The sequence below is a fragment of the Vibrio sp. V12_P9A6T4 genome, assembly GCF_963874835.1.
Lineage (GTDB): Bacteria > Pseudomonadota > Gammaproteobacteria > Enterobacterales > Vibrionaceae > Vibrio > Vibrio anguillarum.
The window spans coordinates 1-53129 of sequence record NZ_CAWNJO010000044.1; the positions used below are offsets into that span (position 1 = coordinate 1).

Annotated in this window: 51 protein-coding genes and 2 pseudogenes; 21 read left to right on the forward strand and 32 right to left on the reverse strand. The window is 43.8% G+C overall.

Translation table 11 applies throughout. The features are described from left to right. From AACQ42_RS06125 to AACQ42_RS06185, 13 genes and pseudogenes are all read right to left on the reverse strand, one after another. A pseudogene (locus tag AACQ42_RS06125) lies at nucleotides 1-230 on the reverse strand (asparagine synthase (glutamine-hydrolyzing)); the annotation flags it as partial. Beyond that, entirely contained in the window at nucleotides 230-1147 is a 918-nt protein-coding gene (locus tag AACQ42_RS06130) for a glycosyltransferase (RefSeq protein WP_094165776.1), read from the reverse strand. The gene AACQ42_RS06130 and the pseudogene AACQ42_RS06125, both read right to left, overlap by 1 nt. Further along, nucleotides 1147-2397: an O-antigen translocase gene (locus AACQ42_RS06135; RefSeq protein WP_094165777.1), complete on the reverse strand. Its 1251-nt coding sequence runs from the start codon at nucleotides 2395-2397 to the stop codon at nucleotides 1147-1149. The genes AACQ42_RS06130 and AACQ42_RS06135 overlap by 1 nt, the downstream gene beginning before the upstream one ends. 75 nt (nucleotides 2398-2472) lie before the next feature. Beyond that, on the reverse strand, nucleotides 2473-3573 hold the full coding sequence (locus AACQ42_RS06140) for a DegT/DnrJ/EryC1/StrS family aminotransferase (protein ID WP_217898944.1): 1101 nt from the start codon (nucleotides 3571-3573) through the stop codon (nucleotides 2473-2475). After that, the gene (locus tag AACQ42_RS06145; protein WP_094165779.1) at nucleotides 3566-4522 is read right to left on the reverse strand and encodes a GNAT family N-acetyltransferase; all 957 of its coding nucleotides are present in this window, start codon (nucleotides 4520-4522) and stop codon (nucleotides 3566-3568) included. Before AACQ42_RS06145 ends, AACQ42_RS06140 begins: the two co-directional genes overlap by 8 nt. Next, nucleotides 4516-5445, reverse strand: coding sequence for a hypothetical protein (locus tag AACQ42_RS06150; protein WP_094165780.1), 930 nt, complete (start codon nucleotides 5443-5445; stop codon nucleotides 4516-4518). Before AACQ42_RS06150 ends, AACQ42_RS06145 begins: the two co-directional genes overlap by 7 nt. 22 nt (nucleotides 5446-5467) lie before the next feature. After that, nucleotides 5468-6145, reverse strand: a complete 678-nt coding sequence (locus tag AACQ42_RS06155; protein ID WP_094165781.1) for an acetyltransferase — start codon at nucleotides 6143-6145, stop codon at nucleotides 5468-5470. Further along, entirely contained in the window at nucleotides 6129-6545 is a 417-nt protein-coding gene (locus AACQ42_RS06160) for a sugar 3,4-ketoisomerase (RefSeq protein WP_094165782.1), read from the reverse strand. Before AACQ42_RS06160 ends, AACQ42_RS06155 begins: the two co-directional genes overlap by 17 nt. 78 nt (nucleotides 6546-6623) lie before the next feature. Next, nucleotides 6624-7175 (reverse strand): dTDP-4-dehydrorhamnose 3,5-epimerase, encoded by a 552-nt coding sequence (rfbC, locus tag AACQ42_RS06165; RefSeq protein ID WP_094165783.1) that lies wholly within the window; start codon nucleotides 7173-7175, stop codon nucleotides 6624-6626. A gap of 6 nt (nucleotides 7176-7181) precedes the next feature. Then, nucleotides 7182-8054, reverse strand: a complete 873-nt coding sequence (gene rfbD / locus AACQ42_RS06170; RefSeq protein ID WP_094165784.1) for a dTDP-4-dehydrorhamnose reductase — start codon at nucleotides 8052-8054, stop codon at nucleotides 7182-7184. 8 nt (nucleotides 8055-8062) lie between these two features. Continuing rightward, on the reverse strand, nucleotides 8063-8932 hold the full coding sequence (gene rfbA / locus AACQ42_RS06175; protein ID WP_094165785.1) for a glucose-1-phosphate thymidylyltransferase RfbA: 870 nt from the start codon (nucleotides 8930-8932) through the stop codon (nucleotides 8063-8065). Continuing rightward, nucleotides 8932-10020, reverse strand: coding sequence for a dTDP-glucose 4,6-dehydratase (gene rfbB / locus AACQ42_RS06180; RefSeq protein WP_094165786.1), 1089 nt, complete (start codon nucleotides 10018-10020; stop codon nucleotides 8932-8934). Before rfbB ends, rfbA begins: the two co-directional genes overlap by 1 nt. A 225-nt stretch (nucleotides 10021-10245) precedes the next feature. Then, nucleotides 10246-11388, reverse strand: coding sequence for an LPS O-antigen chain length determinant protein WzzB (locus tag AACQ42_RS06185; protein WP_094165787.1), 1143 nt, complete (start codon nucleotides 11386-11388; stop codon nucleotides 10246-10248). A gap of 257 nt (nucleotides 11389-11645) precedes the next feature. On the opposite strand from AACQ42_RS06185, the gene rfaD reads away from it, so the two are divergent. The 7 genes from rfaD to waaA all read left to right on the forward strand — a co-directional run bounded on the left by rfaD (nucleotide 11646) and on the right by waaA (nucleotide 19960). Then, entirely contained in the window at nucleotides 11646-12587 is a 942-nt protein-coding gene (gene rfaD / locus AACQ42_RS06190) for an ADP-glyceromanno-heptose 6-epimerase (protein ID WP_094165788.1), read from the forward strand. Between the two features lie 203 nt (nucleotides 12588-12790). After that, the gene (locus AACQ42_RS06195; RefSeq protein ID WP_094165789.1) at nucleotides 12791-14560 is read left to right on the forward strand and encodes a polysaccharide deacetylase family protein; all 1770 of its coding nucleotides are present in this window, start codon (nucleotides 12791-12793) and stop codon (nucleotides 14558-14560) included. Nucleotides 14561-14565: 5 nt separating this feature from the next. After that, a complete protein-coding gene (locus AACQ42_RS06200) occupies nucleotides 14566-15813 on the forward strand; it encodes an O-antigen ligase family protein (protein WP_094165790.1) in 1248 nt (415 codons plus the stop codon). Nucleotides 15814-15826: 13 nt separating this feature from the next. Then, nucleotides 15827-16855: a lipopolysaccharide heptosyltransferase II gene (gene waaF, locus AACQ42_RS06205; RefSeq protein WP_176429681.1), complete on the forward strand. Its 1029-nt coding sequence runs from the start codon at nucleotides 15827-15829 to the stop codon at nucleotides 16853-16855. Nucleotides 16856-16860: 5 nt separating this feature from the next. Further along, on the forward strand, nucleotides 16861-17898 hold the full coding sequence (locus AACQ42_RS06210) for a glycosyltransferase family 9 protein (RefSeq protein WP_176429682.1): 1038 nt from the start codon (nucleotides 16861-16863) through the stop codon (nucleotides 17896-17898). Then, nucleotides 17895-18677: a glycosyltransferase family 32 protein gene (locus AACQ42_RS06215; RefSeq protein ID WP_013855739.1), complete on the forward strand. Its 783-nt coding sequence runs from the start codon at nucleotides 17895-17897 to the stop codon at nucleotides 18675-18677. Before AACQ42_RS06210 ends, AACQ42_RS06215 begins: the two co-directional genes overlap by 4 nt. An 11-nt stretch (nucleotides 18678-18688) precedes the next feature. Beyond that, nucleotides 18689-19960, forward strand: coding sequence for a lipid IV(A) 3-deoxy-D-manno-octulosonic acid transferase (gene waaA, locus AACQ42_RS06220; RefSeq protein ID WP_094165793.1), 1272 nt, complete (start codon nucleotides 18689-18691; stop codon nucleotides 19958-19960). Here the strand turns inward: waaA and AACQ42_RS06225 are convergent, their stop codons facing one another. Genes AACQ42_RS06225 through AACQ42_RS06235 form a run of 3 tightly spaced genes read right to left on the reverse strand, consistent with a single transcriptional unit; the run spans nucleotide 19961 to nucleotide 22464 of the window. Then, the gene (locus AACQ42_RS06225) at nucleotides 19961-21007 is read right to left on the reverse strand and encodes a glycosyltransferase family 9 protein (RefSeq protein ID WP_094165794.1); all 1047 of its coding nucleotides are present in this window, start codon (nucleotides 21005-21007) and stop codon (nucleotides 19961-19963) included. A 6-nt stretch (nucleotides 21008-21013) separates the two neighbouring features. Beyond that, on the reverse strand, nucleotides 21014-21754 hold the full coding sequence (locus tag AACQ42_RS06230; RefSeq protein WP_017048269.1) for a glycosyltransferase family 25 protein: 741 nt from the start codon (nucleotides 21752-21754) through the stop codon (nucleotides 21014-21016). Beyond that, nucleotides 21751-22464 (reverse strand): 3-deoxy-D-manno-octulosonic acid kinase, encoded by a 714-nt coding sequence (locus tag AACQ42_RS06235; RefSeq protein WP_176429683.1) that lies wholly within the window; start codon nucleotides 22462-22464, stop codon nucleotides 21751-21753. Before AACQ42_RS06235 ends, AACQ42_RS06230 begins: the two co-directional genes overlap by 4 nt. A 115-nt stretch (nucleotides 22465-22579) precedes the next feature. On the opposite strand from AACQ42_RS06235, the gene AACQ42_RS06240 reads away from it, so the two are divergent. Together AACQ42_RS06240 and AACQ42_RS06245 are read left to right on the forward strand one after the other, a co-directional pair. Beyond that, entirely contained in the window at nucleotides 22580-23650 is a 1071-nt protein-coding gene (locus tag AACQ42_RS06240; protein ID WP_094165795.1) for a glycosyltransferase family 9 protein, read from the forward strand. Next, a complete protein-coding gene (locus AACQ42_RS06245) occupies nucleotides 23647-24432 on the forward strand; it encodes a glycosyltransferase family 2 protein (RefSeq protein WP_094165796.1) in 786 nt (261 codons plus the stop codon). Before AACQ42_RS06240 ends, AACQ42_RS06245 begins: the two co-directional genes overlap by 4 nt. On the opposite strand, the gene AACQ42_RS06250 is transcribed toward AACQ42_RS06245, so the two are convergent. Next, entirely contained in the window at nucleotides 24401-25435 is a 1035-nt protein-coding gene (locus tag AACQ42_RS06250; protein ID WP_094165797.1) for a glycosyltransferase family 9 protein, read from the reverse strand. The two genes, AACQ42_RS06245 and AACQ42_RS06250, sit on opposite strands and share 32 nt — an antisense overlap. A 123-nt stretch (nucleotides 25436-25558) precedes the next feature. Here AACQ42_RS06250 and coaD point away from each other — a divergent pair, with 123 nt between their 5' ends. Further along, nucleotides 25559-26050 carry a pantetheine-phosphate adenylyltransferase gene (coaD, locus tag AACQ42_RS06255; protein ID WP_026028196.1) on the forward strand — a complete coding sequence of 164 codons (492 nt, stop codon included), beginning with the start codon at nucleotides 25559-25561 and terminating at the stop codon, nucleotides 26048-26050. Nucleotides 26051-26065: 15 nt separating this feature from the next. Here coaD and mutM read toward each other — a convergent pair whose 3' ends face one another. From mutM to radC, 5 genes are all read right to left on the reverse strand, one after another. Continuing rightward, the gene (mutM, locus tag AACQ42_RS06260; RefSeq protein WP_017048264.1) at nucleotides 26066-26875 is read right to left on the reverse strand and encodes a bifunctional DNA-formamidopyrimidine glycosylase/DNA-(apurinic or apyrimidinic site) lyase; all 810 of its coding nucleotides are present in this window, start codon (nucleotides 26873-26875) and stop codon (nucleotides 26066-26068) included. A gap of 83 nt (nucleotides 26876-26958) precedes the next feature. Further along, complete coding sequence (locus tag AACQ42_RS06265) at nucleotides 26959-27426, reverse strand: hypothetical protein (protein WP_013855728.1); 468 nt, start codon at nucleotides 27424-27426, stop codon at nucleotides 26959-26961. 135 nt (nucleotides 27427-27561) lie between these two features. Continuing rightward, nucleotides 27562-27729 (reverse strand): 50S ribosomal protein L33, encoded by a 168-nt coding sequence (gene rpmG / locus AACQ42_RS06270; RefSeq protein ID WP_010318992.1) that lies wholly within the window; start codon nucleotides 27727-27729, stop codon nucleotides 27562-27564. A 13-nt stretch (nucleotides 27730-27742) separates the two neighbouring features. Next, on the reverse strand, nucleotides 27743-27979 hold the full coding sequence (rpmB, locus tag AACQ42_RS06275; protein WP_004397476.1) for a 50S ribosomal protein L28: 237 nt from the start codon (nucleotides 27977-27979) through the stop codon (nucleotides 27743-27745). 277 nt (nucleotides 27980-28256) lie between these two features. Further along, nucleotides 28257-28931 (reverse strand): RadC family protein, encoded by a 675-nt coding sequence (radC, locus tag AACQ42_RS06280; protein ID WP_010318993.1) that lies wholly within the window; start codon nucleotides 28929-28931, stop codon nucleotides 28257-28259. Between the two features lie 194 nt (nucleotides 28932-29125). Between radC and coaBC the strand changes: the two genes are divergently transcribed. The 4 genes from coaBC (at nucleotide 29126) to lpxM (ending at nucleotide 33170) form a co-directional block, all read left to right on the forward strand. Further along, on the forward strand, nucleotides 29126-30367 hold the full coding sequence (gene coaBC / locus AACQ42_RS06285; RefSeq protein ID WP_094165798.1) for a bifunctional phosphopantothenoylcysteine decarboxylase/phosphopantothenate--cysteine ligase CoaBC: 1242 nt from the start codon (nucleotides 29126-29128) through the stop codon (nucleotides 30365-30367). A 208-nt stretch (nucleotides 30368-30575) separates the two neighbouring features. After that, nucleotides 30576-31166 carry a nucleoid occlusion factor SlmA gene (gene slmA, locus AACQ42_RS06290; protein ID WP_013855724.1) on the forward strand — a complete coding sequence of 197 codons (591 nt, stop codon included), beginning with the start codon at nucleotides 30576-30578 and terminating at the stop codon, nucleotides 31164-31166. A gap of 56 nt (nucleotides 31167-31222) precedes the next feature. Further along, on the forward strand, nucleotides 31223-32170 hold the full coding sequence (locus tag AACQ42_RS06295; RefSeq protein WP_094165799.1) for a Kdo(2)-lipid IV(A) acyltransferase: 948 nt from the start codon (nucleotides 31223-31225) through the stop codon (nucleotides 32168-32170). A gap of 22 nt (nucleotides 32171-32192) precedes the next feature. Further along, on the forward strand, nucleotides 32193-33170 hold the full coding sequence (gene lpxM, locus AACQ42_RS06300) for a lauroyl-Kdo(2)-lipid IV(A) myristoyltransferase (RefSeq protein ID WP_094165800.1): 978 nt from the start codon (nucleotides 32193-32195) through the stop codon (nucleotides 33168-33170). Between the two features lie 101 nt (nucleotides 33171-33271). On the opposite strand, the gene pyrE is transcribed toward lpxM, so the two are convergent. Together pyrE and rph are read right to left on the reverse strand one after the other, a co-directional pair. Then, entirely contained in the window at nucleotides 33272-33913 is a 642-nt protein-coding gene (gene pyrE / locus AACQ42_RS06305; RefSeq protein ID WP_013855722.1) for an orotate phosphoribosyltransferase, read from the reverse strand. A gap of 467 nt (nucleotides 33914-34380) precedes the next feature. Continuing rightward, nucleotides 34381-35097 (reverse strand): ribonuclease PH, encoded by a 717-nt coding sequence (rph, locus tag AACQ42_RS06310; RefSeq protein ID WP_017042236.1) that lies wholly within the window; start codon nucleotides 35095-35097, stop codon nucleotides 34381-34383. 178 nt (nucleotides 35098-35275) lie between these two features. Between rph and AACQ42_RS06315 the strand changes: the two genes are divergently transcribed. Beyond that, complete coding sequence (locus AACQ42_RS06315; RefSeq protein WP_013855720.1) at nucleotides 35276-36142, forward strand: YicC/YloC family endoribonuclease; 867 nt, start codon at nucleotides 35276-35278, stop codon at nucleotides 36140-36142. 243 nt (nucleotides 36143-36385) lie between these two features. Here the strand turns inward: AACQ42_RS06315 and citG are convergent, their stop codons facing one another. Genes citG through citC form a run of 6 tightly spaced genes read right to left on the reverse strand, consistent with a single transcriptional unit; the run spans nucleotide 36386 to nucleotide 41656 of the window. Further along, a complete protein-coding gene (gene citG / locus AACQ42_RS06320; RefSeq protein ID WP_017048259.1) occupies nucleotides 36386-37330 on the reverse strand; it encodes a triphosphoribosyl-dephospho-CoA synthase CitG in 945 nt (314 codons plus the stop codon). Continuing rightward, complete coding sequence (citX, locus tag AACQ42_RS06325; RefSeq protein ID WP_017048258.1) at nucleotides 37308-37844, reverse strand: citrate lyase holo-[acyl-carrier protein] synthase; 537 nt, start codon at nucleotides 37842-37844, stop codon at nucleotides 37308-37310. The genes citG and citX overlap by 23 nt, the downstream gene beginning before the upstream one ends. Next, entirely contained in the window at nucleotides 37841-39370 is a 1530-nt protein-coding gene (gene citF, locus AACQ42_RS06330; protein ID WP_094165802.1) for a citrate lyase subunit alpha, read from the reverse strand. Before citF ends, citX begins: the two co-directional genes overlap by 4 nt. Before the next feature lie 10 nt (nucleotides 39371-39380). Then, nucleotides 39381-40256, reverse strand: a complete 876-nt coding sequence (citE, locus tag AACQ42_RS06335) for a citrate (pro-3S)-lyase subunit beta (RefSeq protein WP_000164137.1) — start codon at nucleotides 40254-40256, stop codon at nucleotides 39381-39383. After that, entirely contained in the window at nucleotides 40253-40549 is a 297-nt protein-coding gene (gene citD / locus AACQ42_RS06340) for a citrate lyase acyl carrier protein (protein WP_017050622.1), read from the reverse strand. The genes citE and citD overlap by 4 nt, the downstream gene beginning before the upstream one ends. 51 nt (nucleotides 40550-40600) lie before the next feature. Further along, on the reverse strand, nucleotides 40601-41656 hold the full coding sequence (gene citC, locus AACQ42_RS06345) for a [citrate (pro-3S)-lyase] ligase (protein WP_164996739.1): 1056 nt from the start codon (nucleotides 41654-41656) through the stop codon (nucleotides 40601-40603). 284 nt (nucleotides 41657-41940) lie between these two features. On the opposite strand from citC, the gene citS reads away from it, so the two are divergent. From citS to AACQ42_RS06375, 6 genes and pseudogenes are all read left to right on the forward strand, one after another. Further along, nucleotides 41941-43281, forward strand: coding sequence for a citrate/sodium symporter CitS (citS, locus tag AACQ42_RS06350; RefSeq protein ID WP_017048253.1), 1341 nt, complete (start codon nucleotides 41941-41943; stop codon nucleotides 43279-43281). Next, nucleotides 43274-43643, forward strand: a pseudogene (locus AACQ42_RS06355) (OadG family protein). The gene citS and the pseudogene AACQ42_RS06355 overlap by 8 nt, the downstream one beginning before the upstream one ends. A gap of 17 nt (nucleotides 43644-43660) precedes the next feature. Further along, nucleotides 43661-45475, forward strand: a complete 1815-nt coding sequence (gene oadA / locus AACQ42_RS06360) for a sodium-extruding oxaloacetate decarboxylase subunit alpha (protein ID WP_094165803.1) — start codon at nucleotides 43661-43663, stop codon at nucleotides 45473-45475. Between the two features lie 15 nt (nucleotides 45476-45490). After that, on the forward strand, nucleotides 45491-46792 hold the full coding sequence (locus tag AACQ42_RS06365; RefSeq protein WP_094165804.1) for a sodium ion-translocating decarboxylase subunit beta: 1302 nt from the start codon (nucleotides 45491-45493) through the stop codon (nucleotides 46790-46792). A gap of 70 nt (nucleotides 46793-46862) precedes the next feature. Continuing rightward, entirely contained in the window at nucleotides 46863-48569 is a 1707-nt protein-coding gene (locus tag AACQ42_RS06370; protein ID WP_088732984.1) for an ATP-binding protein, read from the forward strand. A gap of 2 nt (nucleotides 48570-48571) precedes the next feature. Continuing rightward, nucleotides 48572-49255 carry a response regulator gene (locus AACQ42_RS06375; protein ID WP_017048248.1) on the forward strand — a complete coding sequence of 228 codons (684 nt, stop codon included), beginning with the start codon at nucleotides 48572-48574 and terminating at the stop codon, nucleotides 49253-49255. A 13-nt stretch (nucleotides 49256-49268) separates the two neighbouring features. Here the strand turns inward: AACQ42_RS06375 and AACQ42_RS06380 are convergent, their stop codons facing one another. Continuing rightward, nucleotides 49269-49541: a hypothetical protein gene (locus AACQ42_RS06380; RefSeq protein ID WP_017048247.1), complete on the reverse strand. Its 273-nt coding sequence runs from the start codon at nucleotides 49539-49541 to the stop codon at nucleotides 49269-49271. A gap of 393 nt (nucleotides 49542-49934) precedes the next feature. Beyond that, nucleotides 49935-52823 (reverse strand): Ig-like domain-containing protein, encoded by a 2889-nt coding sequence (locus tag AACQ42_RS06385; protein WP_094165805.1) that lies wholly within the window; start codon nucleotides 52821-52823, stop codon nucleotides 49935-49937. Nucleotides 52824-53129: the final 306 nt, after the last annotated feature.

Genomic DNA, 53129 nt, shown 5'->3' on the forward strand with positions numbered 1-53129 from the left:
CCATTATATACCATAGTTAAATGTTCAAATGTCATTGGCTGATGGCCCGATCCGGTTAAGTCTAATATAGATAACCTTCTGTGCCCTAAACCAATAGAATAATCAGCATTATGATCAAGATAAAAGCCAAAGTTATCAGGACCTCGATGAGAGATCGCATCCGCCATTTTCTCTATTATTTCTTCTTCCAGCTTGCATTTAAACTCAACTAAACCAACAATTCCACACATTATAATTCAACCTTTCCAAAAGTAATAATTTTTACGGCTAGACCTACAAAAGCTTTGATATTTATGGAAATTTTTAAGCTCAAGAGTAGCGTGGTAACATATGGCATTTTTTTTCTAAGACCTACTAAGTTTCTGGCATGTCTATAATTAATAGCGGATAGATTGTCCGGATAACTCTGCATTAGTATAGCTATCGAGAATAAATGATCTAAGTCATTCTGAGTTAAAGACGTACTGTATGCAGTTACATTGGAAGAGTGTCTTCGGTATGCTCCTAAAACTTCATCTATATATTCAATAGTAAAACCATTTGAAAGCGTTTCGATCCAAAGTAACCAATCAGAGGCTGTGCGCAACCTAGTATCAAAACCGTTAGTCGGCATTGCGCTTCTCCTCATAAATAATGAACTTCCCCCACATATTGCTCCTTTTCTTATGAGTTCAGATTGTCCACCGGTAACGACACCATGCTTTGACTTAAAGAAATACAAGGTTTCATTCGACTTAGAATCAAACACCCTTAGATCATGATAGACTATTGCACACCTGCTATTGTGCATCATATAATGGAGTTGCTTTTTAAGCTTACCTTCATACATATAGTCATCACCTGCAAAAAGTGCTACATATTCACCCGTACATTGAGCAAGTCCTATATTACAATTTTTCGTTACACCTACATTCACTTCAGATAATATAAGTTTAATTTTATCGGGATATTTTTCATAATAATCTATAAGAATTCTTTTTGTATCATCGGTAGATGCATCATCTGCAATCACTATCTCAATGTTTTTATAGGATTGGTTTAAAACTGAGTTCAAGCATTCTTCGATATAATCTTGATGATTATAAGTTGCTATAAATACACTTATTAACGGTTCCAAATTTTCAATTCCATTAGAATAGATTTTCATTATTTATCATATAGGTAGTCACGCATTAGAAAAACCATACATACTAAATAAAGTAAATAATTTGCAGCATATGCGTAGCTCAAACCAATTATGCCACTAAACTGTAAGAAAATAACACACAGAAAACTAAATGATAAACTGAATGCAATTTCGGTAATTACAAATCTCTTTACATTAGCTTTTGCCAACATGATATAAGAAAGAAGCCATGAAGAAATCTTAATTACATCTCCGAACATTTGCCAAAAAAATAACTCTTTCATATTTTCGAAATCAGGCGTAAATAACAACCAAACAATAAAATCTTTGAGAAAATATATTAAAGTAGACAAGATTATAACAATAGGTATTATAATCTTATAACCGTTGTATATCTCTGTTCTTAACTCTTTTTTATTCGATAACTCTGACAGTTTAGGTAAATAATAGGTTGACAACGCAGTCGTAATAACCAACAAATACATAGTAGAAATGTACATCATCGCCTGCCAGTGTCCGGCGGATTCCCATGAGTAGTTTACCCCAACATAGTTGCGCACAAACAAGTAGGAAACTGGGCCCGAGATAGCAGACACCAACGTCATCAAAGAGTATTTGGATAGATTTTTGATATGTTCAAAGTTAAACCAAACTGTCAAATTCTTTAATCTAATAAGTGAATGATTTCGCAATGCGATAAGTATTACAAAGAATATTACTGATTGATTAGCAACCATCGCAATTAATGCACCATTAATACCATAGAAAAAAATCAAAATGACACTTATTATTAAAGCAAAAATACTCTGAATTACATTAACACAAATATACCTTTTAATTTCTTTTAGGCCATTTAGTATAGATAGTAATAATTGATTTATAGAATAAAATATTAGTGATGCTGATAATAACTTGAAAGAAAATGAATAACTATCGCTGTCAAATATATAAGTAGATAGTAAATCAGACAAGAAGAATGTTGTAATACTTGCCAGTATAGTGAATATTACCGTTACTAACAGTGAAGCACTCCAGAGCATTTTTTTCTTATCGCTTCTATCATAATATTCCGCTGTATATTTTGTAACACCGGTATTAATACCTCCCTGAGATATAGTTGCGATTATACTCTGAGCATTTTGAAATTGTGCAAAAATAGCTAGACCACCAGGTCCAGTTATTACTGATAGCATCTTATTGATCACTAAGACAGATATTATTTTCACAAAAGCAGCAATACCTGAAAGGAATGATGTTTTAACTAAGTTCAAAACTTACCTTCAAATGTTGATAATAAACGATGCTAACCTAAACGAGAGAAGGCTAGCATCTATTAAGACGATACTCTACCTAAAGCTATTTATTACTTTTATAACATGCTCTAAGTCATTTTTCGTCATAACTGGACTCAAAGGTAAGCTAAGTAGCTGATCATGGGTATGCTCAAACTCTAGCGAGTAAAAACTTTCATATTCGGAGTACGCAGGATGCTGATGAATACCTTTAGGGTAATGGATTTGCGTTTCAATACCATTCGCTAATAAAAATTCCTGCAGCCTGTCTCTTTCAGTACAACGAATCACAAACAAATGATAAACGTGCTCTTCCTCTAGTGCTCTACACGGTAATTCAATAGCAGGGTTATCTATACCTTGATAGTAAACTGAGGCTACCAATCTTCTGTTAATTATATCTTCGTCCAGATATTTAAGCTTTATCCGTAAAAAAGCAGCTTGAATTTCATCAAGTCGACTGTTACAACCTATCACTTCATGATAGTATTTAACGCTGCTTCCATAATTTCCAATCTTCCTAATCATGTTAGCTAACTCTTCATCATCCGTGGTTACAGCACCTGCATCCCCTAAAGCACCTAAGTTTTTCCCGGGATAGAAGCTAAACCCGGCTGCATCACCCAAAGTTCCTACTTTTTTATCTAGATGCATAGCCCCATGAGCTTGAGCGGCATCTTCTATTAGCAATAACTTATGGCGATCTGCTATCTTTCTCAGTGCTGTCATATCACATACTCGGCCATATAGGTGCACTGCCAAAATTGCTTTAGTATTTCCATTTACTGCGTTATTCACAGAATTAGGACAAATGTTAAATGTACTTTCATCGCAGTCAACTAACTTAATTTTTAAATTATTTTGACTTACAGCTAAAGCACTCGCGATAAAAGTATTTGAAGGTAAAATTACTTCGTCACCCTCTTTTAATTTACCAAGCTCTATATATGCTTTAAAAATCATACTCAAAGCATCCAAACCATTTGCTGTGCCGACACAAAATTTGCTACCACAATATTTTGAAAAGTCATGTTCAAATTGGCTCAACTCATTCCCATTTATATACCAACCTGAAGACAAAACTCGTTCAAAAGATATTTTAAACTCATCTTCAAATTTCTCATTGATTCGTTTTAAATCTAAAAATTTAACCATCATATTTGACCTGGTAAGTATCAAGAACAAGGCTTCTACCACCAAAACTTTCTTTTTGAGAAAGAAGCCCTTGGTTTAAAACTCTCCCCGAATTTTCTGTGGAGACTCCAAATGAAAAGTACTTAAACTTATTGCTAGAGTAATATGATATACATTCTTCAATAATTAGGTCTAGTGCGCCATTTTCACGACCTAGCTCATTTGTTGCTAGATATTGTGTATGAATAACTGATTCAAAAACAAATAGCAAAGCACCAGAAACAATTTCACCATCGATCTCCACAGTTTTCAAAATTATATTAGACGGGTAAAACTCATTTAGGTAATTAAGCTCAACAACCGAATGCACAGGTTTTGCTCCGTGCTTGTTTAGTACTTCGGTCAACAATTTATGAAAGCCATCAAAATCTTTACTTTCTAAAACTTTCAAATTGTTTTTCCTTGCTCTACTAACCAGAGCTTTCCGTCCTTTTGACATTTTAAGTCTATTATCAAGGTGCAAAACTGTAGACAGTTCTCGTTTTATAATAGAATAGTTAGACTTATTGTGAATAAAATACAGATCTTCCTGAGAAGCTATCTTATGGAAAATATATGGGATTGATTTAAGAGTGATACGAGATATTTCATTTAGCTCACAATATTTATCAAGGGAAACTAAGATATCCTCTACTATATTCCCTCGTAGCCTTAAGCTAAGAATCAAACCACCATAAGTTAAACCAGCATGACTAACTAACTCTAATTTTGATTCATTAGCATTTATTGTTGCAGGAAGGACCGCGATTAACTCTTCATCACTATAAAACATCAATGAATGGTCAATAAATCTATCCTGATGATATTCCAAGAAGTTTCTCTCAAAGAAAAATAGTGGTGTTCTGCTACTTTTGATTAAAGAGTCCCATTTATGCTTTTCTTTAGGTTCATATTTTTTGCAATCTACCATGCAATTACCTCAGCAACACCAAAACCTTCTTTGCCCATAAAGTTGCCATTATAGAAACACAAGACTCTGTCTTCCAACTGAATTAATCGTGGGTAACACAAATGAATAGAATCAAAACCATCAATCGACAAATCTAAACCGAACTCATCATCTCTGCGTTCCCAATGAATCCCATCTTTTGAATATGCGACACCTGGAAAATAATCTTTACCCGATATTCCCCCCTTGGTATAAAACATTATATATTGATTATTATGTTTGAACACTGAAGGGCGGCCTATGCGATACTCATCTCCTTGAACATCAATACACAGTTTGTCTACATTATTGAGGACAATATTAATACCATCTTCAGACTCCGTATATCGTATGTTGTACCTAGGGTAATCTACACCTTTTATGTTCTCCCAACCGTTACCAGCAGCATACCAAATTTTCCATTTCCCCCCTTCATTAATAACGGAGTGAATTGCATTGATAGTCAATCCATTTTCTGATCGATCTAGGATGGGGGTTTTCTTTATTCTATGAAATGTCTTACCGTTATCGAAGCTTTCTGCAACACCGCTATATGCAAGGAACTTTGCTTTCTTCACCAATTGGAAGCCAACGTAATACATCCTAACAATGCCATCACTTAAGCGTACAACATCACCTAAAATTACACCATTGTCGTCGAAGCAACCGTCCTCTCCAATATCTAGGCACGGTGTGTCTGAAACAGATTTAACTTGACTAGGGTCATCGGCGCTGACATCGACGAAACCTATACGAGAGACTCCTTGCTTATCTCTAAACCCGCAATAAACCCTAATTGTTGAGCTGTCTAAGAGAAAAGGGGTAGGTGTCAAGGCACTATCAAAAATCCAATCACTTGTTTTCAAATGCCTGAACACATGTCCAATTTTTTTCCATTTTAACATTTTTTAACCATTCATAGAGGAGTTAAAGTTTCATATTCTTCGCAACTAGCCTTGGCACGGGCTTTGCCGGACTACCAACGTAAACCTTGTTTTCTTCCTTCGGGCTCTTATTCACCAAGGACGCAGAACCTACCACTGAGTAAGCAGGCAATGAGACGCCGTCATTAAAAGTAGAGTTTACTCCTAAGAAGCTATTTTTTCCTATATTACAATAGCCAGAAATCACAACATGAGACGTCACAAAAACATTCTCGTTAATAACTGTCTGATGTCCTATATGGTTACCACTCCATAAAATTACATTATTTTTAATCTTAACAAATGGTTGCACTGTATTGTTTTCAAAAATAAAACAGTTCTCACCGACTTCTGCATTTCGCCACACAAATGCTTTACTACTGATGTAAGTAGCAAATGTATAACCATAATTTTTCATAGAAAGATAAAGTTTTTCTCTAAGTTCATTTAGGTTATTTGATGGTACAGCCACAAACACTGAGAATTCTTCAGGGGAGAATTTCTCTGTAATACCCTCAAGAGCTACTACAGGTAAACCCATATAGGTACTATCCTTGATATATTCTTCATTTACTGCAAACGCTACCACATCATAATCTGAGTCATACGTAAAATATTCATAAGCAATAGCGGCAAATTCACCTGCACCAACTAGAATTAATTTTTTATTGCCATTTTCCATCTTTTTCTTTCCTTACAGTCGCGAGAAACTCTTGGTAATCCTTAATATAATCAACTTCATTATAGTGATCGCTTGCTAGCACCATTAAGACACAATCCTCACTGAAGTTATGCATTTCCCTCCAGCACACCCCTTCAATCAAAAGTCCTTCTTTTGCAGATGTAAGATTGTAGATTACTTTATGCTCTCCATCATCCAAAACGAAGTCGCATTGGCCTTTAACACAAATTACAAATTGACTTAAGTTTTTATGAGCGTGGAAGCCTCTAGCTACGTCTTTTTTCGTGTCAAAGATATAGTAGATTCTCTTTATCTCAAATGGAATCGTATCCATAGACTCAATAGCGACCAGGCTACCTCTGTCATCACCAAAGTGTGGCAAGTCAATTAAGTTTTTCATTGTATACCCCGTAAGGTGTAATTAAATTTATCCATCGATTAATGTTTCAATCGCACAAACTGAGTTCTGGCTATTAATTTACAGTGCAGTATTCTCACATAAATAAGGGGCATTTTTATCTTTTTCCGACAAAACGGTCGGTACACCTTCGAGGAGAGGCCACTCTATTCCTATACCGCTGTCTTGCCAGTTAAGCGATTTTTCCGCACTCGGATTGTAGTAATCTGTACATTTATATACAAACTCAGCTTCATCACTAATTACATAAAAGCCATGAGCAAAGCCTTCAGGAACCCATAACTGGCGCTTATTATTGGCTGAAAGATAAACGCCAACCCACTGCCCAAAAGTTACTGAGCCAGAACGAATATCAACGGCCACATCGAAAACCTCTCCTGATATAACCCTAACGAGCTTACCTTGAGTATTTTCCGTTTGGTAATGTAAACCACGCAAAATACCCCTTTTAGATTTCGAGTGGTTGTCTTGCACAAAGTTTACAGTTCGACCAGCAACTAGCTCTTCAAATTTTTTCTGTTGCCAAGTTTCCATAAAAAAACCGCGTTCATCGCCAAACACTAGAGGCTCGATAATTTTCACATCTGGGATTTTGGTTTCAATAACGTTCATAAATGACTACTCATAAGCTTGAATATTGTCTAAGGATGCCTGCCAATTACTTGGCTTAATACCAAACTGCTGGTCTATTTTTTGGCAATCGAGACGTGAGTTGGCTGGACGTTTCGCCGGCGACGGGTAGGCGGACGTGGGAATTGAAGATAGGGTCGGGGTATCTGCTAACACCGATTTATTTTTGGCCGCCGCAAAAATCTGCTCTGCGAATTCATACCAACTCGCGTATGGCATACCAGAGAAATGGTACACCCCCCACTGAGGCGCGCCTTCTTTCTCGATGTATTCAATCATAGCGATCAATGCGCTTGCGATGTCACCAGCATACGTCGGCCCACCGATTTGATCGCCGACAATACTCAGCGCGTCGCGATCTTGGCCTAGTCTCAACATGGTTTTGACAAAGTTGTTGCCGTGCTCACCAAACACCCATGCGGTACGCAAAATCAGATGCTCTGCACACGCTTTTGCAACCGCCTGCTCTCCAGCCAGTTTGCTTTGACCATACACCCCTTGTGGACTAACGGTATCACTCTCTTTATAAGGCGCTTCACCGGTACCATCGAACACGTAATCTGTAGAGATGTGCAACATTACTGCACCACAGATTTCAGCCGCCTCAGCAAGGTACTTAGGACCATCTCTGTTAATCGCAAAAGAGAGGTCCACTTCTTCTTCCGCTTTATCCACGGCAGTATGTGCCGCCGCATTGATGATATAGTCCGGTACAAACTCTGACACGGCTGAGAACACGGCTGCTTGATCGGTGATATCGAGCTGTTCTTTATCAACAGCCAACGCTTCTGCTTTGCCTTTCAGTTGTTTGACCAAGCAGTGGCCGACTTGTCCATTGCATCCTGTAATGAGTATTTTCATCCTGCTTCCTACTGCCGTTTGGCCAAAGACATCAAATAACGACCATACTCATTTTTTAGCATTGGTGTGGCTAAGCGCTCAATATCTGTATTGCTTAACCATCCTTGACGCCACGCGATTTCTTCCAGACACGCCACTTTCAAGCCTTGGACATGCTCAATGGTTTGAACAAATGATGACGCCTGGTGCAAGCTTTCATGCGTGCCGGTATCAAGCCAAGCAAAACCGCGGCCGAGCAGTTCAACATTGAGAGAGCTGTCATTGAGGTACATTTCATTGATGGATGTGATTTCAAGCTCGCCTCTATCCGACGGTGTCACTTGCTTTGCAAACTCGACCACTCGGTTGTCGTAGAAATATAAGCCAGTTACTGCGTAGTTTGATTTTGGCTGTGCGGGTTTTTCTTCAATAGAGACCGCTTTCATATCTTCATCAAACTCGACAACGCCAAAGCGTTCAGGGTCTTTCACCTGGTAGCCAAACACGGTTGCGCCGCTTTCTCGTGACGCGGCATTTTTCAGCGTTTTACTGAACGACTGGCCATAGAAGATGTTGTCCCCAAGCACTAAACACACACTGTCATCACCAATGAATTCTTCACCGATAATGAACGCTTGTGCTAGGCCATCAGGGCTGGGTTGAATCGCATATTCTAAACTAATGCCAAAATCACTGCCATCGCCGAGTAGACGCTTAAAACCTTCGTTGTCTTCAGGTGTGGTAATGATGAGAATGTCTTTGATTCCCGCCAACATTAACGTTGAGATTGGGTAAAAGACCATCGGCTTGTCGTAAATGGGTAATAGTTGCTTAGACACACCACGGGTAAGTGGATAAAGACGGGTGCCAGAGCCCCCCGCCAGTACGATTCCTTTCATTATTCACCTTCTCCCGATACCACACCTAGGCGCTCACGTTGGTAACTGCCATCTTGCACATTTTGACACCATTTCTGGTTATCTAAATACCACTGCACGGTTTTTCTCAGGCCTGTTTCAAACGTCTCAACTGGGGTCCAGCCGAGCTCTTTTTGCATTTTGCTTGAATCAATCGCATAGCGACGGTCATGACCTGGTCTATCTTGAACGTAAGTGATTTGTTCAGCGTATACCGTCTCTTTCGGTACTAATATATCTAAAATTGAGCATATGGTTTGGACCACTTCGAGGTTTTGCTTTTCATTGTGACCGCCGATATTGTAAGTTTCACCAACTTCCCCCTCAGTAACAACTTTGTATAGCGCACGAGCATGATCTTCTACAAATAGCCAATCACGAATTTGATCACCTTTGCCGTAGATAGGCAAGTCTCTACCTTCAAGGGCATTCAGAATCACTAGAGGAATTAGTTTTTCAGGGAAGTGATATGGACCGTAGTTGTTTGAACAGTTGGTCACCATAGTTGGCAGCCCATAAGTACGTAACCATGCACGAACCAAGTGGTCGCTGGATGCTTTTGATGCCGAGTATGGGCTTGATGGCTCATACGGTGTAGTTTCCAAAAACATTGTAAGCTCTGTACTTTCTACTACTTCGTCTGGGTGCGGGAGGTCTCCATAAACCTCATCGGTAGAGATATGATGGAAGCGGAACGCAGTCTTTGCTTTTTCATCAAGCATGTTCCAATATTCGCGCGTTGCTTCAAGAAGTGTATATGTGCCAACAACGTTCGTTTCAATAAATGCAGCAGGACCTGTAATTGAACGATCAACATGCGACTCCGCTGCAAGGTGCATTACTGCATCAGGCTTGTGAGTTTCAAATACACGGTTCAGTTCGGCACGGTCACAAATGTTCACTTGCTCAAACGCATAACGCTCGTTTGACTCTACCGAAACTAAAGATTCAAGGTTGCCTGCGTACGTTAGGCAATCTACATTTACAACACTGTCTGATGTGCTTTCGATAATATGGCGCACGACCGCTGATCCAATAAAGCCAGCACCGCCAGTGACGAGTATTTTCATGGAGTTTCTCTTATAATTGGTTATCGTTGAACACCTTCACGAACGTGATGATAGATTGAATAGTTGAAAATCTTTCACCAAAGAGTCTCAGCATTTAGCTTGCTCTTGCTACTGAGGCTCTTTTTGTTCATTTTGAGACAGTCGATTTCACGCTATCCCTTGTAATTTCTTGGTTTTGCTATTTTTGTAAAGTAAGCCCCAATAGGTGCTTAAAAAAGAAATCATTTACTTGGACTCTTTCCTAAACGCAAACCTAACCAGCACAATCGCAACACCAAACATTCCGCCAAGTAAGGTTCCAAGTACCGCTATCAATGCTCGCTTGGGTTTATCACGGCTTATCGGGGCCTCTGGTTGTTCTAAATAAGCGTAAACTTGCACTTGGGCGGGTTTGGCTTTACCCAACGATTCAACCTGCTGAACTTGTACCTGCAGCAGCGCCAAACGTGGTTCAAATACACGTAAATCTGTCATGCTTTTCAGCACCTCCGCTTTGGCTTGTAGAGCTTTACTGCCAATGCTAATAGCAAATAGCTTCTCTTCATTCAGGTTTTGTACTGGCTCGCTAATGTTGGCCGCTTTTGCAATCACTAATGCATTCTGTACACGCGCTAATTCCACCTGCAGGCGCAAATGGGCTTGCTGCTGTAAGCTAGTGTATTGCTGGCTAAGTTGGTTATGTTTTACCGTCAATTTACTGGCAAGATCACTAGTCAGCTGTTGGTTTAGCTGCTGGTTAATAAAGTCGATATAGGCGTTAAGCAGCGCTAAGCTACTGCTCTTATCAATTGACTGAAAGCTGAGATAAAAATAACCTTCTTGTTTCTTACCCACTTCTTGAGCCGTAATCTTGCCATACCACCCCTGATAAAAACGAGCCTGTGTATCGTCGTCACCCTGTTCGCTATTTTGAGTCGCCGAGAAATACGACTGCGCAATGCTTAAAAAAGTAGAATTACTTTGCATAAAACGCTTTTTATTGTCATTGGAATTAAATGAACGCACAAAACGCTGGAAAATATTGGCCGGATTAATTAAGTCATCAAGTTCTTTACTCACAATAATGTTGCCATCTTCTTGGTAGAGATCAAATAATGGCTGATACTGCTTCACCTGTTGTTGAAAGGTCACGATTTGGTTTAATTCAGGCTGGCTGACGATCGCTTTAGCGCTCCACCACTGCTGCGCCGTCAATGCATAAATTACCGCAGCAGCAGCAAACAAAACCGTGCACAACAATATGGTTCGTTTCCCTTGCCATAGCGCACTAAACAGCTCACGCAGGTCAATTTCATCGTTATTGCTTCGCTGATAGTAAGAAGGCACAGGTGGGTATGAAGAGTGCGAAGAAGGGGATGGTTGATTCACAGTGTTGATCCTATCATTGGTTTTTAGGCACGCTACCGCCCTTAGGTATCCGCTCCTAAAGGCTTACTGTTTAGTTCTTGCTCAGGCTTTATCGAGTTTGTCAATTCAAGTCAAGCGACATAGCGTGCCGAAGTTTAAAGCAAAACCCTTTTCAAGGCGAGACGTTCAATGAGAAAAGCGAGCTTTTGTGATTACAGCCTCTAGCTAAGCCGCTATAATGCGCATAATTGTTCGTATTATAACCATAGGAATTTTGTATGATCATCGTAACGGGTGGCGCTGGCATGATTGGTAGCAACATTATCAAAGCGCTAAATGAACAAGGCATTACTGATATTCTTGTTGTCGATAATTTAAAAAATGGACGTAAATTCAAAAACCTGGTTGATCTGGACATTGCCGATTATATGGACCGAGATGATTTCTTGGTGCAGATCATGTCTGGTGAGGATTTTGGTCCTATCGAAGCCGTATTTCATGAAGGCGCTTGCTCTGCCACCACCGAATGGGATGGCAAGTATGTAATGCTTAATAACTATGAGTATTCTAAAGAGCTACTGCACTACTGTTTAGAGCGCGACATTCCATTTTTGTATGCTTCATCAGCCGCAACCTATGGCGATACTGATACCTTCATTGAAGAAAAAGAGTATGAAGGTGCGCTGAATGTATACGGCTTTTCCAAGCAGCAATTTGATAACTATGTGCGCCGCATTTGGCAAGAAGCACAAACACACGGTGAAACTCTTTCCCAAATTACCGGTTTTCGTTATTTCAATGTCTATGGCCCGCGTGAACAGCACAAAGGCTCAATGGCTTCTGTTGCTTTTCATTTAAATAATCAAATGAATGCGGGTGAAAACCCGAAACTGTTTGCAGGTAGTGAAACCTTCCAGCGTGATTTCGTTTATGTGGGTGACGTTGCGGCTGTGAATTTATGGTTTATGAACAGCGGAGTATCCGGTATTTATAACTTGGGTACTGGCAATGCAGAATCTTTCCAAGAAGTGGCCAAAGCCGTTATCAAGCACCATGGTAAAGGTGACGTTGAAACCATTCCATTCCCAGATCACTTAAAAGGTGCTTACCAAGAGTTCACCGAGGCCGATTTAACGAAATTGCGCGCCGCAGGTTGCCAGCATCAATTTAAGACGGTGGCTGAAGGTGTGGCTGAGTATATGGCGTTGATTAATAAGTAGTGATGGCTGTAATCACCCCTCCTAACCTCCCCCTAAAAGGGGGAGGAACTAGTAAACACCTCTCCCTAAAAGGCAGTAACGAATAGATCTCTCCTCTCAATGGAAGACTAATATGGAGTGACGATTGGAAGAGGGAGGAATGAAAAATTGAGCATGTTTCTTAGACATATAAAAAGCATTGGCTGCTAACTCGTGGAGTATTAATGAATATATTAATGGCCTTATCTCAACTTGAGGTCACTGGGGCGGAGGTGTACGCCACTACTGTTGGTGATGAACTGACAAAGCGTGGGCATAAAGTATTTTATGTTTCCGATACGCTAACAAAACCTCACCAAGGGCTATTTTATAAACTCCGTTTTAATAAACGCAGTATTCCTCGCCGCTTTTGGCATGTGGGTTATCTTATTTATCTGATTAAGAAACACCATATCCAGCTAGTGCATGCTCACTCTCGCGCCTCCAGCTGGAGTTGTCACATTGCTTGCAAATTAACAAATACGCCTATGGTCACCACAGTACATGGCCGTCAGCCTGTACACGCATCTCGTAAAAAATTTCACGCCATGGGTGACAAAGCACTACCGGTTTGTGAGGCTATTGAACAACAACTCATGACTGAATTGAATGTTCCACAAAGCTCGCTCGTCGTAAGCCGAAACGGCATTGAAACGCAAGAATTCGCTTGGCAAAATGCTCCTCAAAATAGCAAACCTGTTGTCAGTATTATTGGTCGATTAACCGGCCCTAAAGGGGATCTTTGTTATCGGTTGCTCGAGGAGTGTTTAGACTCAGCGAAATACCATATTCAGGTCATATCTGGCTCTAAAATTGAAGCGCGTTTTGATAAGTTTACTTCTGACGTTCACTTTCTTGGTTATTCACAAGATGTCGTTTCGATACTTGCTCAATCAGATTTAGTCATTGGGGCTGGCAGAGTTGCAATGGAATCTTTGCTGTGTGGACGGCCTACACTGGCAATCGGTGAGGCAAGTGCAATTGGTATTGTCGATAACGATAATATCGCTGCGGCCATGGCAAGCAACTTCGGTGACATCGGGCCTAAAGATCTCGATATTGATTTTGCAAAAATTAGTCAATATGTAGAACAAGGGTTAAAAACGCCGTACTGTTCACCACAAGTCAGTGAGATAATTCAGCACAGCTACAGCTTAACCAATGTGGTCGATCAAATAGAAGATATTTATCAAACGGTTTATGTTGAAAAGCTGCGTAAAGAAATGCCGATTATTATGTATCATCGCTTTATTAAGGATGAAAGTGAAAAAGGCATACATGGAACCTATCTGCATATAGACATGCTTGAAAAGCACTTCAACCTGCTAAAAAAAATGGGGTTTGAAACGCTAACCTTTAAAGATTTAGCAGATAAAGGGCTTATTCACCGCCTTGAATCAGGCAAGCGCTATATCATCTTAACGGTTGATGACGGCTATCAAGATAACTACGAATTGATGTTGCCGCTATTACGAAAATACGGTTTTAAAGCGGTTGTCTATGTAGTAACCGGGGAGGATTTTAACCGTTGGGATGTTGAAGTACCGAGCAACCCAGAAAAAACAGTGCCTTTAATGTCTCGTCAGCAAGTCAAAGCATTACACGATTCAGGGCTAGTTGAAATTGGCGGCCATACAATGACTCATCCATTTCTCAGCAAACTCAGCGAATCTGGACAGCATAAAGAGATCTCACGCAATAAGCTTGAACTCGAAGAGCTACTAGGCGAACAACTGGTTTCTTTTGCATACCCCTATGGCGATCATGATGTGCTCTCAAAACAGATCGTGCATCAATGTGGCTATCAATTTGCGGTTGCTACTAACAGCGGCCCATTATTAATGCATCAAGATCCATATCAAATACGACGTATTGCTATATTCCCTAAAACCGATGTATTTGGCCTATGGCGTAAAGTGCGCGGTAATTATACATTCAGAAAATCGGCGAAATAATAAGAATGGAATCACGAATGAACAAACTTATTAACATGAATAGTTTTGCGCTATCATCATTATTCTTAGTTCCAGCACTCCTTCTATCGACTAATAATTTTAGTGTTGTCATTGTCGCATTTATCGTTTTATTCTCCATTCACCACCTAGTTAAGAATAGAACTCATTGTGATTTTAATAAATATGACTTACTGATCACTTGCTGTCTTGGCGCCTATTTTTTCGCCAATTTACCAATCACAATAGCCGATGGTAGTACCTTCAGGTACTTTCAAGGCGGTAGTCGTTTATTGTTATGTATTCCTATTTATTTAATGTTCAGAAAAGCTTTCATCCTCCGCTCGGCACAAGCCTATAAATGGTTATCTCTTGGCGTCATAGTTGGTTCTTTTGGTGCGCTGGTTCTTGCTCTTTATCAGTTTGTTATACTCCATATGCCCCGTGTCGACGGTTTTCTCTTTAGTATCAACTTTGGTTATTTAGCCTGTTCATTGGCTTTTCTCGCCCTGTGCTTAAGTATAAAGTCTAAATATAAACACTTGTTATTGATCGCATTTATAGCATCAATTATTTCAACAGTATTAACTTTAACTCGTGGTGCTATTTTTTCTATTCCTATACTTCTAATATTTTGTGCCTTACTAAATTGGAAAAAATTAAACCTAAAATTAACATCAACATTCATTGTAGGTTTTATCGCTCTATCGTTAGGAACTTATTGGAATTCCGATTCAGTAAAACAGCGAATAGATTATACAGCTTATGAGGTGTCTCATATTATTTCCGGAGATGTAGAAGCGGCAACATCTACAGGCACTCGATTCTATTTATGGAGAGCTGCAACAGAAGCGTTTAAACAAAACCCATTCATTGGTTTACCTTATGATGAACGGGAAACTCTCAATAAGCAGCTTTATGCAGAAGGTAAAGTAAATGAATATACGCGGGATCTTAATCGCGGCCATGCCCATAGCCAATATTTCGAAATGCTGGCGAGTAATGGAATATTAGGTATCGTTGCCATTATTATGATGCTTGTAGTGCCTTTTGCGGTCTTTACTCAACACTACAGGAAAACCAGTAGCCTCTGGGGTTACACAGGTGCGATATTTGTCGCTGGGTTTATGCTCTTTTGCTTAACAGAAGCACCATTACAAGCTAACTTAATCAGCGCATTCTATGGCTTTATGCTTGCAACCTTCTTTGCTCTTATTCGTATAGAAAAGTACAATGCCGTTCAACAGCCAAACTGATGAGCAGCAGGACATGAAGATTCTGATTATCGGCCCTTCTTGGGTTGGCGACATGGTCATGTCGCAAAGCCTCTACACCACATTGAAGCAAAACTACCCCGCTGCGACGATTGATGTTCTAGCCCCCGCTTGGTGCAAACCGATTTTGGAGCGCATGCCAGAAGTGAATTGCGCCATTGAAATGTCGATTGGACATGGCGCATTTAATCTTGTAGGTCGATGGGCTCTCGCCCAAGAACTAAAACGCAATCAATATACTCACGCTTACGTTTTACCTAACTCGGCTAAGTCAGCTTTAATTCCTCTGTTTGCTGGCATTCCATCTCGTACGGGCTGGAAAGGTGAATTTCGTTATGGTTTGCTCAATGATCTTCGCCCAAATCGCAAAGTTTTTCAGTTTATGGTGGAGCGTTATGTGGCCCTTGCTTATTCTAAGGAAAGCATGCTTAGTGAAGTTCAGCTAGAAACCTGCCCTCGCCCTTCTCTATTAATCGATAGCAAAGCTCAACAGTATGCAATGTCAAGATTAGGTTTATCGACCCTAAAACCGATTATCGGTTTATGCCCAGGAGCAGAATTTGGCCCGGCTAAAAGATGGCCAGATAAATACTATGCTGAAGTTGCGAACGCTTTGATTGAAAAAGGCCAACAAATTTGGTTATTTGGTTCAGCCAAAGATAAAGTGGTGACAAGCGCTATCCGCAATGCGCTTCCGAAGGAATTACAAAATTCGTGCTTTGATCTAGCCGGTGAGACATCCTTAATTGAGGCAGTTGATTTGCTTGCAGCTTGCCATACTGTCGTCTGCAACGATTCTGGGCTGATGCATGTATCAGCCGCTGTTGGGTGTAATATTGTTGCAATATATGGCTCAAGCTCACCAAAATACACACCACCATTGGCAGATAATGTCGAAATTATACACACTGACATAGAATGCCGCCCTTGCTTTAAACGCGAGTGTCCACTTAAGCACCTTGACTGTTTGAACAAGCTATCACCAGATTTGGTAATGGCTGCCGTAAACAAATTTATTGGATAAACTTGATGCAACATCTTTGGTTTGAACGCGGTGCTTATGCATCCAAGCAAGCAAAAAAATACTTAACTCATGAGTTTTCACCCGAGAAGGTGAAAAAGATCGCGATTTTTCGTCACGCCGCATTAGGTGATCAGGTCATTGTTCGCCCCTTTCTTATTGAAGCGAGCAAATTTTTTCCTAACGCAAAAATCACGCTAGTGGGTGTCTCTAACTATCAATATGGAACACCTTCAGATCTCGCTGATGAAACCATTTTTATGATTGGTCGACATCGCAAGCATGAACTGAATTGGAAGCAGAAGATCCAGCAATTTACGCAATTAGAAGAACAAGACATCATCTTTGATGTAGCTGGCACAAGCCGTTCTTATTGGATGACGCTGCTCAGCAAAGCCAAGTTGAAATTTGGTTTCCCATACAAACCTTATTTATGTGGAAGCTTGTACAATATTGCGGTATTTCGATCTGATTTTCAGCCAGAGCTTGAATGCATGCTCGATATGCTGAAAATGCTCGGACATAACCCACAAAGACCATTAGATTTTGGGTACCCAAGTCACCTGGAACTGTACGATAAAGAGCAAAGCAAACCTAACATTCTCTATTTTAATGGCGCATCAACTCAATCAAAAATTCTGAATCAAGAACAAATGAAGAGTTTCATTGAGCTCGCAATTACAACTTTTCCAAACCATCAACATGTCTATCTAGAAGGAAAAAATGATTTTGAAAAAGGTGATTTTCTTCGTCATTTGGAAGTTAACCATAATTTCACGATTCAGCCTTGTCTGTCATTAGATGAACTAGTCGAATACATTGCCAAGGCGCGCTTAGTGGTGGCTCCTGATACGGGAGTGAGAAATATTGCGGTGTCAACTCATACACCGACCGTTGGTATTTTCTACTCAACCGTGCCATTTAGATACACTCCATTAGAAGGTGATCACCGCATTGTCATGAATGCGAACGGTGATATTCCTAGTAACGAACAAATTATTGCAGAGATGGCTACTGCATTAGAACAAAATAAAGAGACAGTATGAATAACTTCCCTATTATGGTTGCAAACCGCACCATCAAGTTGATTGGTAATATTTTTAAAGTGCTTTCATACCCATTCCACTTTGTTTTTCCTAAAGTACGATTCACTATTCCTGAATATTCTCCAGCCAAAATTCAAACAAAAAATAGCAGCGGTATACCTAAAGTTATTTGGCAAACCAACTATTCAAACCGTAGTAGTCTGCCTATCTATTTGAATTATCTATTCAATCGTCTAATGTCACTAAGCTATGATTATCGCTATGTCAGCACCGAAGCACGAGAAGAATATTTACGCGAAAATGCATCACAAGAAATTTATGATGCGTATATGAAGCTGACCGATGGTGCTGCTCAAGCCGATTTATGGCGTGTGACAACTTTATATCAACAAGGCGGTGTCTATATGGATATTGATGCCACATTGGTTTGGCCGCTTAGTCGACTACTAAAAGGTATCAATGACGCGTTATATATCAAGATCAAAAATGGGACCGAAATTACTAATTATTTTTTAGCGACATCGCCACAAAACCCTCATTTCCAGAAAGTGATGGATACGATTGTGTATAACATCCAGAACTATGATGTTAAAAAAGGAGTTTACGGGACAACAGGGCCTGCGGTATTCAATGATGTTTTAAAAGATGAATCCATTCAATATCGTCGTCGCCGTCATGTTTGTATCCAAGGCACATTTACCAATGAGTATTTTCAATATTTAGACAAGCCTCGTGGTAAATGGACTCACCAGAAACCTGAAGATCTAATCAAGAAGTAAACGAGGTCATTGTGCTCATTCGTTGGCTGTATACGTTCCTACTCACTATTGTTTCTCCATTTTTGATGTGGAGCCTGTACAGAAAACGAGATGGCAAACCATCCGTTGGTGCTCGCTGGAAAGAACATTTTGGTTTCACGCCACCACTTGAAACTAATAAATCACCGATTTGGATCCATGCGGTATCTGTTGGAGAAACACTTTCCGTTTCTCCACTGATAAAAAAACTCAAATCACAATATCCTGATCAGCCGATCGTTATTACCACCACAACGCCTACTGGCGCAGAACAAGCGGCTAAATTACAAGGCATCGCCGAACATCGCTATATGCCATTTGACTTCTCTTTTGCCATTAGTGGTTTTTTAAATGCTATCAAGCCTAGCCAACTACTTATCATGGAAACTGAGCTTTGGCCGAATACGCTACATACAGTCGCAAGATCGGGTATTCCGATCACTGTTATTAATGCTCGTTTATCTGAGCGTTCATGCCAACGGTACGCAAAAGTTCAGCCAATATTTAACATGCTAGCGAAAAATTTAACTCGAGTACTATGTCAATATCCCGACGATGCACAGCGCTTTATGCGATTGGGTGTGGCAAAAGAAAAAATTTTTGTCACCGGATCAATTAAATTTGATATCGATATAGACCAAACAACCATACAAAAAGGCCAGCAGCTAAGATCTGATCTGGGGAGAAATCGTCCAGTTTGGATTGCGGCAAGTACCCATCAAGGTGAGGATGAACAGGTATTAGCAGCCCATGCTGAAGTACTTAAAGAGCTCCCTAACGCATTGCTTATTCTTGTCCCGCGTCACCCAGAGCGATTTAATGCTGTTTTTGAGTTGTGTAAAACACAATTTATTAGTGTGCGACGAACTGAAACAGAGTCTGAACTTGATCCAGAAGTGCAGGTGTATCTAGGTGATACAATGGGGGAAATGCTGGTACTAATGGGTGCTGCTGACATTTGTTTTATGGGTGGAAGCTTACTAGGTGATAAAGTTGGAGGTCATAATATGCTTGAGCCTGCAGCACTAGGTAAACCAGTGCTAACAGGACCAAGTTACTATAATTTTACGGATATAACAGAACAACTAATCAAAGCTGAGGGATTAGAGGTTGTCACTACGGCTAAAGCAATCTCAAAATCTATATCTCAAGCATTCAATGATAAAAATGTACTTCACTCTAAATCACAATCAACTCGACTCGTAATTGATAAAAACCGTGGATCACTAGCGAACACAATATCAGCCATTGAACTAATAATTTAATTAGGTTAGTGCTTGCTTTAGCTGTTCCTCTCCAAAATTATTGATATCTGTAATAGCAATAATAACATTTGCATGTTCAGAGTTAGGGTGCCAGTTGCTGAAATTAACCTTATCTTGTTTATAAATTGCAATCTGCGGTTTATTAAAACCAGATGCGACGTGAACTATTGATGTATCAACAGAAACCACTAACTTCGCTTTCTCGACAATAGCAATGGCATCATAAATAGAATCACTCTGATCAAAGTGACGAATACTTGCAGTAGTAAGGGACATAGCGTCCAAAAGATCTCTTGTATCAGGAGCCGATAATAGAACCACACTCAATGACTTATCCCATTCTTTGATTGCACTAATGATTTTATTTATCGAGTCCTTATTCAACTTCCTTTCGTTGCCACTACCAAATGGATTAATCAGCACAAACTCATTGATATTATTTTCAGTCAAGAAAAGTTGTGCTTTTTCCATAGAAGAGGGAACAAGAGGAACTATATAATTCTCTGCTGATTCAGTTATACCCAATAGAGTTGCAATATAGTTAAACTTATCAGCATAATGCATATTTCTAATATCATCAGAAATTTTTAAATTAATCAGCTTTAAATTAGGATCTAGGCCAATATTTATTTTAGACTTTAACTTGTTCAGCAAATAAATATCTTTCATTTTCATATCAAGATTAAAAGCGACTACTGCATCGACCGACCCAACTTGCGTACAGACTTCTTTCATTTCACTGTATGACGGTCGCTTACTTAGATGCACAACTTGATCAACACCAAAGTGTTCTGTAAACAATGGTGCCATCGCAGAGGTAGTCAGCACTTTAATTTTTATTTCTGGGCGGTACTTTTTAAGTTTCTTGAGTACCCCGGAGGAAACAATAGCATCACCCAATTTTGCATCATTACGGATAAATAGAATGCTATTAACATTCTCTAAATCTAATTTAGATACTTTTGATGAATCAAAAAGAATGATTCCAAGATGACGTCTTATTTTATCTCTGGTAATTTGAAGTCGAGATATGAGTCCCCTTATCATAGATAATTACCTTTTAATTGATTTATGCATAACATTCCACCATGCCAATCTGATGGTCCTTGAAAGCCTTTCTATTTCTCTAAAAATTTTATTCTTTAAGGCAACTTTGGCTAATTTTGTTTTGTTCTGAATTTGGCTTTCCATATCAGATGGATTGTATATAGCATATGGCAATAATCCCATAGAAGATATGTGATGTTTATATGGTTCGCCAATAAAATTATCGACAGCACATAACCATTGCTCACTTTCGTCTAAAAATCTACGTGCCGCTTTCGGTGTAATGCTATATCCCCTAGCTCCTCCAGCATTATCCATCCACATCACAACTTGAAAGCCATCATGAGTATTTTCAATCATTTTACAATTAAAGTTTGTATCCTGAGGCTCAAGACGTAAATAGTCGTATTTTTTATGTAACTCAGGAAGCTTATCAATAACGAGCGAAAAAAATGGTGTTGGTAAAAAATCATCTTCAAATATTACTATGGGCTCATCTAACTCAACGCATTTTTCCCAGAGTAAATAATGACTCGCATATACGCCCTTTTCCCCAGGAGTCAAAGGTCTACCACGATATTTGATTCGATAATCATCATTTGGCTTCATAGCCAACTTAGGTGGTAATCCACTAAAACCATTTACAGCTTCAAAAAACTCACATTCAATATCTATTTCTGACAGTTTTTTCTGGACCCGCTCTCGTCTAGCATTGGCCTCTTTCAAGTTAATCACAAATAATTTCATTTTTTTTTACTCTCACTATACGCATGTAATAGTTGATCAAAACTTATCTTTAAGGTGTTGATAGATCTCTTTTTTTGTTCTTTCTCAAACGATCGTTTCAATCTATCTAAATTTCCTTTCTTCCAGCTCTCGCCTTGTTGCTGGTAGCACTTATCAAAATCAATAATCCATACCTTCTCTTGGCCATCAATTAAGATGTTATGGATATTGAGATCGGTGTGATTGACTTGCGCATCATGCATTTTGCGAATTTCTAGGCCGATTTTCTCATACATTTCAGTCGGTAATGGACGTTCTTGTAAAATAGACACCAGATCGCGGGCGTTCGGGATTTTTTCGCTGAGTAAATCTGCCTGATAACAAAAAGTGCGCTTTACTGCTCGCGCGGCAATCGGGCGTGGAACATTTACCCCAGACTCTCTCAGAGTATTGAGCAATTCGAATTCTTGGAAACTGCGCGTTTTCTTCCAACCGGAAAAAAAGTAGTGATCACTAACTAACTTACCGAACAATCCACCACGCTTATAGTGGCGTAGTGCTGCTTCTATTTTTTCAGCTTTTACAAACCATGTCGTACCGCGCCCAGTAGCACAACCTGTGACGCTACCAGCCTGCTGCCAAAACTCAGGGTTAAAACAGCGGAGCGGATCTTCAACTAGTAAATGCTCGTCATACCAAATTGTTTGATTCTCTTTTTTCAGCGTTTTCATCGTTTCACTTTTTAATGACGAGATTGAATGTGCTTCATCATGCTTGTTTGGTATTTTACATTTATCGGCGCTATCTGCATAATTCTTACTAACTTTCTCTATACCGATGTCACTTATGGCTCTCTTTTCTTCTGCTCCACGCTCAATTTGTGTGTTGCGTCTGTCGGCGATTGGCGATGTGTGCAATGCAGTGGCCGCCGTGCAAGCAATTCAACACCAATGGCCTGAAACTCATATCACGTGGATCACTGGAAAACTGGAAGCGCAGTTACTCACTGATTTGCCTAATGTAAACGTGGTTATATTCGACAAAAAACAGGGATGGAAAGCATATCAAAAACTGTGGGCAGAACTTAAAGGGCAATCCTTCGATGCGCTTTTGCATATGCAGTATGCCTTTCGTGCCAGTATTGCCACACTGGGTATTAAAGCTAAATATAAACTCGGTTTTGATGCCGCCCGCAGCCAAGATTTCCAGCACCTATTTACTAATGTAAAAGTGGTATCGCCTCAAGCGCCTCATGTATTAGATGGCTTACTCGCGTTTGCTGAATGCCTTGGAGTCAGAGAGCTAGAAACTAAGTGGTCACTCACTTATTCAGATTCCGATCATCAATGGGCCAAGCAGCAACTTGCACATTCAAAGCGTAATTTAGTCGTGGTTCCTGCCGCGAGTAAGGCTTATAAAAATTGGACCGCTGAAGGTTATGTAGAAGTGATAACTCATGCTCAACAACTTGGTTGGCATATTATTTTAGCCGGTAGCCCTGCGCAAATTGAAGTTGATCTAGCAGCCGAAATAGCGAGTAAACTGACTCAGCCAGTACTTAATGCCGTTGGTAAAAGCCAGCTTAAAGAGATGTTGGCACTGCTCGACTTAGTCGATTTAGTGATAGCGCCAGACACAGGCCCAGCGCACATGGCCAATGCAATGAATACTCCCGTTATCGGTTTATACGCTCACCATAATCCGCAGCGCACAGGGCCTTATCAGTATCGTGATTATGTGGTGTCGGCTTATGAAGAAGCACTGTTTACCGAAACAGGAAAAACGAAAGAGCAAGTCAGTTGGCGTACTCGCGTCAAAGATGAACAAGCGATGCAGCGCATTCAAGCAAGCCATGTTATCCAAATGTTTGATAAGATAACGGCTGATTTTCAGCTAAACCCAATATCCGAGGAATGAATGTGAGCAAACCTACTTTAGCCGTTGCGCTGATCGTTAAAAATGAAGCGCAACATCTGCAAGCTTGCTTGGAAACCGTTCAACAATGGGTAGATGAAATCGTCGTCTTAGATTCAGGTAGCAGTGATAATACCGAAGAGATTGCACGCCGTTATACTGACAAGTTTTTTGTCAATTCGCAGTGGCCTGGGTTTGGCTCACAGCGCCGCTTAGCGCAGTCGTATGTCGAGTCTGATTATGTGTTGTGGCTAGATGCCGATGAACGCGTGACCAAAGAGTTAAAAGATAGCATTCAGCAAGCGGTCGCGGCTAATAAACCCAATACACTGTATCAATTTGCCCGTTTAAGTTGGGTTTTTGGCCGCTATATTCGCCACTGTGGTTGGTATCCTGATCGCGTGTTGCGCCTCTACCCAACTCAATTAACGCAATATAACGAGGCTTTGGTGCATGAAAAAGTCGAAGTCGCAGATGGCATGAAAGTCGAGAATCTTGCAGGTGATGCGATTCACTACACCTATAACGATATTCATCATTATTTAGTTAAATCCGCAGGTTATGCCAAGGCATGGGCAGAGCAACGAGAAAAACGTGGTAAGAAAAGCAGCATTAGCCAAGGTATTTTGCATGCATTTGGCTGCTTTTTGAAAATGTACGTTTTAAAAGCAGGCTTTTTAGATGGTAAGCAAGGCTTCTTGCTTTCTTTATTATCGGCGCACTCAACCTTTGTTAAATACGCCGATTTATGGGTTAGAAGCAGTACTGAGCCGCCCAAGGGTTAAGTTCAGCTAACACCGCATTAATATCAATGCGGCTCATATCGGCCTGAGTTTCTTTGTCTTTTGCTTGTGGTGGACAAAAAGCGATATGGCGACCTTGTGAATTCAATGGTCGCCAACGCAGTGGCGTGGCTGAACGTTTGGCGGGGAAAAAGCCAACTGTGGGCACATCAATCGCAGCGGCAATATGCAAAGGCCCGGTTGAACCTGCGATAAAAATATCAGCGCAAGCAATCGAGCGTGAGAAATCAACAAGCCCTTCATTTTGATCATACAGTGCCGCTCGCCCGCCCTTTTCTTCAATTAAAGCTTTTAACTGCGCGGCTTTCGCTTCTTCTCCCGGCCCGGCGGTAAGGATAATTTCTTGCTTGCCATCAATCCCCATCACTAGCTGCGTGTATTGCTCTAGCGACAAATTATTCGCTGAACCGCCGCTTCCGGCGTGTACAAACATCCACGGTTTACTGGTATCGAGATGAAGTTGCGCAGCCAGTTTGCTTTTTTGTTCAACCAGCTTCGCTTGATCAAATTGCAAATAAGGTGCGCTCGGCTCGACAACCTCTTTACCTATATCATGCAAAAAAGCGCGTACCAAATCTAAGTTATACTCATATTCTGGTTTGGCTGATTGAGAGCGTTTTTGCTTAATTCGTTTGTTGTAAAAAATTTGAGCGAATTTAGTCGCCGGCGCTAAACGATAAGGAATACGAGATTTCCAAACTAATAGTGCATTGTAAGTGGTCGAGAAGAGGTTGATCGAGGCATCAAAGTGTTGCTGTTTAATCGCTTGAATACATTGTTTTTTCTGCGCAGAGGACGCGTTTTCCGTTGGGTCGACCATCACCGCATCAATCCACGGGCAAAGCTCGGCCAGCGCGACGGTATAGCTGGGGACTAACGCGGTAATATGGCAATCTGGCAACGAGGCTTTTAGCATCGCAAAACTTGGCCAAGCCAGCATGAAATCACCAATTTTATCGTTACGGATCACCAACAACTTGTTCATCGTCTCTTCTCTCACTCGCTAAGTGTCACAGTTTAATGCGGGCTACATCATACCGAGTTCAATAGGTAATTTTGAGTCTTTTTGTTAATATCAATGCCAGTTAACCAATATGAGCCTTCCACTGTGAGCCAAAAAAGAATTTCGCGTGTGATTTATCCCGGCACTTTTGATCCCATCACCAATGGTCATTTGGATCTGATCGAACGCGCCGCCAATATGTTTGATGAAGTGATCATCGCCGTCGCCGCCAGCCCAAGCAAAAACACCATGTTTACTCTGCAGGAACGGGTCGCCTTTGCCAGCGCCGTCACTCAACATTTAGAGAATGTCACTGCTAAAGGATTTGCTGGGTTAATGGTCGATTTTGCGCGTGATGAAAAAGCCAATGTGCTGATCCGCGGTTTGCGTACTACGGTTGACTTCGAGTATGAATTTGGTTTGACCAACATGTACCGCCGTTTGATGCCGGGACTGGAAAGTGTGTTTCTTACACCATCAGAGGAACATGCATTTATCTCCTCCACCATTGTGCGAGAAGTGGCGATTCATGGTGGAGAAGTTGATCAATTTGTTCCTGACATTGTCGCTAACGCCTTGCATGGCAAGAAAATATAGCCTTTAGGACGTACCTTATTTTTGGCAAGCAGAGCAGAAAAAGGTGTTACGCTGACCAATTTTCAGCGCTTCAATCGCTTGCCCACACGCAGGGCAAGGCTGCTGCGCTTTGCCATACACATTAAGCTCTTGAGCAAAATAGCCCGGTTTGCCATCCGCTTGTGCAAAATCTTTTAAGGTTGTGCCACCTTGTTGAATCGCCGTTGCTAAGACTGATTTAATTTCTCGCACGAGGCAATTCCACTCAGGCAGTGTCAGCGAATGAGCGGGCCGAGTGGGGAGAATTCGCGCATTAAACAGTGATTCACTCGCGTAGATATTGCCTACGCCAACCACCACTTTATTTTCCATAATAAATTGCTTAACGGCGATACGTTTGTTGTTCGCTTTTTGCGCAATGTAATCTGCATCAAAATCATCGGTTAATGGCTCAGGACCGATATTACTCAACACCGAGTGGCTTTCTCCTTGCTCGCACCATAACCAAGCACCAAATCGACGTGGATCGTGGTAGCGCAACACCTTGCCATTGGTTAATCGCAGATCAACGTGATCATGCTTACCTGCCGGAAAATCACACTCCAATACTCGCAATGAACCTGACATTCCCAAGTGAACAATCGCACTGCCAATATCGGTCTCTATCAATAAATATTTGGCTCGACGGGCAATATTGCGGATCACTTGCCCTTCTAACTGTTTCAGCTCTTGAGGGATGGCCCAACGTAATTTGGGCGTGCGAAATGTCAGTTGTTGGATCGTTTGCCCAACTAAATGCGGGCTAATCCCCATTTTACTTACTTCAACTTCGGGTAACTCAGGCATGATACATCTCGATTCTTCGTTCGTCGTTATTGGGTATTGGTTATTCGTTCTTGGTTTGTTCAACGCTCACGAGAAATAAAGGCTCAGTTCGGAAAAAGAAAAGCTTCTTCTACCGAAAGTGCCACCCATTTCTCTTGCCAATTTTTCAATAACCAAAACTGGGGGGTTTGGTAGTAGGTGATCCTTTGCGGCTCTTCGCGATCCTGATACCACACCTCCACGGTTTGTGGGTTGCGTAGTAGAGACGCAAGCGACTCGTAAGTGGCATCATCTACTTCTGTACCAACTAAACTCTGCCAGCGTTGTGCTAATATTTCAGGAGCAACTGAAATTGCTTTGCTTGATCGCCAACGGTTTTGATTCAGTTCAAGTGACCAGTCAGTAAAATGCAGTGCTTGCAGCTGTGCATTTGGATTAATCACATAAGGATAAGGGCTAGCAGGCGGTTCAATAAGATAAGTTTTGATGACTGTGGGTAAATTCAAAATGGCAATAAAAGCAATAACAGCCAAGATAAGAATATTATTCCAACGGCGGCGATTGATACGCATAAGTGATCCCTAAGAGTTTATCTTTGAGTAACTTAGCACATTATAGTGAGAGCTGACATTGCAGGGTACAAATTCCAGACAATAAAAAACCCAGCCAAAGCTGGGTCTTTCAATGCTTACAAAGCGTAAAATCAATTACTTGATTTTGCCTTCTTTGTAAAGAACGTGCTGGCGAACTACTGGATCAAATTTCTTGATCTCAAATTTGCCTGGCATGTTGCGTTTGTTCTTGTCAGTTGTGTAGAAGTGACCAGTACCTGCAGAAGATATTAGTCGAATTTTCTCACGAATGCCTTTAGCCATTGCTCAATTCCTCTTAAACGTTTTCGCCACGTGCACGGATATCAACAAGAACAGCATCAATGCCTTTCTTATCGATGATACGCATGCCTTTAGCAGTTAGACGTAGTTTAACAAAACGTTTTTCGCTCTCTACCCAGAAACGATGAGTTTGTAGGTTCGGCAGAAAACGACGCTTAGTAGCATTTCGTGCGTGTGAACGGTTGTTACCCGTTATTGGACGCTTACCAGTTACTTGGCATACTCGGGACATGAATGTCTTCTCCAAATCGTTTCAGCTCGATATCAACCTTGGTGGCCGAACCTCGTTCTCGATGTATTAAGAAGTTTGAGGTTAAAAACCGTTATGGAAAATCCATACAAGGCTATCAAAGGTCGCGTATTATACTAACTTGACATGCATTGCTCAAGACCCGAACAGATCCTTTTTACGGATTTGGCGATCTTTTTTTAAGCAGAGCTGATTTAGGTTGATAATTTAGTGCGCGAATCATACCAGAATAATCTTAAGTCACAACCTAAAATGTGATTCAAATCCACCCTCTTTCTGCAAAAGAAATTACCTCGCCATCGCCCACCACAAAATGGTCCAAAATACGGATGTCCACTAACGCTAGTGCATCGGTTAATCGACGTGTGATTCTGCGATCGGCTTGGCTAGGCTCAGCAACGCCTGACGGATGATTATGGGCCAATATTAATGCCGCCGCATTATGGTGGAGTGCTCTTTTAACTACCTCTCGAGGGTAAACGCTGGCCGCGTCAATCGTCCCCTCAAACAATACTTCATCGCTGATCACTCGGTGTTGATTATCCAAAAACAGAATATAGAAGGCTTCTCGATGGCGATCGCGTAGCACACTCGATAAATAAAGCTTGGTTTGCTCTGGGCTAGTCAAAGCGCCACCTCGTTTGAGCGTTTCGGCCAAATAGCGCTGCGTCATTTCAAGCACCGCCTGCAATTGAACGTATTTGGCTTCGCCCAACCCTTTATGGCGGCAAAACTCTTGCTGGTTGGCCGAAAAAAGCGCTCGAAGTGATCCAAACTCGCGCAGCAGCAGATCCGAGAGAGCGAGCACATTCATTCCTTGAGTGCCAGTACGAAGGAAAATCGCCAGCAGTTCAGCATCCGATAATGCCTGAGGACCGCGAGCAAGCAATTTTTCGCGTGGCATTGATTCTGTGGGCAGTGATTTGAGGCTCATTAAGCACTCCTAGGGCTAAAGGTACTCAGACAACATAGAGAAATAGCCAAGCCTGCAACTTTGCTTCTCTTTATTTAGGCTTGATTCATGGTTTTTTGTAATTGATAAGTGATGAAAGACGCAGAAACACTCGTCCAATATAAAAGGATTGAGCGGATCATAAGGTCACTCGATGCGAGAGTTGTGCTAACATAATGCGCAGAATTTTTGAGGAAAAGATAATGCAAACACTGGCAGGAAAAAAGATTCTGCTCGGCATTAGCGGCGGTATTGCTGCGTATAAATGTGCTGAGCTAACGCGTCGCTTGATTGAACGAGGCGCTCAAGTACAAGTGGTGATGACCCACGCTGCAAAAGAGTTTATAACGCCACTGACCATGCAAGCCGTCTCTGGCAGGCCAGTTTCAGATAGCTTATTAGACCCAGCCGCCGAAGCGTCTATGGGCCATATTGAACTTGCCAAATGGGCAGACTTAGTCCTACTGGCTCCCGCGACTGCGGATCTCATCGCGCGCGTCGCCGCAGGGATGGGTAATGATTTACTCACCACTTTGATTTTAGCCACCAATGCGCCAGTGGCCGTCTCGCCGGCAATGAATCAGCAGATGTATCGCAATATCGCCACACAAGAGAATATTGCCACGCTTAAACGCCGAGGCATGATGATTTGGGGCCCAGCAGCTGGTGAACAGGCGTGTGGCGATGTTGGCCCGGGCCGCATGCTTGAGCCAATGCAATTGGTTGAGCGCTGCGAGTTTTTTTTCCAAACAGAGGTGGCAAACAACACACTGCTCGCCGGTAAGTCACTGTTGATTAGCGCAGGCCCAACCCGTGAAGCACTCGATCCAGTTCGCTATATCAGTAACCACAGTTCAGGCAAAATGGGCTATGCGATTGCGCAGGCTGCCGCTCAATTGGGCGCGAAAGTGACTCTGATCAGTGGCCCGGTCAATTTGCTCACACCGCCACAAGTACAACGTATTGATGTGGAAAGTGCCTGCGATATGCATCAGCAAGTGATGGCGCAAGCGCAATCACATGATGTGTTCATCAGTTGCGCCGCCGTAGCCGACTATCGCCCTGAGATCGTCGCCGATCAAAAGATCAAAAAAACCGATGCGAGCGATCACATGCTCATCACCATGGTCAAAAATCCCGACATCGTCGCCAGCGTAGCCGCATTGAAAGAAAACCGCCCGTTCACGGTAGGCTTTGCGGCTGAAACGCAGCAAGTTGAAAAATATGCCCGCGCTAAACTGCTCAACAAAAAACTGGATATGATCTGCGCCAATGATGTTTCTGTTGCGGGCCAAGGCTTTAATAGTAACGACAATGCGCTGACCATTTATTGGCAAGGCGGAGAGCAAGCATTACCTTTGAGTTCAAAATCTGCATTAGCTCACGCGCTGATGCAACTGATCGCGAGTCAACTGTAGGCTACAAACAGACGTTCTAAGCTTCTTTTAGGGTTCATAGCGTTTATTGGGTGGTAAAATCACCACCCAGTTCAATCATTTTCATTTTTACGCTACGCAGTCCGAAAACTGTCCGTTAAACTACTGCGCTTAATGGACAATACCCAAACCATCTGAAGGGTATAAATATTTGCTCACAAACATGTGGTAACTAAAAGGAAATCGGGTCATGGCCGTCAATAAGAAAATCAATCGTCGTGAAGAGATTCTACAAGCACTCGCTGAAATGCTGGAATCTAACGATGGTGCATCACGCATCACCACAGCAAAGCTAGCCAAACAAGTGGGCGTTTCTGAAGCGGCTTTGTACCGTCATTTCCCGAGTAAAGCACGGATGTTTGAAGGCTTGATTGAGTTTATTGAAGAGTCTTTAATGTCGCGGATTAATCGCATTTTGGATGAAGAGAAAGATACACTCAACCGCATCCGCTTAGTGCTACAGCTTATCTTGGCTTTTTCGGAACGTAACCCGGGCTTGACACGAATTTTATCCGGCCATGCTCTAATGTTTGAAAATGAGCGACTGCGTGAACGGATCAACCAACTGTTCGAACGTATAGAAACGTCACTACGTCAGATCCTTCGCGAACGTAAACTGCGTGAAGGTAAATCCTTCCCCGTCGACGAAAGCATTTTAGCCGCTCAACTGCTTGGCCAAGTGGAAGGAAGCCTAAATCGCTTTGTGCGATCTGACTTTAAATACCAACCGACGGCAAATTTTGAAGAGTATTGGGCATTATTAAGCGCTCAGATTCAGTAAAAACAAACCACCACCGTCGTGACAAAGAATCATCATCAGTGAAAGAATCAAGAGTAATGAGCAAAGAAAAATACGGTAAACCTGAGTTTTCCCTCTCGCTACTGCACCCTAAATATTGGGGCGTGTGGCTTAGCTTTGGGCTACTCGCTTTAGTGGTCAACCTGCTTCCTTATTCTGCGTTACTAAAAATAGGACGCAGCATGGGCGCGTTTGGAATGCGCTTTGCTAACAAGCGAGTACACATTGCCACGCGTAATCTACAGCTATCTTTTCCAGAGAAAAGTGCAGGTGAGATTGAGCATATTGTTAACGAAAACTTTAAAAACACCGGCATGGCACTGATAGAAACCGGAATTACTTGGTTTTGGCCGACTTGGCGTTTTGCTCGCCTACTTGATGTGAAAGATGTCAGCGCCCTTTTGCAACTCAAACAAGAAAAACGTGGCGCACTGCTGTGTTGCGTACATGCGTTAAATTTAGAAATTACGGCACGTGCTTTTGGTGTAATAGGCCTTGAAGGCTATGGCGTTTACCGCCCACACAGCAACCCTGCGTATGAATTTATCCAATACCGTGGTCGCACACGCAATGGCAATAAACTTATCTACCGCACCGACATTAAACAGATGATCCGCGTACTCAAACAGGGCGAGCGCCTATTTTATCTACCCGATCAAGATTACGGCCATAACAAATCGGTGTTTGTTCCCTTCTTTGCGGTCAAAGAAGCGTGTACCACCACAGGCACCAGTATTCTGGCTTATACTAGCCAATGTGCAATTGTCCCTGGTTCAGGGTTTCGAAACGCCAACGGAAAATATGAAATCATCGCCGATAAACCCATTGATGGCGACTATCCAAAAGATGACATGACCGCCGCCGCCGCTTACATGAATAAATACGTTGAAGAAGTGATTCTACGCGCACCAGAACAGTGGATGTGGCTGCATAAGCGTTTTAAATCTTTGCCAGATGAAACGTTAACTAACTCTCGCTATTTATAACTAGAAAAAGGTTTTGCTTTCAATGAGCAACAACGAAAACAGCACAGACAAACACTTGCACAACCCCACATTCCAATGGTCTTTTTTACACCCAAAACATTGGGGAACTTGGATTGGGATCTTCTTTGCCGCTCTGTTCGCCTTTATGCCACCCGCATGGCGAGATAGGCTAGCACGCAAATTATCCACCTTTGCGGTACGTAAAAACGGCCGTGTTGTACGCCGCACGCGAGTGAATCTGGAAAAATGCTTTCCTGAAAAATCCCCGCAAGAACGCCAGGCTATTTTGGAAGAAACCTTTGTCAAAGCAGCACAATACATGCTCGGTTATTCGGAGTTTTTGGTTCGTTCCACGAAACACAATCAGCAACGCGGCATCATGATTGGTGAAGAGAACTTATTGCCATTGTTAGATGCTGGCGAGAACGTGATCATTCTCGCCCCTCATGCTTGGGCGGTCGATTACCCTGCGGTAATGCTTGCGGCAAAAGGCTATAAAGTAACCACCATCATGAAGCCACAGCGCAATCCTATCGGTGATTGGTTAATGCACGTCCAACGCATGCAATATGGCGGGCGTATTTTTGCGCGTGATGCTGGAGTAAAACCGTTTGTACGTTCAATTAAAGATGGATACTTAGGCTACTGGCTGCCCGATGAAGACTTTGGCCCGGCCAACTCGGTCTTTGTTCCATTCTTTGGCACTGAAAAAGCCACGTTAAAAGGTTTTGGTAAAATGGCGCGCCTATCAAAGGCGAAAGTCGTGCCAATTTTGCCTGCTTATAACGATAAAACCAGTAAGTACGAAGTGCATATTTTGCCTGCATTAGAAAACTTTCCAACGGGCGATGAAGAGCAAGATGCACGCGCTATGAATAAGGCGATTGAAGATTTAGTCACACCACGCCCAGAACAGTACATGTGGAATTTATCACTGTTGAAAACGCAGCGTGATGGCTCGGAAATTTACGATAACTCGCACCATGGCGATCAAAGTTAATCGCTAGAATAACTAAACTAATAACAAACAAGCCCCGAGCGTCAAACTCGGGGCTTTTACTTTTCAATAAGTGGCTCTACGATTCGCAAATAAGTTGATGCTTAAATTCCGTACTGCGCACGATACGCTTTTACCGCCTCAAGGTGCTTAGCATCTGCCCCTTTCTCTTCAAGGTAAGTAACCAGATCGGTCAGGCTAACAATTGAGATGATCGCGCAACCAAAATCACGCTCGACTTCTTGAATTGCAGAAAGCTCTCCTTTGCCTTTTTCTTGGCGGTCAATTGCTACCAAAACACCAGCAAGATCCGCACCGTTAGCTTGAATGATTTCCATCGACTCACGAATGGCAGTACCAGCTGTAATGACATCATCCACCAGCATAATGCGCCCTTCTAATGCGCTACCGACCAAGTTACCGCCCTCACCGTGGTCTTTCGCTTCTTTACGGTTAAAGCAATACGGCGTATCAACATCATGATGATCAGCCAACGCTACTGCAGTTGTAGTCGCAATTGGGATCCCTTTGTACGCAGGTCCAAATAGCACATCAAACTCAATCCCAGAATCGACTAAAGCAGCGGCATAAAAACGCCCTAAGCGCGCTAAATCACGGCCAGTATTAAACAAGCCAGCGTTAAAGAAATAAGGGCTTTTTCGGCCAGACTTCAAAGTAAACTCGCCAAACTTCAAGACTTCTTTTTCTAGTGCAAATTCAATAAATTCACGCTGGTATGCTTTCATGATTTTCTCTCTCTTAACTCATACACTTTGGTTTATTTCTCTTTCCCAACAAGAACAACCCCCTCCTAGCCTCCCCCTAAAAGGGGGAGGTACTAAAGTGGTGCTCACCTCCCCCGAAAAGAGAGAGGTACTAAGCTGGTGCTCACCTCCCGAAAAAGGAGAGGTACTAAGATGCTGCTCGCCTCCCGAAAAAAGAGAGGTACTAAGCTGGTGCTCACCTCCCCCGAAAAAGGAGAGGTACTAAGATGCTGCTCGCCTCCCCGAAAAAAGAGAGGTACTAAGATAATGCTCGCCTCCCCTAAAAGGGGAGGTACTAAGATGATGAATTCCCTCCACTCAAGGGCAATATTAGGAACACTTCCTTTATTCCCTCCCCTTATAGGGGAGGGTTAGGGTGGGGTCATCACGTACAACAATACAATGAATAAAACGGGCAAAAAAATAGCCCCCAACCGGGAGCTACTTGATCAATCTAATAACGATGCTTTCTGCGCTTCAACAATATCAGCGATGCCTTTCTTGGCAACGGCCAGTAAATCCATCAGCTCTTCATGGCTAAACGGTTCACCCTCTGCGGTGCCTTGAATTTCAATCATCTTACCGTTTTCAGTCATCACCACATTCATATCAGTGTCGGCGGCAGAATCTTCCACGTATTCCAAATCACATAAAATGTTTTCACCCAAGATGCCAACTGAGACAGCAGCAACATGGCCTTTCATTGGATTCTTCTTCAATTTACCGCTAGCAACCAGATGAGCAAACGCATCCGCCAGTGCCACACTTGCGCCCGTAATTGATGCAGTGCGAGTACCGCCGTCCGCTTGAATAACGTCACAGTCAACCGTGATCATCACCTCTGGCATTGCCTCTAAATCCACCACAGCACGTAAGCTGCGAGCGATGAGACGTTGGATCTCCATGGTGCGGCCACCTTGTTTACCGTTGGTCGCTTCACGACGAGTCCGTGAATGGGTTGCACGTGGCAGCATGCCGTATTCTGCAGTAACCCAACCTTTGCCCTGACCTTTCAACCAGCGAGGAACACCCTCTTCGACAGTGGCATTACACAATACTTTGGTATTACCAAATTCCACCAATACTGACCCTTCAGCATAAGCAGTGTAGTTGCGAGTGATTTTAATTGGGCGAATTTGATCGGCCGCGCGGTCATTTGGACGCATAGTGCATCTACCTTTTATCGGGTGAGACGGAATCGATTGGGGCGAGATTATAGCGGATTAGCCGCCTTGACGCTAGGTTGGTCACCCTTTGCATTGGCGTGAACCTAGTACACGCGTGAAGCTAGTGCTAACATATCTCTCGTTTGATATTTCATCTTCGTGAGCAAAGGACAAATCAATGATTTACAGCATGACCGCGTACGCGCGTAAAGAAGTTAAAGGTGATTGGGGTACCGCGGTATGGGAAATTCGCTCGGTAAACCAACGTTATCTTGAAACCTACTTCCGCCTGCCGGAACAATTTCGTGGTCTTGAGCCTGTACTGCGTGAACGCTTTCGCCAACGTTTAGCGCGCGGCAAAGTAGAATGTCACTTACGTTATGAAGCAAACCCTGCAGCTAAAAGTGAGCTGAATATCAATGAAGCACTCGCCAATCAAGTGATTAAAGCCGCCAACCAAGTAATGCACATGACAGGCGAGCTAAGCCGCATTAATCCGTTTCAAATCATGCAGTGGCCCGGCGTAATGGAAACGCCAGAACAAGACATGGACAGCATTAATAAAGCCTTATTAGCAGGCTTTGATGACGCAATCATTGAATTCATTGACGCACGTGGCCGTGAAGGTGACAACATGAAGGCGTTAATCGAACAACGCCTGACGGCGATCAGTGAAGAAGTGGTAAAAGTGCGCGCACGCATGCCAGAAATCCTGCAATGGCAACGTGAACGTCTATTGACTAAGTTTGAAGAAGCAAAGATTGAGCTTGATGCAACGCGCGTCGAGCAAGAGCTGATTTTACTTGCACAAAAATCAGACGTTGCAGAAGAGTTAGACCGCCTCGATTCGCATGTCAAAGAAGCACGTAATGTGCTCAAAAAAGGCGGCTCATGCGGCCGTAAGCTCGATTTCATGATGCAAGAATTTAACCGCGAATCGAACACGTTAGCCTCGAAATCAATCAGCACCGACATCACGGCCTCCGGCGTCGAACTTAAGGTTCTGATTGAGCAAATGAGAGAGCAGATCCAAAACATTGAATAAGGGTTTTTGAGTCTCTCTAAGCTTACCAAGCCCCTGTAAATAGGGGCTTTTTTGTTTTCAGGAAATTTCAGGTCTTTGCCTCTGTTTTCAACCAACTGCTGAGTAACTTTCCAGCACGAGAGAGAATACTATGACGAATTGTGCTTTACCCCAAAAGTCTCTTGATTTCAAATATCGATTCAACATTGCGTCCAGTTATGGCTGCTTTTTAAGAATTTCCGATCTTAAAGTTAACAATCAAAATTACTCGTGACGGACTTGAAACAATTGCGCTAACTCATTAATTAACCAAGTAGCGGCTAATAGATCTGCACTGCCGCCGGGGCTTAAGTGTTTTTCAATCATCGCGCTATCGAGCGCCGTAAGAGCTTGTTCAATTTCTTGATATAAAAAGCCGCCTTTGGCGAGCAGTTGCTGCGCTTGCGCTTGCACAAAATGCAGCCCTTCTAATCCACCGCGAGCAGCGAGGTTGCTGTCGTTATTGTTGGCCATCAACACCAATAAGGTATGCCACAAGGCTTGCTCGGTGCTGGCTCCTTTGGTTAAACAGGCTTGGTAGGCTGGCAGCGCATGTTGCATCACCATCGCAAGGCCAGAAGCGGCTTCACCGCGTGCGCCGGTTAAACCGTACCGACGATAAATTCGCTCGCCTGCCGTTTTGGGAGCCGATTCACGCTTCGCTTTTAGCTCATCAATAATCAAAAACTGGCAAGCTTGGCGAATGGTTTCGCCAATATGCTGCGCATCAATTTTGAGTTGATTGGCTTTGAGCCACCCCACAGAGCCGCAAATAAGCCCCAAGATAAAAATCATCCCTTTATGGGTGTTCACCCCTTGAGTGGCAGCAAACATGGCTTGCTCAGCTTCTATGCCAATCGGGCGCAAGGCGGTCAGCAACTGAGCGGCCGGATTTCCCGCGCTCTCCCAACCTGCACTGACAAAAGATTGCAGATAAGGCGCAATCGCCTCGGCACTGGCGATAAAAGTGTTGAGATCCATATCGCGGTGCGCGCCATTATTAGCAGTATCCACCAAACCCGGTTTAGGGGTGAGATGCACCTCTAACATCATGGCATGATAAGCCAGATGCCCCACTAAGCGAGGCAAGCTGAACGTTTTCGCGCCACTTGTGCCAGAGGCTTGGCTAGGCAGTTCAAGCAGAAGATCAAGCGCAGCAGGAATAGTCATGAACCATCTCCTCGATTTTAGCCAACAAAGCCTCAACACCGTGCTGCCGCGAGCGAGCACAGATCACCGCATCACGTTCACACAGCAAGCAGCGCCGTCTTGGCAACTGCGCACCTTGGCGCGAAATAATATGCCCATCGACATCAAGCACATCCAGATCCATCAGTCGCCCTAGCGGGTGCTCGCGTTCAATCTTCATCATGGCTTTTTTCAACATGCTGGCTGAAGGAGCCTGAATCACCACAAAGGCTTCCGGCCCCGTTTTTTCCACCAACAGCTGACAAGCCACTTGCCGCCAGCCCGTTTGCTGACACAGTTCTTGAATGGCACGCATACCTGCATCCATCACGGTTTGGCTGGCAGCGTTGAGCTTAACCGCGCCCGGCATGTTAACCGTGAAAGAAACCAGAGGCAGTGAATGGCGTTTTAGCCACTCACCTTGTTGCCGAACCCGCACTTCTTTACGCAGAAGTAGCTGGTCCAGACTGACTGAAAGATCCGGATGGTGACTCATAGGCTTTTTACCTGCTTGATAACATCAATGATCGAACCGTCACGGTAGTGAACAAAGGCAACGGTTTTGTCTTCAAATTGCAACGGCTGGGGTTTACCCGTCAGCAACTCCGCACGCTGTTGCAACGCTTCAATCTCGACAACGGGCAGTTGCGCCACGATGAAACGCGCTTTCAGTTCGGGACGATTCGGGTTTACCGCGATACCTTGATCCGTCACCAACACATCGATGGTGGCTCCTGGGGTGATGACGTTAGTGACCTTCTCGACCACGGTCGGAATGCGGCCACGCACCAAAGGCGCCACAATAATCGATAAGTTTGCCGCCGCCGCCGTGTCACAATGACCGCCGGATGCGCCGCGAATTACCCCATCAGAGCCGGTGATCACGTTAACGTTAAACTGGGTATCAATTTCCAGCGCACTCAAGATAACCACATCCAGCCTATCCACCGCCGCCCCCTTCGAGCTTGGGTTGGCGTATTCGTTAGCAGAGATTTCGAGATGATGTGGATTGCGCGCTAACGAGCCCGCCGCCACCGAATCGAAACACTGCACATCGAGCAAGTAATCAATCAGTCCCTGTTCATGCATGTCCACCATAGTCGCAGTGATACCACCGAGAGCGAAAGAAGCGCGAATGTTTTGGCGCAACATCTTCTCTTTCAAAAAGCGCGCAACCGCGAGCGATGCACCGCCCGAACCGGTCTGCATTGAAAAACCATCATAGAAATAGCCTGAATGCTCGATGACTTCTGCAGCGCGTTTGGCAATCAGAAGCTCGCGTGGGTTGGTGGTCATGCGCGTGGCATCCCCACCGATTTTGCTTGGGTCGCCCACTTCCGCCACTTGCACGACTGCATCAACACGATCTTGAGTAATCGATGCAGGGAAATTCGGGAAACCGACGATGGCTTCAGTCAGCATCACCACTTTTTCAGCGTGCTCGGCATCAACTTTGCCATAGCCGAGTGAGCCGCAATTGGATTTGCCTTTAAAGCCGTTAGCGTTGCCAAACTCATCGCAACAAGGTACGCCAATAAACGCCATGTCGATGTACAGCTCACCGCTTTGGATCAAATGCACACGACCACCGTGCGAGTGAATATGCACGGGCTCATCAAGCAGGCCGTTAGAAATGCTGTCGGCCAGCACTCCGCGGATCCCTGAGGTGTAAATCTTGCTCACTACGCCGTTTTTGATGTGTTCAATCAAAGGCGAGTGACAAGAGGTGAGCGAGCTTGAGGCGAGCGTGAGGTTTTTAATCCCCAATTCGGCAATCACCTCCATCACTAGGTTGACGGTTTTATCGCCGCCACGAAACGCATGGTGGAAAGAAATGGTCATGCCATCTTTTAAACCAAGATCGACAATCGCTTCACGGATCGAGCTTTTCACTTTGCGACTTTTTTTCGCTGACTCATCCAGTAAATGCGGCGTGATCGCGTGCGCTTGGGTGTAAGGCGTCAACGCGTAGCGTTCCACTTCCAGCACAGACAGAGGGTTATTTAATGTATTGATACTCATGAGGTGACCTTTAGTGTTTGATGCCGGATTCAGCACGTTGCAGTGTCCAACGTGCGCGTTCGATGATGGGTCCATCGACCATTTTGCCGTTAAGGGAAACCACGCCCAGCCCTTTTGCTGCTGCTTCTTCAGCGGCTTCGATGACTGCAATGGCGTGATCGACCTCTTTTTGTGTTGGGGCAAACACGTTGTGCAGCAGGTCAATCTGGCGCGGATTAATCAGTGATTTGCCATCAAAGCCGAGCTGCTTGATATGCTCCGCTTCACGCAAAAATCCCTCTTCGTTATTGGCATCCGAATAGACCGTATCAAACGCCATGATCCCGGCAGCACGTGCCGCTTGCAGAATGGAGCAGCGCGCAAACAACAGCTCAATCCCTTCTGCTGAACGCTGCGTGCGCAGATCGCGTACATAGTCTTCCGCACCAAGCGCAATCCCAATCAGGCGGCGTGAGCTAAAGGCAATCTCGACTGCGTTGTTAATGCCCTGCGCGCTTTCAATCGCGGCTAGCATGCGCGTGCTACCCACTTCACGTCCGCATTCACGCTCGATCTGTTCGATGACTTTTTCCATCTCAATTACATCGTTGGCGTTATCGGTTTTCGGCAGACGCACCACTTTGGCTCCGCCACGCACCACGGCATTAAGGTCTTTGATGCCGAATTCAGAATCGAGCGGATTGACCCGCACCACGGTTTCCATCTCTTGATACATAGGGTGTTGCAGCGCATGGAACACCAACATCCGCGCGGTGTCTTTTTCACGCAGCGCGACCGAGTCTTCCAGATCGAACATGATGGAGTCGGGTTGATAGATAAAGGTATTGCTGAGCATGGCGGCATTCGCGCCCGGCACAAATAACATACTGCGACGAAGTTTGGTCATGATAGTTGGCTCCACTCAATGTTCTGAACTTCACAAGCGCGCATTACTGCCGCCTGTACGCGCGCGCGGATCACACAATCCAGCGCGCCTTTGTCTTCGATGGTGACCAACGCATCGTGCACTTGCATCGCGTCGAGGGTGTGCAGCACGACCTGACGAATCGCATGACCAAATTGCTGCTCGACGGTACTGTCTAACACCAGTTCAATACCGCCATCGTTATTGGGTTCAATCCGAACCTGAAGATCACTGGACTCCAGTGTTCCCGCAAAGGCGGGATGGGCAATTTTCATGGGTACAACCTTGTTAATGAGTTATTGGATAAAACAGTGTCAGCACTGCGCTCATACCGCTAACAGTTGCGGTGCGGCCTGTAGCGAATGTTCCGCATAATTCTGACAAAGGTAGGAATAAGTCGTTTTCGGCACGAGATCGACAATCGCGGCAACGCCAAATTGTTTGAGCAAGTAACGCACGCGCGATGCGGAGATCGGCTGCGAGGCTTGCTGACTGCGCTCAATTTCCACTACTTGGATCGGCGCACTGACATCGTGCGCTTCTTTTAGCCAGCGGCGCATGGCTTGGTTGTAGTTACGCGTCACCGTACAAATCGGCTCACTGCCGACAAAGCGGTGCGTAATGCCAAGGGCAGGTGCTATTGAATGGCGGAAAATACTTAAATCCAGCGCAGTATGGGATTGATTGACCACTTGCTGATCTTTAATAAAATAACTAGGGAAGGTCGCGCGCGAAATAATATAATCCGAGCCAGAATGAATAGTTAAATTCAATAAGTGTTTACTGCCTGCCTTAATCATGGCCATACGGTCAGCGTAAGAGAAATCTTTATTCTCTGCTTTTACCACAAATAAATGCACCCAATCACATTGTTCACAGGCTTGTTCAATTAAATATTGATGACCTAAGGTAAATGGATTGGCATTCATCACAATACTGCCAATTTTACGCCCAGACATTTTTAATAAATGCAACTGTTTGCAATAAACCGCAAGACGATTTGGGCTATTTTCTAATAAAGCAATATGCGGTTCGACTTTATCGACTAAGAAAAAACCGCACTGTCGGAATAAATCTATATTGGTCGGCTTAGTGAATAGAAATAGTGAAAAACACCCTATTTCATAAGCGAAGTTGGTTAATTCGGTCATCAATTTGAGCGCAAAACCGGTCCCTTGCAGCGCAGGAGAAACCGCGATGGACTTCAACACATGCCCCGCAATTCCACCGCAAGCGATGATTTGGTTTGTACCGTAAGCCACCACAAAATGCTCAACATCCTCATCAACCGTGAGCTGATGCTGGCAGAGAAACTCTTTGATCTGCAAGAGCTTGGTTTTATTCTTGCTTGAAACTCGCGAGAAGGTGTAAATATCTACCATGGTCGGCTTCCTCACCTATTTTTTCTGACTTTATTATCTAAATTAAGCCGCAAAGGTTTAATGAGGGTAATCACTTTATTTCCCGTGGTTAACGCTCTTTATGGTTTTAATGAATTTAATTTTTATATCTTTAATTTTAAATTCTATTTATCTATCTAAAATTTAAATCATAAAAACCATTGAGATTTTTAAAGCCACTGGTTTGAATGACTATTTTCACAATTATCACTGACTATTTTATTTAATGTAGTAAAGGTCTTAATAACCTCATTGGACATAAAAACATGAACGAAAAAACCCTATATTTAGATAAAAAGTCCGCAGGTGGATTGAATCTAAGCCAGATAAAAATATTTGGCACTCCACTCCCTTTATTTTTATTTTTACTGATCACTGTATTAGCCGCCCATATTACTGACACTTTACCTAGCGGTCTGGTCGGTGGTTTTTCTTTTATGTTTGTCATCGGCGCGATATTTGGCGAAGTTGGCAAACGCCTACCTATTTTTAATAAATACATCGGCGGTGCACCGGTAATGATTTTCTTGGTTGCTGCTTGGTTCGTCCACATGGGCTGGCTCAGCGACCGTGAAATAAAAACCGTGACCGAAGTGATGGATAAGAGCAAGTTCTTGGATCTGTTCATCGCAGTACTCATTACTGGCTCCATTTTGGCGGTCAACCGTAAACTACTGATCCGCTCTCTAGCCGGTTACATTCCGACCATTCTGGCTGCGGTTGCCGGTGCGGCGATATTTGGTATCGCTATCGGTCTCGTATTTGGTATCACTCCTGATCGCATCATGATGCTGTATGTGCTGCCGATTATGGGCGGTGGTAATGGCGCAGGTGCAATTCCACTTTCCGAGATATATGAATCGGTCACTGGTGGTTCAAAAGAACAATACTACTCAGTAGCGGTCGCCATTTTAACTATCGCTAATATAGTGGCTATCATCGTAGCTGCTGCTCTAAACATTATTGGTGAAAAGATCCCATTATTAACTGGCAATGGCGAGCTAGTACGCAGCTCAAAACTAGACGTCAATGAAGAAGCCCAAAATCTTAATATCACTCACCGTGAAATTGCGATTGGTTTAATGCTGGCCGCATGTGTGTACACCTTCTCTTACGCTTTATCGAAAGAAATTCTGCCCGGTTTTGGCTCGATTCAGATCCACACTTTTGCTTACATGGTGGTGATCATCGCCATCCTTAACGCGGCGGGTTTGTGCAGTGATGAAATCAAAGAGGGCGCGAAACGCCTGTCGAATTTCTTCTCAAAGCAGATGCTGTGGCTATTGATGGTCGGCGTTGGTATTGCTTACACCGATCTGGCGGAAATCATCAATGCCTTAACCTTTACTAACGTGATTATTGCCACTGTTATTGTACTTGGGGCGACTTTGGGTGCTGCTTTAGGTGGTTGGGCGATGGGCTTCTATCCTATTGAATCCTCTATCACCGCAGGTCTGTGTATGGCTAATCGCGGCGGTTCTGGTGACCTTGAAGTGCTCGCGGCCTCTAACCGTATGAATTTGCTCTCTTACGCACAAATCTCTTCACGTCTGGGTGGCGGCATTGTGCTCGTTATCGCCAGCGTGGTGTTCGGTATGTTTGTTTAACTCTTTAACCCTTGCTCCTTGGGATTATTTGGCGCGCCTAGCGCGCCTCTTTTTTCTCCCTATTTTCAACCCTGTTTTTATCACTGGAAGTGACTATGCAATCAACCTCACTATTCCTCGAAGGGATTAATTTGCTGACCCTGGGGATGGGCTTTGTGTTCATCTTTTTGATTTTCTTAGTATTTGCAACTCGCACCATGTCGTACTTGATTGTACGTTTTGCCCCGCCTCAAGTACCAACCAAAACGGGCAATAAAAAAACACCAGCCAATAAGGCTAAATCCAAACAAAACCAAGGTGAGTTGCTCGCGGTGCTCACCGCCGCTATCCATCACCATAAAGCACAACAAAAATTATCTTAGTGAAGGAGAAATAACAGATGACTCAGGCGATTAAACGCGTAGGTGTAACAGATGTCGTATTACGCGACGCTCACCAATCTCTTTTTGCCACTCGCTTACGGATTGACGACATGCTGCCGATTGCGCAGCAATTAGATCAGATCGGCTATTGGTCTTTGGAATGTTGGGGAGGCGCGACTTTTGACAGTTGCATCCGCTTTTTAGGCGAAGACCCATGGCAACGCCTACGCTTGCTTAAACAAACCATGCCCAATACGCCACTGCAAATGCTACTGCGCGGACAAAACCTACTCGGCTATCGTCACTATGCTGATGATGTAGTGGATACCTTTGTCGAGCGCGCAGTGAAAAATGGCATGGATGTGTTTCGCGTATTCGATGCGATGAATGATGTGCGTAACATGCAACAAGCACTACAAGCGGTGAAAAAGATGGGTGCGCATGCGCAAGGCACGCTCTGTTACACCACGAGTCCAGTGCACAATTTACAAACTTGGGTCGACATAGCGCAGCAACTGTCGGAGCTGGGTGTCGATTCGATTGCCCTTAAAGATATGGCCGGCATTTTAACCCCGTATTCTGCCGAAGAGTTAGTCTCAACCCTGAAAAAACAAGTGGATGTCGAATTGCATCTGCACTGCCACTCCACTGCTGGCCTTGCCGATATGACCTTACTCAAAGCGATTGAAGCGGGCGTTGATCGGGTCGATACCGCGATTTCCAGCATGAGTGGCACTTATGGTCATCCAGCGACGGAATCTCTGGTCGCCACCTTGCAAGGCACGGGCTACGACACCGGGTTGGATATCGCTAAGCTCGAAAATATTGCGACCTATTTCCGCGATGTACGCAAAAAATACCACGCCTTTGAAGGCATGATGAAAGGCAGTGATGCACGTATTTTGGTGGCGCAAGTCCCGGGCGGTATGCTGACCAACATGGAAAGCCAACTCAAACAGCAAAACGCACTTGATAAACTCGATTTAGTGCTCGAAGAGATCCCGCGTGTACGTGAAGAGCTTGGCTTTTTGCCACTAGTGACTCCGACGTCACAAATCGTGGGTACACAAGCGGTGATCAACGTCGTAATGGGTGAGCGTTACAAAACCATCACCAAAGAAACCAGCGGAGTACTGAAAGGTGAATACGGTAAAACACCTGCGCCGGTCAACGTACAGTTGCAAGCCCGAGTATTAGCAGGTGCTGAGCCCATAACCTGCCGCCCCGCTGATTTGATTACTGCAGAAATGCCAACCTTGCAAGACCGCGTATTGCAGCAAGCCAAAAAGCAACACATCACTCTAGCCAAGAATGCGATTGATGATGTGCTGACCATTGCGCTGTTCGATCAAGTGGGTTGGAAGTTCCTCGCGAATCGCCATAACCCAGAAGCATTTGAACCCGCACCACAAGCAGCAAAAACTGGTGACGCCTCTCAAATGCCTACGGCAAAAACCAAAGCCGCGTCAGTGGAAAGTCAGTCCGTCGCAAGTAACGGTGTCTACACCATTACCGTCAACAACCAAAGCTATGTGGTGAAGGTAGATGAAGGCGGCGAGCTGACACATGTCGCGCCAGCAGCGTCGGCCAATAACGCACCAGTACCGAGTGCAGCAGAAGGTGAAAACCTCGCAGCCCCCCTTTCTGGCAATATCTGGAAAATTCATGCGGCAGCAGGTGATGAAGTGGCTGAAGGCGATGTCTTGCTGATCTTAGAAGCGATGAAGATGGAAACTGAAATCCGCGCCCCACGTGCCGGAGTGATCAGTGTCATTGAAGTCAATGAAGGCGATGCAGTACAAGTCGGCGACGCCTTGCTAGTACTAGCGTAATCAGGGACAAAAATAATGGAAAACGTTTTAGCTATGGTGCGTGATTTTGGCCTATTCCACCTCCAGTGGGGGCAAGCCATCATGATCCTTGTCGGTTTAGCGCTGCTCTATCTGGCTATTTTTAAACGCTTTGAGCCTTTGCTACTAGTGCCTATTGGGTTTGGTGGCATTCTCTCTAATCTGCCTGATGCAGGGCTTGCCATGTCGGCGATAGAAAATGCCTTGTATGCCGCCAAACCGGAAGTGATGACGGCCTTTTCAGAGGTACTGCAACTTAGCTCGTACATGCCTTTGGAGATTAAGCAAGCACTGAGTAGTGCAACGCCACTGCAAATGACCACCTTGCACTTGCTCGCCGAGCAGTATCAGTACAGCGATGGCATGCTTTATCTGTTTTACAGTCTAGCCATCGCCTCCGGAGTTGGCCCTCTACTCATTTTTATGGGCGTAGGGGCAATGACGGATTTTGGTCCACTGCTCGCCAACCCCAAAACCCTGCTGCTCGGTGCGGCGGCTCAGTTTGGTATTTTCACTACCGTACTGGGTGCATTGGCATTAAGCAGTTTAGGGGTGATGGATTTTAGCGTGGCGCAAGCCGCCGCGATTGGCATCATAGGTGGTGCGGATGGCCCTACGGCAATTTACGTCTCGAGCATGCTCGCACCTGAATTGTTGGGGGCAATTGCGGTCGCAGCCTACTCCTACATGGCGTTAGTACCTATGATTCAGCCGCCGATAATGCGTGCGCTGACCACGCAAGAAGAACGCAAAATTCATATGCATCAACTGCGCCAGGTACACAAGCTAGAAAAAATTGGCTTTCCACTGCTGTTACTGATTTTGATTGCGCTCTTACTGCCTTCTGCAACGCCACTGCTCGGTATGTTCTGCTTTGGCAACTTGATGCGTGAGTGTGGTGTGGTGGAGCGTTTATCCGACACAGCGCAAAACGCACTGATTAACATAGTGACTATTTTCCTTGGCCTATCAGTCGGTTCGAAACTGATGGCGGATAAATTCCTCCAGCCACAAACTATCGGCATTTTGGTGCTCGGTATTGTTGCGTTTTGTGTCGGTACTGCCGCAGGGGTTTTGATGGCTAAACTGATGAACCGTTTCTCCACCACCAAACTCAACCCACTGATTGGTTCAGCCGGAGTTTCTGCCGTGCCGATGGCGGCACGCGTCTCCAACAAGGTCGGGCTAGAAGCCAACGCGCAGAATTTTTTGCTGATGCATGCCATGGGACCAAACGTCGCTGGGGTCATTGGCTCTGCAGTAGCGGCAGGTGTTATGATCAAATATGTGATGGGATAGACATTATTGATTGGTGTTTCTTAGACTCCAATCAATAAGCCTCACTTATAGCAAGGATAGACTCGCCGGCATGAAAATATCACTAGCCCACTTTTTACACACCAAAGTCTGCCAGACTCTTTCGTTTCAGCAAAGGGTCGGTGCACTACTGGTTGCTATGGTAGTGATCCAGCTTTTGCTGGTAGCCGGCTTTTTCCATCAAACTCTTAGTGAAACCCTACAAGATCAGATCAGCACTAAGGCTCTGATTCAAGCGCGTGAGATTGCGACTGACCCCAATTTAATTGCCCTAATCCAACAAAATCGTCTCACCGAAGTACAGACTAAAATCGATCGCCTACAACGCATTTCAGATGCCAACTTTATTGTGATTGGCGATGCCAATGGTATTCGCATTGCCCATCCAGATGAGCGAAAAATTGGTTTACCCATGCAAGGCGGTGACAGCAGTAGAGCGTTAAAAGAGGGCGAATATTACACCTCAACCCAAAAAGGCAGCCTAGGCTGGGCAATTCGCGGTAAGGCTGCTGTTGTCTCACCTTCCGGACAGGTTCTGGGTGTGGTTTCTGTGGGCTATTTACTCGATCATATCAGTGATTGGCTACGCATTTACTCCTATCCAATGCTCAGTACTGTGGCCCTACTCATGCTGCTTTCTGGATTGAGCGCTTGGCTGTTTACCCGCCATATCAAGCAACAGATGTTCAATATGGAGCCGGAAGAGATCGCCATGAACCTCAACCTGCAGCAATCCATTCTACAAAGTGTGTATGAAGGAATAGTTGCGATTAGCTTGAAGGGTGAAATCCTTTCTGTGAACGCTAAGGCACTTAATATTCTTGGCATTGCCCACCAACCGAATCATCTGATTGGACGTAATGTTCAAGAGTTCATCACTCCGACTTACTTTTTCATGGGTGCTAGTCCGTTTGGTCAGTTAGCACAGCAAAACAGCACCAGCCAGCAAGATGAACTGATTAGCTGTAATGGTGAAACCTTGGTGGCGAACCGTGTGCCAATCAATTCAGGGCAACAGCAAATTGGTTGGGTGGTGAGTTTTCGTCGCCGCAACGACTTCAATACGCTGACTTCCCAGCTTAGCCAGATCCGTCAGCACAACGATAACCTACGCGTAATGAGTCACGAGTTTGCTAACCGACTATCCACCATCGGCGGCTTAATTCAAATCGGCGCATACGATGAAGCCGTCAAAACCATTCGCCGCGAAACCGCCGAGCAGCAGCAACTGATCGATTTCATCTCCCAGACCTTTCATCCCAAAGTGATCGCAGGATTACTGCTCGGTAAATACAGCCGTGCTAAAGAGCTAGGGCTGTGCTTGGAGTTCGACCCGATGTCACATCTACATCAAGAGCCGCAATGCATGACGTCAGATGAGCTGGCGGCAGTGCTCGGTAACCTACTGGATAACGCATTTGAAGCGACGCTAAAAAACCCAAACAACAATAAAACCATATCCCTGCTGCTGACCGATAACGGTGAAGAGTTGGTGATTGAAGTGGCAGATAATGGCAATGGCATTCCTGCCGACATTGCCCAAACCTTGTTTCTCAAGGGAGTGAGTAGCAAAAACCAGCAAGGACACGGTATTGGACTTTACCTTGTTCATCAATTTGTCACTCAGGCTCATGGTTCGATACTTATCGACAGTGCAGAGCCGCAAGGGACTATTTTTTCTATTTTTATTCCCAATCGACCCAAAACACTTGTGGCGGAAAACCACTTACCACTAGCTGAAGGGCATAATAAGAGCTGATTATGATGGAATTAATCGACGTATTGATCGTAGAGGATGAAACGAGCATTGCTGATGTGCACAGCTTTTATCTCAAACAAACTACCCGCTTTCGCCCTGTTGGCGTGGCACAAAGTATTAATGAAGCACGTAACATGGTGCGCATTCTCAAGCCTAAACTGATTTTTTTAGACAACTACCTACCAGATGGTCGTGGCATAGAGTTTTTAAAGGAGCTAACTCATCAACCGCAAGCACCAGATGTGATTTTTATCACTGCCGCTTCCGATATGGAGACAGTACGCGAAGCTGTTCGCTGCGGAGTATTTGATTACCTGTTAAAACCAATTGCCTATGATCGAGTGCAAAACTCGCTGGAGCGTTATCTAAAATACACTAGCTCGCTGCGCGCTAATGACAGCGTCAATCAGCGCCACGTTGATGAACTGTTTAATTTTCAGGCTAAAACTGAGCAACTCGATAGTTTACCCAAAGGGATAGATGAACTTACTTTGATCAAAATCCAAGAGATTTATCACCATGAACCACAAACCGCGTACACCGCAGAGTTGTTAGGACAAGCGATTGGGATCAGCAAAACCACCGCCAGACGTTATCTTGAATATTGTGTGGCCAGTGGTTTTCTGGAAGCTTGTATCCAGCATGGTCGGGTAGGTCGTCCTGAGCGGCTTTACCAAAAACGCTAACTACCGCTTTGATTTATAACGTGTAATGGAAGGGGAGCACTTCGGTACTCTCCCCTATTTCCAGCACCCCTTCTAAGTTGTCGCTATGACACTGACAAAGTGGGATCACAAACACCCCTTCTTCATCTTTATCGCATTTTACCAACATCGCCTGAGAAGACGGTGCTAAACAGTTAATCTCGGAACAAAACGCCTGACTTTCACGGCTAAAATGTTGCCAATACGCCAACCAATTCTCTCGCGCTTGAGCAGAAGCCAAATCTCTAGAAACCTTTCTAACTAACATCGCATCACCACTGTGGCTATTGAGTCGCTCTATTACAATGGATTTCGACTCGCCTGAGCATGAAGTAATTCAAAGTTCGCCGTAACGGAAAAAATCTTATTGGTTTTTATGTATTTATATAGCGATGAACGTTGAAGTAGTCGCATTGTAATGGCGTGGAGGGTAACTGGTTGCCTGGCCGAAAAATAGGAGCTGGGAACGACCAAATTTTAATTAAGAAAAATTAAATATTGTTATGTTTAATGCCGACATTCATGGAAATGATCAAAAATGTCGAATACGGTTCTCTATTTCAGCTTCGGCGATTCAGATTAAGTTGATGACGATGGATAAAAACACGGAAGGCACCATGGCCTTCCGTTATCTAGTTAACTCACAAAGTAACCATGCAGGCTACTTACTGACACTGATCATTTCGTTGAAGTACTCGACTTGCTGTTCCATGCTCAGACTTTGATTATTTGAACCCAACGCCCAGATAAAGAAACCACCGTAACCATTCTCTTTTTGCCACTTGGCACGGTTGAGGTTGTTTTCACGGCTCTCCACAAAATTGCCGTTTGGCCCCCACTGGCTATTGATCGTATTGCCCAAAACAATTTTCGACTTATCTCCAATGTATTGAGCGTAATTGGCCATCGCGACATCATAGAGGAAGTTTTGGCCGGCGTCATAGGTCATGACGTTGAAGAAGTCGAAATCGTTCTTGGTTGCTTGTAACAGATCGATCACTTCACCATGGTGAGACGAGCGACCTGATGGCTCAACGTAAGAACAATTTTCAAACACACTTGAATCCATGCATGCCACAGGATCAGCACCGACATGGTATGTGGTCAGCGACAACACTTTATTGTCTCCCACTTTTTGGCGTATCAGTTTAATCAATGCGGTTAGGTCTTGGTTCTCTTTATCGGTAATGCGCGCTGCTTTCTCGAAGTCGAAGTCAAGACCATCGATTTGCACATAACCCGCTAATTGGTACTTGCTGTAATCACATTGGCCATCACCACCCGTCGCAAGGCAGTCACCCACCACCTCTTCTGGTTTTAGGTTCTTCTTATAGACAGGGAAGGGTTTGTTGACCAATTCAACGAGGCCATTGGCCACCGCCTCCCGATTTGCATCGCTACCAATCGCAGACCAAATACTTTCATAAGTTTGACCACCAAACGCGACCATCATGGTGACATTGCTATTATCGTGTTTTAAGGTTGACCACGCTAAGTACTGAGATGGCATCCAATCTGGGTTGTAACTTGGTGGGGTTACCATGTCATCAGAAATCGTAATGTTACCGCTAGCATCCCATTTACCGAACGATAATAAATAACCGTCACCTTCAGAATTAAACAGTTTTTCATAATCGTTTAATCCCCAAGAAGTGAGATAACTAATGGCACGGTCTGGGTTATCGGCAAGGCCACCACCACCGGTACTCTCTTTCACTGTAATATTCGATGGGGCTGACATTTGCTCTTGATTGGCACTGTTGAGCGCCTTTGCGTAAATAGCGTAGTTGCCTGCTTGCGCTCCAATCCACTCATATTCATAAGGTGCTTCGGTGTCTTGATTCAGTACCTTGCCGTTGGCAATAAACGTCACGGACGTCACCTCACCTTCATAGCTATTAGCATCCGCTTTGATTGAGATCGCTCGGCCTTCAAAGAAGCTTGAACCGTCTACAGGGGAAGAGAGTGACACCAGCAGATCTTTATCAGTAATGGCAATCGAAATCGGTGCAGTTTGAGCACTTGCACCTTGATCGTCATACGCTGCAACCGTGAGTGTGTATTGTCCTTCAACTTGAGCAGGCACAGTGATGGTGTAGAGGTCGCCCGAAGAAGAGGTGGATGTTGCAACGACTTCGCCATTCAATTGAACATCGACACGCGCCACTTGGGAATCGTCGGTCGCCTCAACGACCACCTCAAATGGCTGATTGGGTGCTATTTTTTGTCCATTTTCTGGCGATTGAACATGCACTTCAGGAACAGGGTTAGGATCGCACTCACCAACGTCATTCCATGCATCTTTCCATGCATCTGGATAATTTGGATGCCCAGTACCTGGTGTCCATACTGGGTTACCACACCAACCTGCGATTTCACATGAGTAGATATGGCCAATATTGGTTACCTCATCTCCCACTTGATAGCTCACGCCATCTTGGTACTGAGCAACATCACCGCAACTACCACTCACATCAGTAACCGTAATCGTCAGATTTTTTTGTGTTACATGCCGTTCATCATCTTGCGCTTCAACACGTAATGCAGCGCTTCCGGCCGTTTGAGGGGTCCAGTCACAAGAGAACACTTGCTCTGTTTTGGCATCGATACTGCAAACTTCTGTGTCATTAGCAAAAAATTTAACGGTAGCCAGATCATTATCAGCATCGGTCACTTCAGCAGAGATCGTCAAACTTGTGCCTTGTGGGTGGGATGATCCCGCTTCTGGAGAAATGAACTCAACGACCGGAGGATTAGGCGCCGTCGATTCTGACTCGACAGAAACAGGCACGCTTTGCTCAGAGAGCTTATCGCCTTCCTCATTGAACGCGATAACTGAAATAGAAGCGGCTCCTATTTCTTTCGGTTGCCACACTTGCTGATATTCGGTGACACCTTGCTTTAATGGTTGTTGAGCAATTTTTTCTTGGTTAGCCCAAAACTCAAGCTTACCAGCGCTCTCACCATCAATACGAGCCATAATGCTGACGTCTGTGCCTGTGTATACCACTGAATTTGGCGCTGGAGAGAGAATATCTAGCGAAAAATCGGGCGGTGGTGTGATGCCCCCTTCCATTTTCACAATAACAGAATCTTCAAAAGCACTCAGGTTTTCCAATGAACCAGCAAAAGCGATCGTCAAGGAGAGTGATTCTGAGGAATTCAGAACGCTGTCAACCCAAGCACCTTCAGGAAATTTGAGCGCCACTGAATGGAGAATACCGCCCGCTTGAGCAGTATGAGATAGACTCCACGTAGGATGGGATAGCGCCGATGATTGCCAACCTATATCGTTAATCGCAACGGGTAATACAAATTCGATGACCGCATCGCGCATATCCGCTGACTCTGCTCCTGTATTTTTAATCGCTAAGGTGTAAGTGCTCCACCACTGCCCCTCTGACTCAGCGACCGCATCCGCGCTAAACTCAACAGCAATAGCCTGAGATATTGGGTTTAGCAATAGACCCGAAAAAAGCATGGTTAGGCCTAAGACCCGGTAATAGTTTTTGTCGGCCATTGAGACTGGCGTGTTTTTTTGATTAAACATTATTTTATACCCTCATATTAAATTTATAATATTCAGTATATTTATTAGCACCACCGTTAATAATTAACATCAACAATTTTAGATTAAAATATTTTTTGGAATGACAATCAATGTTTATTTAAAATCCAAATAATCAACATGAATACATTAAATTATATTGATAATATTTTTAAATAAATTAAAGACACGATACATTTGTTTTTCTATTCTAATTAATTTTCAACATGAACATTATATTTTCCATTTTTAGATATTATACATTACTCCAAGCAAAATATAACAACATGATAAGTTTCATCATATAAA

What these genes read in the sequence shown, in the direction of transcription:
- rpmB (WP_004397476.1), bottom strand. Translation starts at nt 27,979, where the DNA reads ATGTCCCGAGTATGCCAAGTAACTGGTAAGCGTCCAATAACGGGTAAC.
- citC (WP_164996739.1), bottom strand. Translation starts at nt 41,656, where the DNA reads ATGGTAGATATTTACACCTTCTCGCGAGTTTCAAGCAAGAATAAAACC.
- AACQ42_RS06315 (WP_013855720.1), top strand. Translation starts at nt 35,276, where the DNA reads ATGATTTACAGCATGACCGCGTACGCGCGTAAAGAAGTTAAAGGTGAT.
- rfbD (WP_094165784.1), bottom strand. Translation starts at nt 8,054, where the DNA reads ATGAAAATACTCATTACAGGATGCAATGGACAAGTCGGCCACTGCTTG.
- rfbA (WP_094165785.1), bottom strand. Translation starts at nt 8,932, where the DNA reads ATGAAAGGAATCGTACTGGCGGGGGGCTCTGGCACCCGTCTTTATCCA.
- AACQ42_RS06265 (WP_013855728.1), bottom strand. Translation starts at nt 27,426, where the DNA reads ATGCGTATCAATCGCCGCCGTTGGAATAATATTCTTATCTTGGCTGTT.
- AACQ42_RS06130 (WP_094165776.1), bottom strand. Translation starts at nt 1,147, where the DNA reads ATGAAAATCTATTCTAATGGAATTGAAAATTTGGAACCGTTAATAAGT.
- AACQ42_RS06140 (WP_217898944.1), bottom strand. Translation starts at nt 3,573, where the DNA reads ATGGTTAAATTTTTAGATTTAAAACGAATCAATGAGAAATTTGAAGAT.
- AACQ42_RS06150 (WP_094165780.1), bottom strand. Translation starts at nt 5,445, where the DNA reads ATGTTAAAATGGAAAAAAATTGGACATGTGTTCAGGCATTTGAAAACA.
- AACQ42_RS06215 (WP_013855739.1), top strand. Translation starts at nt 17,895, where the DNA reads ATGAATAACTTCCCTATTATGGTTGCAAACCGCACCATCAAGTTGATT.
- AACQ42_RS06295 (WP_094165799.1), top strand. Translation starts at nt 31,223, where the DNA reads ATGAGCAAAGAAAAATACGGTAAACCTGAGTTTTCCCTCTCGCTACTG.
- rfbB (WP_094165786.1), bottom strand. Translation starts at nt 10,020, where the DNA reads ATGAAAATACTCGTCACTGGCGGTGCTGGCTTTATTGGATCAGCGGTC.
- citX (WP_017048258.1), bottom strand. Translation starts at nt 37,844, where the DNA reads ATGAGTCACCATCCGGATCTTTCAGTCAGTCTGGACCAGCTACTTCTG.
- oadA (WP_094165803.1), top strand. Translation starts at nt 43,661, where the DNA reads ATGACTCAGGCGATTAAACGCGTAGGTGTAACAGATGTCGTATTACGC.
- AACQ42_RS06370 (WP_088732984.1), top strand. Translation starts at nt 46,863, where the DNA reads ATGAAAATATCACTAGCCCACTTTTTACACACCAAAGTCTGCCAGACT.
- lpxM (WP_094165800.1), top strand. Translation starts at nt 32,193, where the DNA reads ATGAGCAACAACGAAAACAGCACAGACAAACACTTGCACAACCCCACA.
- AACQ42_RS06210 (WP_176429682.1), top strand. Translation starts at nt 16,861, where the DNA reads ATGCAACATCTTTGGTTTGAACGCGGTGCTTATGCATCCAAGCAAGCA.
- citE (WP_000164137.1), bottom strand. Translation starts at nt 40,256, where the DNA reads ATGACCAAACTTCGTCGCAGTATGTTATTTGTGCCGGGCGCGAATGCC.
- AACQ42_RS06240 (WP_094165795.1), top strand. Translation starts at nt 22,580, where the DNA reads ATGGCTCTCTTTTCTTCTGCTCCACGCTCAATTTGTGTGTTGCGTCTG.
- waaF (WP_176429681.1), top strand. Translation starts at nt 15,827, where the DNA reads ATGAAGATTCTGATTATCGGCCCTTCTTGGGTTGGCGACATGGTCATG.
- AACQ42_RS06200 (WP_094165790.1), top strand. Translation starts at nt 14,566, where the DNA reads ATGGAATCACGAATGAACAAACTTATTAACATGAATAGTTTTGCGCTA.
- AACQ42_RS06155 (WP_094165781.1), bottom strand. Translation starts at nt 6,145, where the DNA reads ATGGAAAATGGCAATAAAAAATTAATTCTAGTTGGTGCAGGTGAATTT.
- AACQ42_RS06245 (WP_094165796.1), top strand. Translation starts at nt 23,647, where the DNA reads ATGAATGTGAGCAAACCTACTTTAGCCGTTGCGCTGATCGTTAAAAAT.
- citD (WP_017050622.1), bottom strand. Translation starts at nt 40,549, where the DNA reads ATGAAAATTGCCCATCCCGCCTTTGCGGGAACACTGGAGTCCAGTGAT.
- pyrE (WP_013855722.1), bottom strand. Translation starts at nt 33,913, where the DNA reads ATGAAAGCATACCAGCGTGAATTTATTGAATTTGCACTAGAAAAAGAA.
- rfbC (WP_094165783.1), bottom strand. Translation starts at nt 7,175, where the DNA reads ATGAACGTTATTGAAACCAAAATCCCAGATGTGAAAATTATCGAGCCT.
- AACQ42_RS06145 (WP_094165779.1), bottom strand. Translation starts at nt 4,522, where the DNA reads ATGGTAGATTGCAAAAAATATGAACCTAAAGAAAAGCATAAATGGGAC.
- rph (WP_017042236.1), bottom strand. Translation starts at nt 35,097, where the DNA reads ATGCGTCCAAATGACCGCGCGGCCGATCAAATTCGCCCAATTAAAATC.
- AACQ42_RS06195 (WP_094165789.1), top strand. Translation starts at nt 12,791, where the DNA reads ATGAATATATTAATGGCCTTATCTCAACTTGAGGTCACTGGGGCGGAG.
- citS (WP_017048253.1), top strand. Translation starts at nt 41,941, where the DNA reads ATGAACGAAAAAACCCTATATTTAGATAAAAAGTCCGCAGGTGGATTG.
- rpmG (WP_010318992.1), bottom strand. Translation starts at nt 27,729, where the DNA reads ATGGCTAAAGGCATTCGTGAGAAAATTCGACTAATATCTTCTGCAGGT.
- citF (WP_094165802.1), bottom strand. Translation starts at nt 39,370, where the DNA reads ATGAGTATCAATACATTAAATAACCCTCTGTCTGTGCTGGAAGTGGAA.
- AACQ42_RS06365 (WP_094165804.1), top strand. Translation starts at nt 45,491, where the DNA reads ATGGAAAACGTTTTAGCTATGGTGCGTGATTTTGGCCTATTCCACCTC.
- AACQ42_RS06375 (WP_017048248.1), top strand. Translation starts at nt 48,572, where the DNA reads ATGATGGAATTAATCGACGTATTGATCGTAGAGGATGAAACGAGCATT.
- rfaD (WP_094165788.1), top strand. Translation starts at nt 11,646, where the DNA reads ATGATCATCGTAACGGGTGGCGCTGGCATGATTGGTAGCAACATTATC.
- AACQ42_RS06235 (WP_176429683.1), bottom strand. Translation starts at nt 22,464, where the DNA reads ATGAAAACGCTGAAAAAAGAGAATCAAACAATTTGGTATGACGAGCAT.
- AACQ42_RS06160 (WP_094165782.1), bottom strand. Translation starts at nt 6,545, where the DNA reads ATGAAAAACTTAATTGACTTGCCACACTTTGGTGATGACAGAGGTAGC.
- AACQ42_RS06385 (WP_094165805.1), bottom strand. Translation starts at nt 52,823, where the DNA reads ATGTTTAATCAAAAAAACACGCCAGTCTCAATGGCCGACAAAAACTAT.
- AACQ42_RS06250 (WP_094165797.1), bottom strand. Translation starts at nt 25,435, where the DNA reads ATGAACAAGTTGTTGGTGATCCGTAACGATAAAATTGGTGATTTCATG.
- coaBC (WP_094165798.1), top strand. Translation starts at nt 29,126, where the DNA reads ATGCGCAGAATTTTTGAGGAAAAGATAATGCAAACACTGGCAGGAAAA.
- radC (WP_010318993.1), bottom strand. Translation starts at nt 28,931, where the DNA reads ATGAGCCTCAAATCACTGCCCACAGAATCAATGCCACGCGAAAAATTG.
- mutM (WP_017048264.1), bottom strand. Translation starts at nt 26,875, where the DNA reads ATGCCTGAGTTACCCGAAGTTGAAGTAAGTAAAATGGGGATTAGCCCG.
- AACQ42_RS06380 (WP_017048247.1), bottom strand. Translation starts at nt 49,541, where the DNA reads ATGTTAGTTAGAAAGGTTTCTAGAGATTTGGCTTCTGCTCAAGCGCGA.
- citG (WP_017048259.1), bottom strand. Translation starts at nt 37,330, where the DNA reads ATGACTATTCCTGCTGCGCTTGATCTTCTGCTTGAACTGCCTAGCCAA.
- AACQ42_RS06230 (WP_017048269.1), bottom strand. Translation starts at nt 21,754, where the DNA reads ATGAAATTATTTGTGATTAACTTGAAAGAGGCCAATGCTAGACGAGAG.
- slmA (WP_013855724.1), top strand. Translation starts at nt 30,576, where the DNA reads ATGGCCGTCAATAAGAAAATCAATCGTCGTGAAGAGATTCTACAAGCA.
- AACQ42_RS06225 (WP_094165794.1), bottom strand. Translation starts at nt 21,007, where the DNA reads ATGATAAGGGGACTCATATCTCGACTTCAAATTACCAGAGATAAAATA.